The organism is Kribbella sp. NPDC049174 (genome assembly GCF_043197365.1).
GTDB lineage: Bacteria > Actinomycetota > Actinomycetes > Propionibacteriales > Kribbellaceae > Kribbella.
Window position 1 is genome coordinate 1 of the sequence record NZ_JBICSZ010000005.1, and the last position, 54,397, is coordinate 54,397.

Genomic DNA, 54,397 nt, shown 5'->3' on the forward strand with positions numbered 1-54,397 from the left:
TGATGCCGCCGGTGGAGTTCGAGCAAGCCCACTACGCTGCTCTCAACCGAGAGCAGCAACCCGTATAAGAGCGGCAGAGAACCTGGGGTGGTTCAGAAGTGTGTCGACCTTGATGCCGGTCGCGTTCAGGTCTGGCAATTGAAGCGCGCAAGATTGAGGCATGGCTGCGGCGACGTTGTTGAGTGTACGAAGAGTCGTCATCGCGAAGCATGCCGGCCCGTGTGACAAACATGCGAGGTATTGCCACGCGCGGGGCCGGTGGCGAGTGGGTCTTTCGGAGGCCAAAAGGGCAAGAAGGTGCGTTGGGTTCCCATTCCTGCTCCGTTGATCGAGCAGTTTCGCGCTCACCGCGTTACTCAAGCCACTGAGCGCCTGGCGGCCGGCGCCTCGTGGGAGGACTGGGACCTTGTATTCGCGGATCAGCGAGGCAGGCCGATCAACCCCCGGCGTGATTGGGCCGAGTTCAAAGTCATGCTTTCGCTCAGTGGCGTGCGCGACGCGAGGCCTCACGATGCCCGCCACACCGCCGCGACGTTGCTCCTGGAGCAGGGAGTCGACATCAGCGTGGTTCAGGAGATTCTCGGGCATGCCTCTCTTGCTGTGACAAAGCGCTACGCGCACGTACGGGACAAGCTGACTCGGGACGCGGCCGAGCCGCATGGGGAGGGCGTTGTGGTCGTGATGGCGGTTGCAACTAGCTGTGCAACTATAGCGGCGAAGATTAAGTCGCGACTTATGTCACAGTTCGTGATACCTGCAGGTCAGAGCAGAGTGTGCCCGGGACGGGATTCGAACCCGTATGCCTTTCGGCCGCGAGGTTTAAGTTCGACCAACCGGTGTCCGCTGGGGTCCATCAGTGTCCATCCCACACTGGCCGGCCATCAGCACGAACGGTCCGAACCACCTCGTACGGGGTTGAACTGCAACCGCAAGTGCAACCATCGACTGCTACATGGAGCCAGGCCGCTCCGGAGCCGTCCCTGAGGGTGACCTCACTGGACCCGTTGGCCAGTCTGGGAGAGTCACCAGTTCATCCATGCATGAATCCTGGTCCAAGTGTCGTCGTTCCGCTGGTATATGCGATATCGAAGTCGATCAATGGAGTTACAAACTCCACCATTCGTTCCTCATATAGATCAACTAGTACATGCAAGGTCCAGTGTGATTTTTGCGGAAGCAAAGCTGGACTCCAGGAGATCTCACTACTTTCGTCGCCACTTACTGCTTTTGGGCTGACGCCTGAACTCATCCAACGTGCTGCAACGACACGTCCCGGAACTCGCGCAGTTATAGGTTTTCCGTTGTCGAATTGGCTCGACGCGAGATCACGTGGCCCGATATTTCTGATAACTATCGTAAACAATGACGGATTGCGGAGGGCCTGGTCACCTACGCGGACCTCTATATCAGACTTGAAGGCGCCTGACATCAAGAGTAGCGAGGTCGTATTTAGTTCAATTTGTACGCGACCGCGGCGCGTGCCCCAACGCCGCGTGGCCCATATCGTGGGAACCCCACCAGCCACCGCCACAGCTAAGCCGATTGCGGCTGCCTGCAAGTCATCCATGAAGGAACCTTCCCAGGGTTCATCCTCCTGGCCTAGCCCATCTTGACGGTTACGTGTCAAGGAGACGGGCAGTCCTGTCGCATCGCCCCGATAGCTGCCGACCTTAGGTCCGGTTCGGTGCGGGTCCAGGGTCGAGCTTGCTCGATCGCGGAGCGACGCCGGAGGCGCCCTTGACGCGGGGCCGGGCCGGACCGTCCCTTCCATGATTGCTAGCGGGGCGATGCGGTAGCTCACGGTCAGACGGGAGTCTGCGCCAACCGCGGGCGACGGTAGCCGGCCGTTTCGGCGAGCACCATATCGGCAGGGTGTCGATCGTTGATGGCGAGTTCTGCTGTCTTCGACCCGGCACCCTGTTGGCACGTGCGCGCCAAGCCAAGGGCCGCGCCTGGAGCGCAGCGAAGCGAAGCGGAGGGCAGGCGGCCCGCCCCTCCGGTGGCGGCGCGCATTCGGCCCTGGAGGGGCCGTCTTGAAGACGTAGAGAAACTTGTCAGCGGACGCGACCCAGCCTATGGCGACGGCCTAGGCCGCCTTGCTGTTGTTGAGTGCGGTTATGAGTAAGTGCCAGGGCAAGGCCATTTCGGACCGCTCGTGCAGGGATGAACATCGTTGTAGAACACCCCGTCAGTTCCTTCGATCCACCCTTGCTTGAGCAAGTTGTTTCGTACGCCTTCCTCAAAGTCGTAGCAGCCCCAGTCCTCACCATCGGGGAGAAGGTCCCGGGCGCAGTACGCCACATTCGGATAGGTGGTGCGCACGATGCGAACGGCGTACTTCCCCTGTGGGCTGCTGTCTATGCTGTTTTGGGTTTCGACCGGTGTCGAGGTCTCGTCACAGCATGGGGTTGGCGAAGTGACAGTCGAAGGAGGAGGAGAAGGAGAAGTAGTGGGGCCCGGACCATTGTCGTAATTGCAGCTTGCTAACAGGATGCAGACAGCGGCGCTGGCAAAGAAGCGCGGGAGATGGTTTGACATGAGATTTCCTACTTGACGGAGAATCCGAGCAGTCGAGGACGCAAGTCACTCTGAGACCGCTCGACCGTGTGGCTGCGGCCATGTCAGGACTCTCGTCCTGAAGTGTCATCGTGCTAGGAGCTCCCTGCACCCTATGATGGCGTTTCGCGCAAGATAGTTCCCCTCTGCGCCAAGTTTCTTGTTAACAACCGGGCAGTCTTGTCAGCCAGTTGCTCTCGCACGACGGTTGTATGTTCTTTGCATTCTCAATGCCTCACCTGTCATCTTTCTGCCTATGTGCGTCGATTTGGCGACTGTCGCTTCAGGCATGCCGCTGCGTGGGGGAGGAGTGTGCTAGACCAGTGATCGTGGAGCTGCTACATCGGGGCAAGGTTCGGGATGTGTACAGCGATCGCCCGGGTGAGGTGATCCTGGTCGCGACTGATCGGGTTGTCGGCCTGTGACGTGCTGCCGACAGTCGATCACTGACAGGGAAAGTTACTGACGGGTCTGGCGGAGTGCATCGCCCGCGACTACTTGGCGGGTCTTGGACGGGATGGGCCCCAACCGTTGGGCTATTTTAGGATCAACGTAGATGCGACGCCCATTGCAAAGAAGACGCCTCCCAGGACGAGATCGCGAATTAGACCGCGGCGACTCTCGGACTTCAACTCGGCCCGCAGCTGCTCTGTCACCGCGACTACTTGGGGATCTTCGAGGCGCGCGAGCTGCTGAGTAACTGCGGCACGGTTTTCCAGCTCCGCAAGCATGGCGTTGCCTTCTTCTATCTCTCGCTTAATCATACTGATCGTAGCCATGGATTTGTTTAATGCAGAGGTGAGCTCTGCTATGCGACGTTGCCGACTATCGGGGTGCAACCTCAAATCGCGCTCTTCGAACCAGAAGACCAAAGTCGCAAAACCACCGCCGAACAGAACAATGCCAACGAAAATCAGGACGGTCCAGTACCACGGATCGTCCCTATTAGGCTCTGTATAGGCGGTGGCCACGAAGAGCGCGGCAATTCCGAGAATCATGGCTGACAGCGGGAACCGCCAGGAACGAATCATCCACCGCGAGGCCCGTTTTATCTTATTCATGGGAGTGCTACCGCTCTGGAATCGGCAGACGGTACGACAGCACGTACCGCTCGGAGGAAACGACGATGTCCGCTGTCTCAACAGGACGGTCGCGTTCGTAGTACGTGCGTTCGATGACGAGCACTGGCACCCCGGAGGGCACTACCAAGGTTTCGGCTTCGTAGGGGCGGGCCGCTCGACCCGTAACGTCCTCGCCGACGTGGGTGATGTGCACTCCGATGCTGTCCATCCTGGGGATTACGCCTGTGATCGAGCCACCCTCTGGGTTCTCGATGGGCGTGCCGCCAGTCAGCGCGAGAGGCTCGAAAGACGTGGAGAGCATCACAGGCTCGCCGTCAGCCGTGAAGCGATAGCTGGTGCGCATCACAGGATCGCCTTGCTCGATCTGAAGCCGATCAGCGATCGCCTTAGACGCAGTCGTGCGGCGACTCTGATAGTCCCATTCCGGAACCTGCCCGCCGGCCGATGCCGCAGCGGCGAAGGGTGACGATGTCGGGCGCTCAGAATAGAGGCTGCCCAACACTCGACGCTTCGGGGGTTGGAGTGCTCGGACGAACGAACCACGCCCTTGCTGCTTGACGATGAGGCCTTCGGATCGCAACACATCTAAGGCCTGTCGGACGACGATTCGAGAGACGCCGTAGTCAGCCATCAAACCTGGCTCGCTCGGCAGTTGGTCTCCAGCTTGGAGCGTTCCTTCGAGGATCTGGCTGCGGATGTCGTCTGCGATCTGCAAGTAGGCAGGACGACCTGTAAAGCCGCTCATAGCCGCAACTCCCCTCTCCTACTCGTTAGGACAAGTCTCCCATCACGCCGCTGTCCGCAGTGGTGTGGGGGTCTGCGTGTCGAGATGCGGGCACGTTGACAGCTTGTACTACTCATTATAAAGTGTTGCTCAGAGTAGAGGTGGGCACCACAGGAGGTGCTTGCCCTGGACGCCTAGGAGGGCGATTCCTCATGAAGCTGAACATCGACACCACGGGCAAGACGTTCACGGTCACCAAGGCGGTGGAGGAGAAGAAGGACCAGAACGGCCGGCAGAAGGCTGACCGGAACACCAACGAGCTGCTCTGGTCGGTTCAGGTGATGGCGCTCGACGAGACGGGCGGCGAGGTGATCAACGTGACTCTGGCGGGCAATGCCATGCCGAAGGTCAACGTTGGCGCTGTCGTCGTGCCGGTCGAGCTGGAGGCCATGCCGTGGGCCACCAATGGGCGGAACGGTGTCGCGTACCGGGCCAAGACCCTCGGTCCGGCTGGTAACGCGAAGGCCTGATCTCCACTCGTCCCGTGATTCGTGCACTGCTCAGCTAGGGGGTAGTCATGTCGCAACCGATGGATGATCGAACCGTCACCGCGAATCAGGCACGGGCCGAGTACGTGGCCAAGTGCAACGAAATCGTCGAGATCGAACTGGTGCTGGTCTACTTCGACCAGAGCATCGCCAGCAGCCTGAACCGGGCTGAACCTGTCGTTGCGATCAGCAACGATGCCACCGCCGTCTACGCCTCGGAGGCGTTCTGGCAACTGATCGACCTGTACCGCGAGGCGTCGAACCGCCGCCTCGATCTGTACGCCGCCCGCGACTACGCGTACGCGGTCTGGAAGTCGGCTTCGAGTGAAGCCACCGCGGCTGACACCTACGTGTCAACGCAGTCGAACATTCGCTAGAAACCAAGAACGGCCCTCGAAAGGGCCGCTCCCTGGAAACGAGACACGGAGCCGGGTCACTGGCCTGAGAAACCGTCCTGGCTTCGTGTCTTTCCTGACGCAAACCCCCTGAGAGGGAGGTCTTGTCATGCCCAAATCTACCCGCAATCGGTCGGCTGGTCGAGTACGCCGTGGACGCGGCGCCACCAGCACCGTCGAGACCATCATCCGGCCCAGCCAGTCCCTGCCAGTCATCATCGCCCTGTCCATCTGGCGCTGGCGCTGGGAACTCGCCTGCATCACCGCTCTGGTGATCGTCTTCCACCACCTCACCAGCCCGAGCGGGCTGGAATTCGAGCCGGTCCCGGCTCTGCTGCTCATGGTCGCACCCGTTCCCGTGGTACTCGCTATCCGGCCGGTACGCCGGTTCCTACGCAACCGCGTGTGGTGCGTGATCACCCGGCACCGGATCCGTGCCTGCCTGACCGAGATGCGGACCCTGAACTACTCGGGGAACCTGCCGTTCATCATCGGCTGCTTCTCCACCAAGACCGGAGAAGCCGTGTGGCTGTGGATGCGTCCCGGCCTGTCCGCCGAAGACCTGGAAAACAAGGCCGAAACCATCGCGTCCGCGTGCTGGGCACGCAAAGCACAGATCGGCCGCACCGACCGCAACGCCGCCCTAATCCGGGTCGACATCGACCGCCGCGACCCCCTGGCGAAAACCCACATCACCTCGCCACTGCTCGACGACACCAGCGGCATGCCCGAAGCAGCCGTCGACGACGACGCTCTCCTGGCCTTCATCACCCCGGAGAACGCCCCCAGCGACCCCACCACCCAACCGCCGGCCAAAACCGACGCCAGCGAAGGCCGCACCACCAAGACATCGAAAACCAAGACCACCGCCGCCGTGCACGACAACACGACCGTGATCTTGGGCGCCAACGGAGAAGACGTGTCCGACTATGTCTAGCTTCACACCGAAACAGGTGTTCCCCCGGCGCAAACCGGGGGACACCCCTGCCCCCCGCGGGGCACTGTCGATCTACGACCCGATCTACCTGGGTCTCGATACACGCGGCCAACCCGTCCACGTGACGCTTATGTACCGCAACATCCTGCTCGGAGGCGAACCCGGCTCCGGCAAATCCGTGGCCCTGGGCAACATCGTCTCCCACGCCGCACTGTCCACCGACGTGGATCTCGTGCTGATCGACGGCAAACTCGTCGAACTCCTCCCGTACGCCCCAGTGGCGAAAGAGTTCGTCGCCAACGACATGCACAAGGCACTCCGTGTACTGCGGAGCCTGCAAGCCGAGATGGACCGGCGCTACCTGCACCTGGCCCAAACCGGCCGGAAGAAGGTCACCAACAAAGACGGGTTCCGCGCCACGCTCCTGGCCATCGACGAACTCGCCTTCTTCACCGTCACCGTCGGCACCAAAGAACAGCAAGACGAATTCAAGACCCTCGTCCGCGACCTCGTCGCCCGCGGCCGCGCCGCAGGCATCATCGTCGTCGCCGCAACCCAGCGACCATCGGCAGACATCGTGCCGACCTCACTGCGCGACCTGTTCTCCTACCGGCTCGCATTCCGCTGCACGACAGAGTCCAGCTCCGACATCATCCTCGGCACCGGCTGGGCCAAAGAAGGCTACTCCGCCAAGGACATCTCACCCGACACCATCGGCATCGGGCTCCTCCTGGCCGAAGGCGGCATCCCCCGCCGCATCAAAACAGCCTTCCTCACCGACCTCCACGTCACCAAGCTCGTACGCCGAGCCGTCCACCTCCGGAGGGCCGCATGATCACCATCACCCTCGTGCCCGCCGACACCTTGACCAGTGTCCGCGGCACCGGATGGCTCCACGACTGCGGAGCCTTCGTCTACTCACCCACCCAACCAGACCGCTGCGGCGTGTGCTGGTCCGCACTGCGCAACGGCCAAGCCCGCAACGGTTCCTGGCAACTCGCCTGCGTCACAAAGGAGGCGTCATGACCTACTACGACGCGTCCGGCGGCGAACGCGAAGACCGCATCATCGTCGGCTACGAATTCACCGACCACTCAGTGGCCGGCATCAACCTCGCCTGCAACGGCGAAACCCCGCGAGTCGTGATCGACCTCGGCAACGCACCGATCGAAATCGAGCTCGTCACGGATTCCGTCACCGCGATCAGTCACCTGATCGACGCGCTCTACGAAGCCCGCGCACTGCTCGAAGACCACCAGGTCCAGCACGCCACAGAAACCGACACCTGGACCCAAGAGCAGGTCTACATCCCCAACGACTGGACGGAGGACCAGCCATGACCGAACGACGCAAGGATCCGTCCATCGTCTACGACGCCTGGAAATCGCTCCTTGATGAGTCGGGAGGGTTCATCGAAAACGACGGGCGACTGCCCAACGAGACGCTGGTCTGGACTCCCTACGGCGAAGAGGACTTGCGCAACGCTCCAGCCTCCTACTGCCAGTCCGGATGGGCCTGGTACCAGGGCCGAATCCTCGGCCAGTCAGACACCAACACCTGGCTGGTATTCCTGAACCACGAAGGCCTGCCATTCCTGTGCCAACGTCACGCCTCCGACCTACGCCAGGTCATCCCGGGCAATGGGAGCAACTCATGACCACCGACACCATGACTGCCCCGATCGCGGCCAAGCCTGCGACGACGACCAAGCTCACCGGCCTGACCAACCACAACACCACCGCACTGTCCGGCATCACCGGCTGGACCGTGTCCAAGACCACCGCCGTCTACAACGGCGCACCCACCGCCGCGCTCGACTCGGTCCAGAACCACATGGACCTCGTCCGCGCCACCCAAGGCGGCAGAGCCACCGGCTACCTCTCACTCATTGCCGTCCGCAACAAACTCAAGGAACTCACCACCGGCGGCAGTCATCCGGCTGTCACCGTCACCATCAAGCGGGCCAAGAAGACACCTGCTACCACGACGACCCGGACCGGGTCGCCCATGGCCCGGATGACACGTAAGCGTCAAACCGAGTACACCACCGCGGAACTCGTCCTGGCTCTCGAAACCTCCTGGGCAGCGATCCGCGCCAACCACACAGAAGTCCCCGCCGTAGTCATCATCGTCGGCTCCGGCACCGCCACGAAACACGCCAAGTACGGGCACTTCGCCGCTAGCCGGTGGCAACACGGCGAACAGCGCCTGGCCGAAGTCCTCATCTCCGGCGAAGGACTCAAACGACCCGTCGAAGAAGTCTTCACCACCCTGCTCCACGAAGCAGCACACGCCCTGGCCAACGTGCGTGAGATCAAGGACACCAGCCGTCAAGGCCGGTGGCACAACCAGAAGTTCGCCGAGCTCGCCTCCGAGCTCGGCCTCGACGCCACCAAAGATCCCCGCATCGGCTGGTCGCCCTGCACGCTTCGCAAGGAGACCGCGACCACCTACAAGAGCGCCATCACCGAGCTGAAGAAGGCGCTCATCGCCTACCGGCACCCCGAAATGACCGGGGGCGAGGCCAAGAAGACCAATAACAACGCGGTGGCCTGCGCATGCCAATGCCCGCGCCGTATCCGCGTCGCCAAAGCAGTCCTCGAACTCGGGGAGATCACCTGCGGCGTCTGCGACTCCACCTTCGAACCCGACGAATAGCAACCGGTTCGACGCTGGCTCCCGTCCCCGGCGAGAAATCACCGGGGTCGAGGGCGAACACCGAACACCCAACCACCGAAGGGACACCAGCCATGACCAACACCGACACCGCTGTCGACATCAACGCCTACGCCGACATCACCGCCCACCGCGAAGTTGCCGACAGCACGTTCCTGTGCGACTGGGTCGCCGCCGAACACCTCGACGGCCACGACTGGTGCCCCACCGTCCTCGAACCCGGCGACGAATACGCCCTCGTCGTCCAGATCAACCCCGCCACCAACCCCGACCCCTACCGCATCGTCGGCCGCTACTGCATCGGCTGCGGCTACCACCTCTTCGGCACCCCTGAACTCGAACCCGCCCCGATCACCCCCTTCTGACACGTAACCGTCAACTACAAAACGTCCCGTCAACGCCACCCGACCCGCTGAAAGCAGTTGGCCGGCCAGGAAGATCTCCCGCCCCACGCGCCACCCCCGCAGAGCCACGAGAGGAGAACCGCACATGACGATCACAGACACCCACACCGACGCCGTGAGCGGCCTCCAAGACCCGCTCATCGTGATCCAGACCCAACGCCCTACCCTCGACTCTGGCAAGCGCTACAACGCCGCCTCAGGGCTCGAAGAGGCCATCTCACGCGCTGCCTCCACCGCCGACTACAACGGCTGGCTCGACCACACCGCCTCCGCAGGCGGCTGCGTCCGCCCCATTCAACTCCGGGGCGAATCCCACATCGTGTCCGAGCGCACCGGGCGAATCATCTCCACCCGGCACACCGACGACATGCCAGACGGCGTCATCTACAAAGCCTGCGGGAACCGCCGCGCCGCCGTCTGCCCGTCCTGTGCGGAGGTCTACCGGGGCGACACCTACCAACTCGTCCTGGCCGGTCTCCAAGGCGGCAAAGGCATCCCCGCCACCGTCACTCAGCATCCGTGCGCCTTCGTCACCTTCACCGCCCCATCCTTCGGGCCGGTCCACTCCGCCCGCAAACACCGAGGCAAGGACGGGCAACTCCGCAACCAGACCTGCCGACCCCGCCGCAAACCCGATCTTTGCCCGCACGGCGTCGACCTGCGCTGCCACCAAACACACCACGACGGCGAGAAGATCCTCGGCACACCCCTGTGTCTGGACTGCTACGACCACGACCACCAAGTCGTCTGGAACGCCCTGTCCGGCGAACTGTGGCGACGCACCATGGAACGCGCCAAAGACACCCTCCGCGCCTGGGCCAAAGCACACGGCGTCTCGGTCAAACTGTCCTACGGCAAGGTCGCCGAAATGCAGGCCAGGGGAGTCGCGCACTTCCACGCCCTCATGCGCCTCGATGGCGTCGATCCCCTCGAGCCCCACCACGTCGCCGTCCCGCACCTCACCGCCGACTTCGCCCTGCTCGCCGCCGCGATCCGCCGCGCCGTCGCAACCACCCGATTCCGCTCCCTTCCCCACCCCGACCAGCCCAACGGCTGGCTCATCGAGTGGGGTCAGCAACTCGACCTACGCCCCGTCCGGCAAACCCTCGACGGCGTCATCACCGAAACCGCCGTCGCCGGATACCTCGCCAAGTACGCCACCAAGGCAGCAGAGGCCACCGGGCACTCATCCGCACGCCTCACCAACGCGACTGTCCGCCGCTACGCCACCCAGCACACGCATGCCGGCCGATTGGTCGACGCCTGCTGGCGACTCGGACGACCCGGCTCCGACCTCGACCCCGCCGAAGCGGCCAAGAACTCCGGACGCCTGTCCTACCGGCGATTGCAGCGCTGGGCACACATGCTCGGCTTCGGCGGCCACTTCTCCACCAAGAGCCGTCAATACTCCACCACCCTCAAAGCCCTCCGCGAAGCACGGGCGAACTGGCGACGCGAACGCCACCGCACCGCCGAACACACCGGCGACACCGAAACCACCCTCATCGTCGGCAACTTCACCTACGCCAACACCGGCTGGCGAACCATCGGCGACGCACTACTCGCCAACACCGCCGCCGCCAAAGCACGCGAACACCGACGCCTCATCAAGGAAATCCTTGCTGAGAGCAACAACGGATGACACGTAAGCGTCAACGAAAGGAGGTTCAGACATGACCGAGATTCAGATCTTCATGACCGTCGAGGAGGCCGCCGCTGCGCTTCGCATCGGTAGGACTCGAATGTTCGACCTGATCGCCAAGGGTGAGGTCAGCTCAGTGCTGATCGGGCGCTCGCGCCGCGTGTCAGTGGATGCGCTGCGCAAGTACGCCGAGAAGCTCGAATCAACCGCGGCATAGGGGAGAGGTGAATTCAAATGGCGCGCAACGCTAACGGCCGGTCCTCGATCTACGAGGACGGCAACGGAGTCTGGCATGGCTGGGTCACCGTCGGGGTCAGGGCGAACGGTAAGCCGGACCGGCGTCATCGGCGCGGTAAGACGAAGACAGAGGTGACCGACAAGGTCAAGGAGCTTGAGCGGCAGCGTGCTGAAGGGGTGGTGTCCGTTGCCGGGAAGGTTCCAACTGTCGCGGAGTGGATTCGAACATGGCTGTCGGACATCGCTCCTCGAACCGCCAGCGAGTCCACGATCGAGTCCGTCTACCGGCCACGATTGGAGAACTGGGTCATTCCACGAATCGGCCGGCATCGCCTTGACCGGCTGAAGCCGGACCACCTCGACGCGCTGTACATCGAGATTGCTGATGCGGGCTTGGCGAGCAAGTCTGTTCTCATGGTCCACCAGCAGATCAGCCGGTGCCTCAAGATGGCAGTTCGCCGGAAGATCATTGGCGTGAACGTCGCTACGTTGATCGATGCGCCGAAGCACCGTGATGTTGAGATCGAGGCTTTCGCGCAGGAAGAGGCGAAGGCGATCCTTCGGCAATCTGCCGGGATGCGGAACGGCGCACGCTGGTCGGTCGCGTTCGCATTGGGGTATCGGCAGTCTGAGGCACTCGGTATGCGCTGGAAGTACCTCGATCTGGAAAAGCGGCGTATTCAGGTGTGGCAACTGAAGCGCAAGCGTTTCTCGCACGGCTGCGCTGATCCACGAGAGTGCGTGAAGACGCGGCACACGAAGAGTTGCAAGGCTGGATGTGTCAAGCATGCTCGGTACTGCCCGGAGCGGCAGGGCGGTGAATGGCAGTTCCGGCCGCCGAAGGGCGGCAAGACCAGATGGAGCGCACTGCCGGAGCAGTTGATCCCACAGTTGCGGGCTCAGAAGGCGGCGCAGTCGGCGGAACGTCTCGCGGCCGGTGATCAGTGGGAAGACTGGGACTTGGTCTTTGCCGGACCGACCGGGCGGCCGATCAATCCCCGTCGTGACTGGGCCGAGTTCAAGACCATGCTCCAGGCGGCCGGCCTCCGGGATGCTCGCCCTCATGACGCACGCCATACGGCGGCGACGTTGCTGCTGGAGCAGGGGGTCGATATCCGAGTCGTGCAGGAGATCCTCGGGCACTCGACGTTGGCGGTAACCAAGCGCTACACGCACGTCACGAGCAAGCTCGCCGACGACGCGGCGGCCAAGATCGGAAAGGCCCTGTGGGCGTGATCACCAGGGCTATTGCAACCGCTAGTGCAACCATCACGCGCCTACCGAAGCTGTGGCTTACATACCTGTTGCAGCATCTACGCAGGTCAGAGCGGGATGTGCCCGGGACGGGATTCGAACCCGTATGCCTTTCGGCCGCGAGGTTTAAGCTCGCTGCGTCTGCCGTTCCGCCACCCGGGCTGTGCGGCAAGCACTGACCTTACAAGCTGGATGACCCCTATGGGGGTTCCGAGGGCAGGGCGGGCTTTTGACGTCCGCAGCACACGCCGACCACGCCGCAGTCGACTGAGCGAGCAGGGCGAGCGCACCGCGAGCGACGCGAGCAAATCCAGCGAGCGGCGCGAGCGCGGAAGGGCGGGTGGGGCTGCCGGCGTAGCACGTGACGGAGGAGCGCGCGGAGCAGGCTGCGAGGGCTGACTACTTGTAGACCTTGCGGGGATAGATGGCGTGGGCGCCGGCGACTCGGTCGAGGAAGAGTTTGCCGTTGCAGTGGTCGATCTCGTGCTGGAGGGCGCGGGCTTCGAAGGCGTCGGTGGTGATGGTGACCTGGTCCGTCGTACCGGGGAGGATGCCGGTGACCGTCAGGCGGGTGGCGCGTTTGACGTCGCCGGTGAAGTCCGGGACGGACATGCAGCCTTCGCGGCCCTTCTCCTGCCGGCTCGCCTCGACCACGACCGCGTTGCACAGAACGAAGATCCCGTGGCAGGTGCGCGTCTTCGGGTGCTCGGTCACGTCGAGCGAGAACATCTGCGCCGCCACTCCGACCTGGGGCGCCGCCAGCCCGACACAACCTGGTGATACCCGCATGGTGGCGACCAGGTCGGCAGCCAATTGGATCATCGTCGGGTCGAGCGGATCCACGGTCGCGCCCTCGGTCGCCAGGACGGGGTGCGGCGCGCGGAGTACCTCCAGTACCTCGCCTTGGACGCCCAAGTCAGCAGGGGACCAGCCGGTAATCACGGTCACAGCTCGTCGCTCTCCGCCGGGCGCAGGGTGACACCGACGCCGAGTTCCTCGGCGGTGATCTCCAGGGCGCGGTTGAGCATGTCGAGCTCGGCGGTCAGCGGCAGCTCGACCTCCGCGGTCAGCACGTACAGCTCCCCGCTGAGCCGGGTGGTCAGGTCGGTGATCGTCCCGCCCGCCGTGGCGATCATCCGGGTCACCGCGGCCACGATCCCCGGGCGGTCGGCGCCGTGCACGCTCAGGATGTACGACGGCCCGATCGGCGCGTGCTCGTGTTCGGGGCCGACCTTGCGGACCGTGATCACCAGCTCCCCGCGCAGCGGCTCGACCGCGGTCTTGACCTCCTCGAACGGTCCGGAGCAGACGATCATCATCGCGAAGTGGCCGCGCAGCAGCGTCATGGTGGAGTCCTCGAGGTTGACTCCGGTGCCGGCCAGGGCCTCGGTGACGTCCGCGATGATGCCCGGGCGGTCCGGACCGATGACGGTGACTGCGAGCTGACTCATGCCCGGAAACCTACCGTCCGACCTAAGTAGCCAAAGAAACGACTTCGGTATCCGGACAGTGCCAACTGACCCGGAGAACGCTTACACACCGCTACATTCGTGCCATGACCGAGTCCAGGAGACCGCGCCGCAGTACGCGCGACTGGATTGTGGACTCGCTCGTCTTCGTCGTCGCGGTGTTCACCGGTTTCATCCTGTACGACGAGGGCAGGTCGGACCCGGTCAGCCCGGACCTGCTCGCCTTCGACTTCTTCTTCGGGATGGCGCTCTGCCTGACGCTGTGGTTCCGGCGCTGGTGGCCGGTCCAGCTGGCGTTGCTCTCGGCCGCGATCGGCGCTTTCTCGGACATGGCCGGCGGGGCCGGCATCATCCTCATCCTGACCGTCGCCATCCACTGCCGGCTGCGCACCACCCTGTTCATCTTCGCGGTCAACGCGGTCAGTCTGGCGATCTACATTCAGGTCAGGCACGAGCCGGAGACCGAAGCCCTCGTCGTGGCCGCCGTGGCGATCTACATCGCCCTGATGGCGTGGGGTCTGTACATCCGCTCCCGCCGCCAGCTCCTCCAGACGCTCCGCGACCGTGCCGAGCGCGCCGAGATCGTGGCCAAACTCCAGGCGGAGCAGGCGCAGCTAAGGGCCCGTGAGGAGATCGCTCGCGAGATGCACGACGTACTCGGTCATCGCCTGTCGCTGCTCAGCGTCCACGCCGGCGCGCTCGCCTACCGCCCCGACGCGTCGACCGAGGAGGTCGCCGGGGCGGCCGAGGTCATCCGGGCCAGCGCCCATCAGGCCTTGCAGGATCTCCGCGAGGTGATCGGCGTACTGCGGGCGCCCGTCGGCGAACTCCCGCAGCCGACGTTCGCCGACCTGCCCGTGCTCGTCGACGGCTCAAGAGAAGCCGGTCTTCCGGTCGACCTGGTCCTGGACGCGCCGGGACCGTTGCCGGAGCATGTCGGGCGTACGGCGTACCGGATCGTGCAGGAGGGGTTGACCAACGCCCTCAAGCACGCCCCCGGCGAACCGGTCCGGATCAGCGTGACCGGTGCCCCCGGCAACGGGTTGTCGGTGGAGGTGCGCAACCCCGCACCGAATCGCCGGCGAGGAGACGGCAAAGGCCTGCTGGGACTGTCCGAACGCGCCGCGCTCGTCGACGGTCGGCTGGAACACGGCCGGACCCCCGAGGGCGAGTTCCGGCTCTTCGCTTGGCTACCGTGGCCGGCATGACCATTCGGGTTCTGATCGTCGATGACGATCCGCTGCTGCGGGCCGGGCTGAAGCTGATGCTCGGCGGCGCCCCGGATATCCGGGTGGTCGGCGAGGCGGGTGACGGCACCGGCGTACAAGGGTTGATCGACCGGCTCTCGCCGGACGTCGTCCTGATGGACATCCGGATGCCCGGCACCGACGGTCTCACCGCGACGGAGGCGGTCCGGCGTCGTCCGGGCGCGCCCGAGGTCGTCATCCTGACCACGTTCGACGCCGACGAGCACGTACTGCGGGCACTCCGCGCCGGCGCGGCCGGGTTCGTGCTCAAGGACACCCCGCCGGGCGAGATCGTCGAGTCGGTACGACGGGTGGCCGCCGGGCAGCCCGTCCTGTCGCCAACCGTGACGAAGCGCCTGATGACCCGGGTAGCGGCGTCCGGCAACGACCAGCGCAAGACCAAGGCGGTCGACCGGCTGGCCGACCTCAACGACCGGGAACGCGAGATCGCGGTCGCGGTCGGCGAGGGCAAGTCGAACGCCGAGATCAGCGCGACCCTCTACCTCAGCGTCCCGACCGTGAAGACACACGTGTCGCGCATCCTGACCAAGCTCGACCTGAACAACCGCGTCCAGATCGCCCTGCTCGTCCACGACGCCGGTCTGCTCGACGACGCCCGCTGACTCAGGACGGGTGCAGTCGCTGCCAGAGCTCCCCGACGTCACCGCTCTCCACCGACGCGCGGAAGCGTCGGACGAACTTCTCCTCGGCCTCGGCCAGCGCGAGCCGGTACTCGTACTCGATCAGATGGATCCACTCGACGTCTTTCCGAGCGCGCGACTTCTCCCGGAGCTCGGCGATCAGCTCCTTCAACGCCTGCAACCGCTCCCCGAGCAGCGTCACGACCTCTGCCGGCGGCAGTACGACGATCAACGCCATCGCGGCCTCGAACCGCAGGTACTCCTTCGCCGGTACGGCGACCAGCTCCCGCATCTCCCGCGTCAGCACCTCCTGACCCGACGCGGTCAGCGCGTAAACGGTCCGCTCCGGCAACTGCCCGGCACGACTGGTCTCCTGCGGCTCGACGTACCCGTCCCGGACGAGCTGTCTCTCCGGCCGGTTGCCTTGAGTCGCTACGAGCGGGTCGCGCGGCGGAACTCCTCGTTCGGCATCTGGAGACTGCCGAGTGAGGTGACCTCGCGGCGGAAGAACAGCGCGAGGGTCCAGTCGAGGATGACGCGGGCCTTGCGGTTGAAGGTGGGGACACGGGACACGTGGTAAGTCCGGTGCAGGAACCAAGCCGGCCAGCCCTTGACCTTCACGCCGTACAGCTGGGCGACGCCCTTGTGCAGGCCAAGGCTCGCGACCGAACCGACGTACTTGTGCTTGTAGTCCTCCGGCGCCTTGCCGTCGACCACGCGCAGGATGTTCTCGGCCAGCCGTCGCGCCTGACGGACCGCGTGCTGCGCGTTCGGGGCGCAGTACACCCCGGGCTCCTCGCTGGTCAGGTCCGGTACGGCGGCGTTGTCGCCGGCCGACCACGCGTCGGTGACACCCTCGATCCGCAGGTTCGGCAGGCACTTGACCCGGCCGCGCTCGTCCAGCGGGAAGTCGGTCGCCGCAAGTGCCGGGTTCGCCTTCACACCGGCGGTCCAGACGATCGTATCGGCGTCGAACTCCTCGCCGTCACTGAGGATCACGCGACCCTTCTCGCAGGACTCCAGCCGGGTCTCCAGCTTGATGTCCATGTTGCGCTTGCGCAGCTGGTCGACGGTGTACTTGCCGAGCTCCTCGCCGACCTCCGGCAGGATCCGGCCGGTCGCCTCCACCAGCACCCAGCGCATGTCGTCCGGGTTGATGTTGTCGTAGTACCGGGTGGCGTAGCGGGCCATGTCCTCCAGCTCCGCGAACGCCTCGACACCGGCGTACCCACCACCGACGAAGACGAAGGTCAGCGCGGACTTGCGCAGCGCCGGGTCGGGCTGCGACGACGCGACGTCCAGCCGGTCCAGCACCTTGTTGCGCAGCGCGATCGCTTCCTCGACGTTCTTGAATCCGGTCGCCTCCTCGGCCAGCCCCGGGATCGGCAGCGTCCGGGCGATCGAGCCGAGCGCGACCACGACCTGGTCGTAGGCCAGTTCGTACTCCGGGCCCTCCTCGGGCATCACCTTGGCGACCTTGTTCGCGTGGTCGATCCCGGTGACCCGGCCGGTCACCACCCGGCAGCCCTTGAGGGTCTTGCGCAGCGGCACCACCACGTGCCGCGGTTCCACCGAGCCGGCCGCCGCCTCGGGCAGGAACGGCTGGTACGTCATCACCGAGCGCGGGTCCACCACCGTGACCCGGATCTTGCCTTTCCTGGCCGCGCGACGCAGTCCGTACGCGGTGTACATCCCGACGTAACCGCCTCCGACGACGAGGATGTGCGGCACCTGGGCTGTCATGCGGTTCACTCTCCCTGAGTGGATCTCTGACTTCATGTCTACTTCAGGTTACTGCACTCGTGAAAACTTTCACAAACCCTCGCGCGGGTGATCTCACCCACCGAAACACTCCCCCTCGAGAGGGATTCCGCCATGCACACATGGTCCTCTCCCGGCCCCGATTCGCCGAGGCCTGAGACAGAACCGCAAGATCGTCGGGCTGCCAGGATGGGCCGATGGAAGTCTTCTACCGGCGGTACCTGAACCGCTGCAACGAACACCACTTCGAGCAAGATCGCGAAGCCGGTCGGCGTGCTCTCGTCACATGACTACGGCTCGAGGCGGTAGACCGAGACGTGGGAAGGGGAGTCGGCGGTGAAGGGGGCTTCGGACCAGTTGGCGTGGCGGGATTCGAGGGTGAAGCCGGCTAGTTGGGCCATCAGGTCGAGTTCGGCGGGCCAGATGTAGCGGTGAGGGGTGCGGGCCAGGTGGGCCTGGGTGCCCCCGTCCTCCTCGAAGTGGAAGTGGTGGGAGACGACGTGCTGGTTCAGGACGTCGTACGTGTCCAGGAGGATGTAGCCGGGGTCGGCGACGCCGACGGTGGCGGGGAGGCCGGGTGGGAGGCGGCGGAGTTCGGGGACCCAGAGTTCGATCACGAAGCGGCCGCCGGGCGAGAGGTGGCGGGCCGCGTTGCGGAAGCACTCGACCTGCTCGGCCTGCGTCAGCAGGTTGGAGATCGTGTTGAAGACCAAGTAGACAAGGCTGAACTCACCGGGGGCGTGCGTGGTGGCCATGTCTCCGACGACGACCGGGATGGTCTCCTCGTCGACCTTCGTGCGCAGTTGGTCGATCATCGCGGTGGAGAGTTCGATGCCGGTGACGGGGACCCGTTCAGACAGCGGTACGGCGACGCGCCCGGTGCCGATCGCGAACTCTAGCGCCCGGCCTTCACCCGCCAGCGCCGCCAGCCGGTCGACCGTCGGACCCAACACCTCAGGTGCGAACATCCCGGTACCTGGTGTGTCGTACCGCCGCGCGGTGTCCGCACCCCAGAGATTGTCGTTCACCACAGTCCCCTTCCGATCGAGCCAGCGAAGTTTGTCCTCGACCCCGAGATCGAGCGGTACTCCGGGGGAGTACGGCGGACGCGCAGCCGACCGCAGCAGGCCGTCGCCAGTGAGACGTCGGCGAGGAAGCCGACGTCTTCGGCGGTCGCCGGGCGGATGCGATAGGGCTCAGCCATGACTCGCCAAACTACGCACCCGGCCCGCGATCCACCACGGGTTTTCGGCAGGGCTGATAGACCTCTGTGAGAAACGTTGATCGGGGTGGGTCGGCGAGGGTGAATAGGGGTGTGGAGAGTTACCGCAATCCGGTGCTGGTGGCGTCGGTGCTTGCGCCCCCGGCCGTGTGTGCGCTGCTGACCCTGTTCCGGGACAGCTTCGACAACGCCAACGCCGCACTTCTGCTGGCAGTGGTGATCGTCGGGGTCGCGGCGTTCGGAGTCCGGCTCGCCGGGATCCTCGCCGCGGTGGGGAGTGCGGTGTGGTTCGACTTCTTCCTGACCGTGCCCTACAACACGTTCACCATCGACAGTCGCGACGATGTCGAGACCACGATCCTGCTGGTGCTGATCGGGGTCGCAGTCAGCGAGATCGCGATCTGGGGCCGTCGGCAACAAGCCCGGGCGTCGCGGCATCGGGGCTATCTGGACGGCGTGATCACCACTTCCCAGGCGGTCGCGACAGGCGGTTCCACCGACGATCTGATCGAGCACGTGCGGGCCGAGCTGACCGCCGTACTGGGGATCGACGGGGCGAAGTTCGTTGCCAACGGCAGGCAGACGTCCGCACCGCATCTGAACGCCGACGGAACCGTGACGCGGGGCGGCCGGGTGCTCAAGGTGGAGCGCGACGGCCTGCCGACGAACGCCGAGATCGAGCTCACCGTCCAGCACGCCGGTGAGATCCGCGGCCGCTTCCTGCTCACCGCCGCCGCCCGGATCGCCCGCCCCGACCTCGAGCAGCGCAAGGTCGCGGTAGCCCTGGCCGACCAGGTCGGCGCCGCCCTGTCCTCCCGGGACGCCCTGCATCCCCACCTCTGACCACATTCGATCCGCGAGCGATTGGGTTGTGCAACCGTTTGCCTGGTGGGTGGTTGCGGTTGGGGAACAGGGGAACGATTCTCAGATGTTGTTAAGGGTGGGAACGTAGTATCTCTCTACGGCCCCGGATGTGGGTCACCAGGAGGATGACAATGCAGAGCAGTAACCCGGTCCTGAACCGGTCGAGTGCGTTCGCGCCTGGCCAAGGCCAGGCCTATCCGGGGGCAGCTCCGTACGGTCAGCCGGGTCCCTACGGCCAGCCCGGCCAGTACGGCGGACCCGGAACGCCGCCCCAGCAGTACCAAGGCGCGCCGGCCGGAAGCCGCCCCATGACGATGGACGACGTCATCGTCCGCACCGCCGCCACGCTGGGCGTCGTCGTGCTCTTCGCCGCGATCGCCTGGTACATGGTTCCGGACACCTTGGTCACCCCCGCGTTCCTGGCCGGCGCACTGCTGGCGTTCGCGCTCGGCATGGTGCTGTCCTTCTCCCGTAAGGTCAACCCGGCGCTGGTGATGGTGTACGCCGCCGCCGAGGGTGTGTTCCTCGGGATCGGCAGCGAGTTCATCGCGAGGTGGGTCGGTGACTCCGGCATCATCGTGCAGGCCGTGCTGGCGACGATGGTCACGGCCGGTCTGACGCTCGCGACGTACAAGTACTTCGCGATCAAGGTGACGCCGCGGTTCACCAAGATGGTCATCATCGCCACGATGGGCTTCGCCGGCGTGATCCTGATCAACTTCGTCGCCAGCCTGTTCGGCTTCAACTCCGGGATCGGCGGCTTCGGCCCGATGGGCCTGCTGTTCGCCGCGCTCGGTGCCGGCCTGGCGGTGTTCAACCTGATCCTCGACTTCGACATGATCGAGCAGGGCGTCAAGCACGGTGCCCCGCAGGCCGAGGCCTGGCGGGCCGCGTTCGGCCTGACCGTCACCCTGGTCTGGCTGTACTGGAACCTGCTCCGCATCCTCGCCATCCTCCGCGGTGGCGACTGACAACCGCGACTGACAAGCGCGGCTGACACCGCTAAGACAACCGAAGGGCCGGCCCAGGTGGGCCGGCCCTTCGGCGTTCCCGGCGCAAGACGTCCGGGCACAACAAAACCGGGCACAACGAGAAGACCCGCCCTTCCACCTGAAAGGGCAGGTCTTCGTGTTCTCAGACTCCTGTTCGGCTCGTCAGCCCATTCGCCGGTGCGCTCTGACCAGGTCGTACTCGTGGACGATGGCGGTTGCGTGCCCGTGCGCGAGGGCGTACTCGCTGGAAAGCCATCTCACTCTGTCGTCGAAGCGCAGGAACGACGGTCCGTCGTTCATCAGCTGGAACCACTCGGTCATCTCGCGTCCGGTGCACCTGGGCACCTTCTCCACCAGACGCTGGTGCGTCTCCTCGGAGTGGTTCAAGCCCATCTTCGCCTCCCGTCATCGGGGTACCGCGTAGTTATCGACTGTGCACCACACAGCTGCCGCTAGGCAAGACTCCCTTCATCAAAATGCCAGCACATGGCCTGAAAGTCGCCGCTCAGCGGACGCGCTATTGACCGACGGGAACGGGTGCGGAGTCCCGGTCGACCCGGTCGACCTCGGCCTTCGGGTGCCGGCGCCGATGCCGCAGTGCCGCCCAGCGGCCCCGCGGACCGCGTTCGCGGCCGGCGACCTCGGTGGCCGCGACCTCGGTGCCGGCCGTCCGGGCAGCCTGGACGGCGGCCTCCGCGATCGGCAGGATCGCCTCGCCCCGAAACGACTCCGGATGCACGAACGACTCCGGCCCGACCCCGACGGCGGCCGCGACCGACGGCAGCAACGCGGCCGACGCGGCGGCGTACCCGGTGGCCGACGGGTGGAAGTTGTCCCGCCCCCACATCGTCGGGTTGGTCCGGAACACCTCGCCGAGCAGCGACCCGAGCGACACAGTTCGGCCGCCTGCCTCGACCACTGCGATGGTCTGAGCGGCGGCCAGCCGGTGGCTCCAGGACCGGGCGACCTGCCGCAACGGCGGCATGATCGGCCGGACCACGCCGAGGTCCGGACAGGTTCCCACCACCACCTCACAGTGCGCGGCCCGCAATCTGCGGACCGCGGCCGAGAGCAGCCGGACCGAAGTTGACGGCGGCATCTTCGCCTTCACGTCGTTGACGCCGATCAGGATGACGGCGACCTGCGGCCCGGCCTGCAGGGCGGCATCCACCTGCGCGGCCAGATCTGTCGACTTCGCCCCGGTCTTCGACACGTCGACCAGGCGCACCGGGCGCTTGGCCAGCTCGGCGAGACCGGACGCCAGCAGGACGCCAGGGGTCTCCTCCGGTGACTCGGTGCCGTAACCGGCGGCACTCGAGTCGCCCAGCATGGCGAACGTGATCGGAAGCCCCGGATACCGGCCGAACACGCCGTCACCCGGGGTCGGGTAATAGCGCATCGGCCCGATCACGCGCTTCGCATACTCGGCCTCAGCCGTCAGTACGCCGTACAACGTGGCACCGATGAGTCCAAGTCCTCCGCCCCCGAAGGCTGCCGCCTGAGCCAGCCGCTTCGCGGACCGGGCTCTGCTCGATACTTTTCCCACCCCACCGCCCCGGTCACTCATATGTCCAGGATTACACGCTGTGACAGCCGCGCAAGTGAAATAGGGGAATCGGCACGCCCAAACTTTCCCCGACAGAGACAGCACTACAGTAAAGATGTGCGTTACGCAGAATCTCTCCTGGACCTGGTCGGCAACACCCCGTTGGTGCGGCTGTCGAAGACGACCGACGGCGCCAAGCCGCTGGTGCTCGCGAAAGTCGAGTACTTCAACCCCGGCGGCTCGGTGAAGGACCGGATCGCGGTCCGGATGATCGAGGCGGCCGAGGCCTCCGGCGACCTCAAGCCGGGTGGCACGATCGTCGAGCCGACCTCCGGCAACACCGGTGTCGGGCTGGCGATGGTGGCCCAGCAGAAGGGCTACAAGTGCGTCTTCGTCTGCCCGGACAAGGTCAGCGAGGACAAGCGCAACGTGCTCAAGGCGTACGGCGCCGAGGTCGTGGTGTGCCCCACGGCGGTCGCACCGGAGCACCCGGACTCGTACTACAACGTCTCCGACCGCCTGGTCCGCGAGATCGAGGGCGCCTGGAAGCCGAACCAGTACGCCAACCAGAACAACCCGCGGTCGCACTACGAGACCACCGGCCCCGAGCTCTGGGAGCAGACCGAGGGCAAGATCACCCACTTCGTCGCGGGTGTCGGCACCGGCGGCACGATCACCGGCACCGGCAAGTACCTCAAGGAGGTCTCCGGCGGCCGGGTGCAGATCGTCGGCGCCGACCCGGAGGGCTCGGTGTACTCCGGCGGCACCGGCCGGCCGTACCTGGTCGAGGGCGTCGGCGAGGACTTCTGGCCGGAGACGTACGACCGGGACATCTGCGACCGCATCATCGAGGTGTCGGACGCGGACTCGTTCGCGCTGACCCGGCGGCTGGCCCGCGAGGAGGCCATGCTGGTCGGCGGCTCAGCCGGGATGGCGGCCGCGGCGGCGATCCGGCTCGCCCACGAACTCGATGACCCCGAAGCCGTCATCGTCGTCCTGCTCCCCGACGGCGGCCGCGGCTACCTGACCAAGGTCTTCAACGACGACTGGCTGGCGCAGTACGGCTTCCTCGCCGAGTCCCGGCAGGGGACGACCCTCGGCGACATCCTGGCCCGCAAGGACGGCAGCATGCCGCCGCTGGTCCACACCCACCCGCACGAGACGATCGCCGAGGCGGTCGCCATCCTGCGCGAGTACGGCGTCTCGCAGATGCCCGTGGTCCGGGCCGAGCCGCCGGTGATGGCGGCCGAGGTGGCCGGCGCGGTGTCGGAGCGGACGTTGATGGACGCCCTGTACTCCGGCAAGGCGCGGCTGGCCGACATGGTCGAGCTGCACATGGACCCGGCGCTGCCGTCGCTGGGCGCCGGTGAACCGGTGACCAAGGCGGTCCAGTTGCTCGAGGATCGGGACGCCCTGATGGTGCTGGACGACGGCAAGCCGGTGGGCGTTCTGACCCGGCAGGACCTGCTGGTCCACCTGTCCGTCGACTGACCCTCCCGCGGCCTGGGCCGCGGGGGAGCCTTAGCGGTCTACGACCGAGGGCACGATGGCGAGCAGGACCATGACCACGATGCCGATCACGATGGCCGCCGCTCCGGCGAGCTGAAGGATTTCCATACCTCAAGAATCCTTCAGCGGGCCCGTCCGGACATCGGCCCGAGGACCGGTCTTGCCTTCATCCCAAGGTCGTACACCGCGACACCCGTCCTCCTACTTCAGGAGTGCGGGGAAACCCCTAGTGGACCAGCACGAAGTCGGCCGGATCCAGGCGGCGGGTGCGGCGCCAGTACGACACCGTGAACTCGGGCCAGATGGTGGAGTTCCGCCCCTGGGCGTCGAGGTACCAGCTGGAGCAGCCGGACTGCCAGACGGTGTCGTCGAGCTCGCCCTGGATCCCGCCGACGAACTGTTCCTGGGCCTCCTCGCGGACCTCGACGTACGACGCTCCGCGCCGCCGCAGCAGGTGCAGGGCCTGCATCACGTAGCGGACCTGGGCCTCGATCATGAAGACCATCGAGGAGTGGCCGAGCACGGTGTTCGGGCCGACCAGCAGGAACAGGTTCGGATAGCCGGCGACGGTGATGCCGAGGTGCGCGCCGATGCCGTTGCGCTTCCAGTGGTCGGCCAGGTCGACGCCGTCCTTGCCCAGGATCGGCATCCGGGTCAGGTTGGCCGACACCTCGAACCCGGTGCCGAGCACGATCGTGTCGCAGGGCCGCTCGACTCCGTCCGAGGTGACCACGCCGGTCGGCGTGATCCGGGTGATCGCGGTGGTGACGACATCTACGTTCGGTCGGGACAGCGCGGGGTAGTAGTCGTTGGAGTAAAGGATCCGCTTGCAGCCGATCTGGTACGCCGGCGTGAGTCTGGCCCGCAGTCCGGGATCGGGGACCTGCTTGCGCAGATGCCGTTTCGCCTGTAGTTCAAGGCCTTTCATCAACTTCGGGTTGCCCGCGAAACCGACGCCGCGACCCTCGAGACCCCAGTAGATCGCGTTCCGGATGGTGCGCTGCCCGGCCGGGAACCGTTCGTGCAGCCGGCGTTCCCACGGGCCGATCGCGCGGTCCGGCTTGGACATGACCCACGGGGGTGTCCGCTGGTACACGTCCAGTTGACCGACTTCGGTGGCGATCTGCGGTACGAACTGGATCGCCGAGGCGCCCGTGCCGATGACAGCCACGTTCCGCCCGCGCAGGTCGTGGGAGTGATCCCACTGCGACGAGTGGAACGTCGTACCGCCGAAGGACTCGAGGCCAGGGATGTCCGGCAGTTTGGGGTGGTGCAGGCTGCCGACGCCGGCGACCAGGGCCTGGGTCTCGATGGTCTCGGAGCCGTTGACCGTGACGGTCCACTGGCCGGTCGCCTCGTCGAACACGGCTTCGGTGACCTCGGCGCCGTACCGGATCTTCTCCGCGACGCCGTACTTGTCGGCGCAGTGCTTGAGGTAGGCAAGGATCTCGTCCCAGGGCGCGAACATCCGGGTCCAGCGCGGGTTCTGCTCGAACGAGAACGAGTAGAGGTACGACGGGATGTCGCAGGCGCAGCCGGGATAGGTGTTGTCCCGCCAGGTGCCGCCGAGTTCGCCGGCCTTCTCCAGGATGACGAAGTTCTCGCACCCGGCCTGCCGCAACTTGATCCCCATACACAACCCGGCGAACCCGGACCCGACGATGACGACCTCGGCCTGTGTCATAGCAGCCGAGGTTACCGGCGAGTCACTCCCGGGGGCTAGTGCTTCAGCCGGTGCAGGATCTCGCCGGCGTTCGGGATGACGAGGGTGTCGACGTCGTTCTCGTACGCGGTCAGGTCGAAGTCGGCCGGATCCAGGTAGTCGAGGTTGGCCCGGTGTACGACGTCCTCCGGGATGCCGGTCGCGAGAGTGACCTTGACCCGGAGGTGCTCGCCCGTCGCCGGGTCCCAGGTGCCGGCGCCGCGGAGGTGGGTGGCGTGCGCGAGGACACCCCAGTGCAGGTCGCGGAACTGCTCCCACTGACCGAGGAAGTAGTCACGACAGTGATAGCCGATCTCCTCGATCTCCGGGTGCATCGCGGCGAGCTCGGTGACGTGCGGGGCGTAAAGGATGACCTCACCGCCGTCGGCGACGATCGGCTCGACCTTGTAGAAGCCCTTGGCCGCGGTCCAGATGTCGGAGTACTTCGTCGGCATCAGCGACACGACCCGCTTGACCGGATGATCGAGGTAGCGGACGTGGGTCTGCGCGGAGACCTCGGCGGCGGCGCGCCAGGACGAGATCGTGTCGCCGAAGGTCACCGCGTGCAGGGCGTCCGTCCCCGACTGGGCCACGACCGACAGGGCGAGCTTCTGGGCCGGGATCAGCGCGGCGGCCTCGTCGATCAAGGCCCGGACCGGGGTGATGCCCGGCGAACCGATGATGCTCGCGCTGGTGATCAGGGCGCCGAGCCAGTGGGAGAAGTCGATGACCTCCTGACCGGCCACGCCCGGGAAGAAGTACTTGTTGCCGCCGGAGAAACCGACCACCTCGTGCGGGAACACCGGACCGACGACCAGCGCCACGTCGTGCTCGACCACGGCCCGGTTGAGTTTCACCGGTACTTCGTCGCGCAGCATCTCGTCGGAGATCTGACCGACCCGGTCCGAGCTGATCGTGCCGAGATCGGCGAAGGTCTCGGGGTTCCACCACTCGTGGTTGAGGACCCCGTCGTACTCGCCGCCGAGATGCGTGCGCAGCTGGTCCGGCGTCATCTCCGCGTGGGTGCCCAGGGCAACCAAGATGGTGAGCTTGCTGACCCGGCCGTCGAGGGCCTGGTGCACCGCCTTCAACAGCAGCGGGAGCGGGCAGCTGCGGGTGGCGTCCGGGACGATCACACAGACGCTGCGGCCGTCCAGCCCGGCACCGCTCAGGGAGTCGCTGACGAAACTGGTCACCTCGTCCTCGGTCAGCACCTGGCCCGGTCCGCCGATCACCGCAGCATCCATGGATTCCACCCTAGTGCCTCGTCGAGAAACAGTGCCTCCGGTCCGGCTCCGAGCCGTGATCGGCCGGGAACCCTTGGTAGACAAAGAGACCACGTCATCGGCGGGTAAGGAGTCGAGCCGTTGACCGGCCCGCGGCGGTCGGCGCAGGATCGGCGTGTCAGCTGGGGAGCGCCGACAATCAAGGGGGAGTTGGACCATGTCCGACACGATCGAACGGCCCGCGGGTGCGAGACCGGAAGGTTTCGGCGGAGTGGTGCTGCAGGCGGGGGATGCGGCGTACGACGAGGCCCGGACGGTCTTCAACGCGATGATCGACAAGCGGCCGGCGATGATCGCGCAGTGCGAGTCGGCGGCCGACGTGGTGGCAGCGGTGAAGTACGGCGTCGCGCAGGAGCTGGAGATCGCCGTCCGGGCCGGCGGTCACGGCGTGGCCGGGACCGGGGTGACCGACGGCGGCCTGGTGGTGGACCTGCGCCGGATGAACAGCGTCCAGGTCGACCCCGCTGGGCGGATCGCCCGGGTCGGCGGCGGTGCGACCTGGGGTGACTTCGACCGGGCCTGCCAGCAGTACGGCCTGGCGACCACCGGCGGCCGGGTGTCGACGACCGGGGTCGCCGGACTGACGCTCGGCGGCGGATCGGGCTGGCTGGAGCGGAAGTTCGGGCTGGCCTGCGACAACCTGATCTCGGTCGAGCTCGTCACCGCGGACGGCCGGCTGCTGATCGCGGACGAGACGAAGAACACCGAGCTGTTCTGGGCGCTGCACGGAGGCGGCGGCAACTTCGGGGTCGCGACGTCGCTGACGTTCCGGCTCGAGGACGTGCCGACCAGCACGCTGGCGATGCTGATGTGGCCGGCCGAGGCCGGTCCTGCCGTGGTCCGCGCGTACCGGGACATGATCGAGAACGGCGCGTCCGAGAACCTCGGTGGTGGCGTGCTCTACCTGACCGGGCCGCCGGAGCCGTTCGTTCCGGAGCATCTGCAGGGTCAGCTGGTGGTGGCGGCCGGTGCGATCTACGCCGGTCCCGAGGCGGAGGCACGGGAGGCCTTCGCGGCGATGTTCGCGCTCGATCCGGTCGGTGAGTTCGTCGCGGAGATGCCGTACGCCGATCTGAACTCGGCGCTGGACGATCCGCCCGGATATCGCAACTACTGGTCGGCCGAACATCTCTCCTCGTTCCCCGACGCCGCCGTACGGGTGTTCAACGACCGGGCGCTGGAGATGCCGGCGCCGTCCCCGTCGCAGCAGATCGCCATCCCGTGGGGTGGAGCGGTACTGCGCGGCGCCGACAAGTGGCCGCTGCCGCACCGGCAGGCAGCGTGGGTGGTGCACCCGTTCGGGCTGTGGGCCGATCCCGCGGACGATGCGCGTGGGCGGCAGTGGTCGCGGGACCTGTGCGCCGACCTGCAGGAGTGGGCGACCGGGTACGTGTACCTGAACTTCATCGGCAACGAGGGCCAGGACCGGGTGGTCGCCGGGTTCGGGCAGGAGAACTACGACCGGCTGTCGCGGGTCAAGTGCGAGTACGACCCCGAGAACGTGTTCCACCTCAACCAGAACATCCTCCCCGGCTGGCCGGAGAAATCAGCCGAGTGAGGGAGGCGCCGTCTGGTGGTCCCGTCCGTGGTGGGGTAGGCGGGACCATTGGACGGCGGCCACGACGGCGTACGTGATCGCGGCCAGTGGTACCGACCAGAGCCGGAAGAAGGGCAGCTGCCCGGAGACCGCGGTCGCCGCGAAGATCACCCCGAACACAGACAGTCCGGCGACGGTGCCGCGTCGCCGGCTGTCGAGCGCCGTACTCGGGAGTGGGCCCATGTGCCGATCGAGTACGACGGACAGCGCCGACAACCCGACCATGGCCGTGACGGCGAACAGGATCCCGCCGGGGAGACCGCCGAGGACGATCGCGAACGCGTTGGCCGCGGTCAGGACCGCGACCACGACTGCCATGTCCAGCGCGCCGAAGGTCAGCTGGCTCATCCGCCGCTTCCCCAGGTCGACCTCGTCCGCGGTCCTTTGTGGGCCTGGTTCGCCGACCAGCCGCTGTACGGTCAGGATCAAGCCGACGATCAGTATTGCGAGAATCAGTACGCCGGCCACGGACAGCACCGCGGACCTCGTCGGCGAGATGAAGTCCTGGACGTTGCCGTTGCCGAAGTCGCAGGTCGCCTGGGGCGGGAACCAGCCGGTGTGCACCTCGATGTTCGCGCTGTCGGCCCCGCCGAACCGCAGTGCACACGCTTCGTCCGGATCGAACCAGCTCGGCATCGACGTGGTGACCGCGCCCGTCCACCCCAACCCCAACACGAGTCCGATTCCGAGCAGGGTCCCCGCGCGCCTCCTGATCCACCGCATGCTTCACCCTCTCATCCATGACGACGTACGAGGGTTCGTATCTCTGGGAGGTCCGCCAGCAGGTCGGCTCCCGCCTGCTGCTGATGCCGGGCGCGCAGGTCCTGGTGGTGGACGACGCCGAGCGGGTGTTGTTCCAACGGAGCCGGGACTCCCGGTTGTGGGAGCTACCCGCCGGAGCAGCCGAGCCAGGCGAGAGCTTCCGCAGTACGGCGGCCCGCGAACTCCTCGAGGAGACCGGCCTCGAGGTGGCCGAGGAGGACCTGATCCCGTTCGCCTCACTGTCCGAGGCGGACCTCCACACCCTCACCTACCCCAACGGCGACATCCTCCACTGCTTTGCCCTCTGCTTCGAGGCCCGACGCTGGACAGGAGACCTCGTCGCAGACCCGCACGAAGTCCTGGACCTTGCCTTCTACGCCGAACCACCAGCTGACCTGCATCCGCCAACGCGGGTGGTGCTGGAGCTGTACGCCGCCTATCGCGCATCCGGGGCGTTTCAGGCTCGGTAGGTGCCGTACAGCTGATCCCCGCGGGCTACGGGAGCTGGCGGGCCTGGTCGCGGAGGAAGTCGGTGGTTGATCGGGGGGTGATTCCCCTTTGGCGTAAGGGTTCGTCGTCCCAGGTGGCGGCGTTCAGGTCCTGGGCGAGACCGACGCCGAACACCGACGCCAGACCGTCGTTCCTGCGGTTGAGCAGGCGGATCGCTAGCCGGGCCACCGATCGCGGCATCCGCTGCACCTTCATCTTGCGATGGGTCAGGTCTTCCGCGATCGCGATCGCCTCGTTCCGGCTGAGCGCCTCGGGTCCGCCGAACTCGACCACGGCCGGCGGATCGGGCTCGACCGCCACCGCAGCCACCAGCGCCGCCACGTCATCGGTGCTCACCCACCGCACCTTCGTGTCACCGTTCCCGAACACCGACACCTTGCCCGAGCCCATGTCGAACCGCCCGAGCGGCGCCAGATGGACCTCATGGAACGCATCCGGCCGTACGACGACCCGCCGCAGACCCGACCGTGCGAGCCGCGACTCCGTTGCCCGCTTGGCGTTGTCGATCGGCGTCCCGAGCCCGGCGTCCACACCCGCGAACGAGAGATAGACGAAGCGCAGTACGCCGGCCGACTCCGCCGCATCCACCAGCGACGCCATCCCCACCTCATCGGCCTCGCGGATCGACGGACCTGGTACGCCGGCCAGCCGCCGCGCGATCGCCGTCGCGGTAGCGATCACCGTCTCAACGCCCTGACACGCGTCGACCAGACTCCCCGGATCAGTCAGATCCCCCCGAACGACCTTCGCCCCCAACTCCTCGAGCCGCTCACCATCCGACCCCGCCCGGACCAGACACCGCACCTCATGCCCCTGCCCGAGCAACAACCGAACAACCCGCCCACCAAGCTCCCCAGTCCCCCCAACCACCAGCAACATCTCGATCCCCACCTTCCCCCTCCCCCCGACCGTGCACCCCCACCCCGGCCCCCGGCAACCCTTCAGACCCGTAGTTGGGCGAAGGCAGTGGGTGGGCCCTGGTGGAGGCGGTCGCGGATGGTCGCCGCGCACTCGTCCGGCGTGTGGTGCTCCGTGTCGACCTCCACGTCGTACACGCCGTGCTGGTGGACGAGAGGGAACTGGACCTCGGCTCGGCCCATGGTGCGGTTGCCGCGGGCGCGTTCGCGGCGTTGGAGTTCGGGGAGTGAGCAACGGACGCCGACGAAGAGCACCTGGTGGTTCTCGAAGACGGAGAGGCAGTCCGCGAGGCGCCACCGTTCGCCGAGGACGTAGTCCATCACGACATCGTTGCCGGCCGCCACCATCCCTGCGACGGCCCGGTGGAACCCGAGCACGGTCCGCTGGAAGATCGGCAGGAACTCGTCCTCGGACCAGTCCCGCCGCGACCGGACCCGGTGAAACCCGTCGATCGCCAGGTGAAACCACGCTCCGTCCAGCATGTCGAGCAGTTCCGTGGCGATACTCGACTTCCCCGAGCTCGACGTGCCGTTCAGCAGGATCACGCGCCCGGCCCGCGCATCCGCCACCACCTCATGCGCCACGCCGATCGTCATAACGCCTCGAGCAGGTTGTCAGTCATCGGGAAATGCTAGGCGAAGACCGTGGTTGGGCTGGGATCATTTGGCGATGGTCAAGGTGGACGAGATCGCCGACGGGCTCAGGCGGCTGGGGTTAGACCGGTCGTCCAGTGTGGTTGTGCATTCGTCGTTGAAGTCTTTCGGGTACGTCGACGGGGGTGCCGAGGCGGTGTGTGATGCGTTGACCGGGACCTGCGGGACCGTGCTCGCGCCGGCCGGGACCTGGGAGCTCACTGGGATCAGCCCGCCGCCGGGGCTCGTCCGGCCGCACAACGCCTACGATCCCGCGCCGACTTGGGAAGCGTTCGACGACGAGCTCGCCCGAGCGACCGCGTTCACCCTCGACCTGCCGATCGATCGCGAACTCGGCCGCATCCCGGAGAGCCTCCGGCTGACGCGCGCACTCACCCGGACTGCACACCCGCTGCTGTCGTACATCGCCGTCGGTCCCGCGGCCGATCAACTCCTCGCCGCACATCGCTCCGACTGGCCACTCGGCCCGATCGAGGAGCTGGGCCGGCTGGACGGCGACGTACTCCTCCTAGGTGTCGATCACACGGTCAACTCCACGATCCACCTGGCCGAGCAACTCCTGGGCCGTTCCTGCTTCTACCGCTACGCGAAGACCGCGGAAGGCGTCTGGGCCGAGTTCCCCAACATCTCGGGCGACAGCCACAAGTTCGACGCGATCGAGCCCGCCCTGCGATCCGCAACCCGGGAGACCAATATCGGCAACTGCCGAGCCCGCCTGATCCCCATCACCGCAGTCCTGGCCGCCACCAGACAACTAATCCTCGCCGACCCAGCCGCCCTCCTCTGCTCCACTCCAACCTGCAGATGCCACGCCGCCCACCAGCAACGCCTGGCCGTGCTCTAGTCACCGGAGAGGATGTCGAGGTCGCGTTCGGCGTACAGGCGGTGTTGCCACTCTTCGTTGAGCACGATGAGAAGGCACTCGCGGACGGGGTAGCTGATGGAGTCGGGCCAGCCCGGTTCGGTGACCGGGATGGTGTCAGCGTCGAGCTGTTCGTCGGTGAGCCCGTCGACGTACCGCCGTACCATCGCCATCCGATCCTTGCGCAAGGCAAGGACTTCGTCGACGGATGGACGTACGGCGCGATCCCACGGAATGCCCGGTACGTCGCCCATCCCGTCGAACGGGAGGTCGAGCGCATCCCACGGCCGCGGCTCGCCGAGGATCACCCGACCGACCCACGCGTCGGTCGCGAAGACCAGGTGGCGCAGTGTCTCGATGAACGACCATTCGCCGTCGACACTCTCGTGCAGGAGCTCCGGCCGCATCGCCCGGGCCCGCGCGACCGTCCCGTCCCAGAGGCGTTCGAGGATGTCCCACGCCGCCCGGAATCCCGCCGGATCGGTCGGCCGCATCTTGGCCCGATCCGGGTAGCGGCGGTCCAGTTCGGCGTACACGAACGGCGCGACGTCCACTCCGTTGATGACCAGGTCCTCGATGTCGCCGTCGATCGTCACGTGGCCGAGTTCGACGCCGCGCATCCTCGTCCCGGTCAGTACCACCTGCTCGAACCGCGCGTCCCGCAGCTCCACCTGCCGGAGGAACGCACCACTCAGATCGATGCGCTCGAGCCGCTTGCCCGACAACCCGTCCGTGAATCCCATGGCCTCACGGTAGAACAGGTTCCGGACGATCCCCTTCCGGAACGCTGACCTCTGGTCGCCCGGTCTCGGCCGGGTTACATTGCCAGGGCGTGAGACCTGGGGGAACCGGTCCAACCGCTTGTGGGGGAACGAATGCGTGTGTTCCGTCGTGGCGCCCTTGGCGCCGTCAGTATCGCCGCGGCCGTCGCTCTGGTCGCCGTCCAACAGGTCCCGGCCGGCGCGGCTCCGATCGAGGAGACGTACGCCAAGCTGCTGGTCAAGAAAGTCACCGGACAGAACGCGAAGCAGCACATGGTCGCGTTGCAGGAGATCGCCAACCAGAACGGTGGCAACCGCGCCGCCGGCACCAAGGGCTACGACCTGTCGGCCGAGTACGTCGCACAGCGGCTGGGCATGGCCGGCTACAAGGTCACGCTCGACCCGATCAACTTCGTCGAGAACTGGGTGGAGAACAGCCCACCGGTCCTCGAGCAGGTGTCGCCGACACCGAAGACCTATGCACCCAACTCCGACTTCTTCACCTTCGCGCCCTCGCCGGCCGGCGACGTCACCGCGACGGTCCAGGCCGTCGACCTGACGCTGCCGCCGACGCCGACCCCGACGTCCACGAGCGGTTGCGAGATGTCCGACTTCGCCGGGTTCGTCCCCGGCAACATCGCGCTGATCCAGCGCGGCACGTGCCCGTTCGCCACCAAGGTGCGCAATGCCGGGTTCGCCGCGGCCGGCGGGATCATCATCTTCAACGAGGGCCAGCCCGGCCGGACCGACGCGTTCCCGCTCGACATCGGCGAGTGGCGGGCCGGGATCCCGATGGTCTTCGCCAGCTTCGCCGTCGGCAACGAACTGGCCGCGAACCCGGGCACTGTCGTCCACCTGAAGGTCGACTCCACGCTGACGCTCGGAACCGACTACAACGTCATCGGCGAGACCCGCAAGGGCGACCCGAACAACGTCGTCATGGTCGGCGCCCACCTCGACAGCGTCCCGGCCGGTCCGGGCATCAACGACAACGGCTCCGGTACGGCGGCCATCCTCGAGACCGCGATCCAGATCGGGAACTTCCCGGTGAAGAACAAGGTCCGGTTCGCCTTCTGGGCTGCCGAGGAGATCGGTCTGCTCGGGTCCGACCAGTACGTCGAGGGCCTGACCGCCGCCCAGCGCGACCAGATCAGGCTGTACCTCAACTTCGACATGGTCGCCTCACCGAACTACGCCTACAAGCTGTACGACGGCGACGACTCCGATGCGACCGGCTCACCGGCCGGACCGCCCGGCTCGGCGCAGATCGAGAGCCAGCTGGCGAGCTTCTTCACCAGCCGAGGCCTGGCCACCGTCGGCACCGACTTCGACGGCCGCTCCGACTACGGCCCGTTCATCGCGGCCGGCATCCCCGCCGGCGGCATCTTCACCGGTGCCGAAGGCATCAAGACACCGGCTGAAGCGGCCCTGTTCGGCGGTACGGCGGGAGTCGCCTACGACATCTGCTACCACCAGGCCTGCGACACCATCGCCAACCCCAACCTCACCGCGCTGGATGTCAACGCCGACGCCATCGCCGATTCCACCGCCCGCTACGCCTTCAACCTCACCTCCATCCCGTAGATCACGGGAGGTACTGACAGCCCGGGCCCGCTTCGGCCCGGGCTGTCAGGCGCGGAGGGACTTGGTGAACATCAGGTTCGCGCTGTCGTCGTTGCGAACGGTTTCGCCGGGTGGGACCGGCTGGTTGTCGTACATGAGGCCGCGGCCGTCGGGGATGTAGCCGCGGCGGACGTACATGCGTTGGGCTGTGCCGTAGTCGGCGTACAGGCCGACGCCGATGCCGACGACCGCGGACCGTTCGGCGGCCCGCGCCTCGGCGGCGTCCATCAGGCCGCTGCCGATCCCGCGCCGACGGTACGGCGGGAGGACGTTGAAATCCTGGATCTCCGGGATCGCGCCGAAGTACGCCGACTCCCATCGCACCGTCACGTAGCCGACGAACTGGTCGTCGACCGTCGCCACGAGGACATCGCGCCCGCCGGCCCGTTGCTCGGCCAGGTACTTCTCGTACTGGCTCACCGGCTTGTCCCAACCGATTGCCGTGAACGCAGCCGACATCACCTCCGGATCCCCGTCTCGCAACGCCCGGATCGCATACCCAGCAGCCACCGGCAACCCCTTCCGCTCCCGCCGAAGGGTAGTCGGCCCGCCGCCATCGGTCGCCGGGTTTTCCACCGGGCGCTGCGGTCAGCGGGTTGCCCGGGCTGCTTGTTCGATCACCTTGGTGACTGCGCTCGGGTTGGTGATCAGGACGAGGTGGCCGGCCTTGACCCGGGTGATGCGAGCGTTGGCGCGTTCGGCCATGAACTCCTGCGCGGTCGGCGTGATGATCTGATCGCGGGTGCCGAGCACGTACCACGACGGGATCGTGGCGTAGGCCGGCGGACCTGACACGTCGGTTCCGGCGGCCAACGTGAGCGGCCGCTGCGACGGGTACAAGAGCTCGGCCTCGCGACGGGGCACCCCGGACGCGAACGACGTCAGGAAAGTCTCGCGCTTCAGATACAAGTCCACGTCACCGGCAGGCCCACCAGGGTAAGGAACGAAGTCGAAGACGGTGGTCGGATCGACGGCCAGTGCGGAGTCCTCGCCGGCCAGCGGGAAGACCGCTTCTCCCTGGGCGGGGGCGAACCCGTCGACGTACACCAACGCCTTGACGTTCGGATTGCCGGTTGCGGCGTTCGTGATGACGGCCCCGCCGTAGGAGTGGCCGACCAGCACGATGGGCCCGGACAGCGTGGAGAGGAAGAGCCGGATGGTTGCGGCGTCGCTCTCGAGGCGGCGCAGTGGGTTCGGTGGTACCCGAACCGTGTAGCCGTCCGACTGGAGACGGCTGGTGACCTTGGCCCAACTGGATCCGTCGGCCCAGGCGCCGTGGACGAGGACGATGGTGGGTTTGGGTTTACCCGAGTATGACGCCGCCGCGGGTGTCACCGCGGTCAGTACGACGGCCAAGACGGCCAGCAGTGCGGTCAACAGACGAGGCAAACGGGTCCTGCTCATCGACAGTTCCTTTCGTCAGGCGATCATCGCCGGGGGAGGGCGTGTGTGCATGACGAAGTACGTGTGGTGGTGCGGGCCGACCGCTAGGACTGGAGGAACTCCAGCAGGTCGGCGTTGATCAAGTCGGCGTGGGTGGTGGGCATGCCGTGCGGGAGGTCCTTGTAGGTCTTGAGGACGCCGTTCTTCAGCAACTCCGCCGAGCGTGGGCCCGAGGCGACGTACGGAACGATCTGGTCGTCCTCGCTGTGCATCACCAGCACCGGGATGCTGATCTTCTTCAGATCCTCGGTGAAGTCGGTCTGGGAGAACGCGACGATGCCGTCGTAGTGGGCCTTCGCGCCGCCCATCATGCCCTGGCGCCACCAGTTGGCGATGACCGCCTCGGACGACTCCGCACCCGGCCGGTTGAACCCGTAGAACGGTCCGGACGGCAGCGCCCGGTAGAACTCGGAACGGTTGGCCGCGAGCTGTGCCTGCAGGTCGTCGAAGACCTCCTTGGGCAGGCCGTCCGGGTTGGCGGCGGTCTTCACCATCAGCGGCGGCACCGCGCAGAGCAGCGCGGCCTTGGCGGCGCGGCCCTCGCCGTGCCGAGCCAGGTAGTGCGTGACTTCGCCTCCGCCGGTCGAATGGCCGACGTGGATCGCATCGTGCAGGTCGAGGTGTTCGACGACCGCGGCCAGGTCATCGGCGTAGTGGTCCATGTCGTGACCGTCTCCGGTCTGCGTGGACCGGCCGTGACCGCGGCGGTCGTGGGCGATGACGCGGTAGCCGTGGTGCAGGAAGAACAGCAACTGTGCGTCCCAGTCGTCGGCCGACAGCGGCCAACCATGACTGAACACGATCGGCTGACCCTCGCCCCAATCCTTGTAGAAGATCTCGGTGCCGTCGCTGGTGGTGATCGTCCCCACTGTGGTGCCCCCTTCAACGCGCGAAAACCCTTTGTCAGCAGCAGGTTCCAGGGCGGCCCCACGCCACCCTAACCCGCGACAGCCGATCTGAGGAGCCCGTCAGCCGGCCGGGAATAGTTGACTCACCAGCCGGACGCGCGGCCAACGGTTTTCGTGGCGGCAATGGCTCCCGCGTGGTCGGCCGGTGAGGAGAGCATGCAGAGTTGGCGCCTGCACAGATCAGCGGGCGGTGATCGACGTCGAAATCACTCGGCGCGGATGATGCTGGCTGGTGTGGTGGCCGGGAAAGGTGGTGCGGAGTTCACTGCCAACCGGAGGGGGGCGGATCCGCATGGGGATCACGCTTCCGGCCTTCACGCCGCTCGAGGACAGTTTGTGGTTGACGCTGTGCTGCCGCGCACTCGACAACCGCACTCCGAATCCGGTTCTCGGCGACGCCATGGCCGACCAGATCGTCCGCACTGTCGACTACGACTACGAGAAGCTCAACATCGGCACCAACCTGCGCCTCAACGCCACGATCCGGGCGAAGAAGATGGACGAGGTGGTGTCGGCGTTCATCGCCCGTCACCCGGACGCTGTCGGGCTCGACCTGGGCGCCGGGCTCGACACGCGCAGCCATCGACTCGACACCCCGGACACCGTCGACTGGTACGACGTTGATTTTCCGGTCGTCGCCACAGCGCGCAGCGAGGTGATCCCGGAGCGCCCGCACTCCCACGTGATCGCCGCCGATGTGACCGAGAAGGGCTGGCTGGACGGCGTACCCAACGACCGGCCGGCGGTGATCGTGGCCGACGGTCTGATGGGGTTCCTCAGCCAGGACGAGTTGATGGGGCTGTGGGACCAACTGCTGGCCCACTTCCCGAGCGGTCAGATGGTGTTCAACAGCTACACCAAATTCGCCGTCTTCGCGGCCAGGCATGCCCCCGGCACGACGTCGGTCGCCGCGCTGATCAAGTTCCCCGGCGTCGACGATCCTCGCGACTTCGAACGCTGGAACCCGAAGCTCCAACTGGTCAAGGAGATCCTGATCAGCCGCGAACCCGAGGTGGCCCACTTCCCGACCGCCCTCCGCCTCTACTACCGGGCCCAAGCACGCAGTACGGCCTGGTCGCGAAAGGGGACCATCGTCCTCCACTACCGCTTCTGAGCACGCTGCTGCGCCGTCAAGCCGGGCGGATGTTCTTGTTGTGGTGGAACGCGTTGTCGGGGTCGTACTTCGCCTTGACCTCGGCGAGGCGCCGCCAGGTGTGATCGCCGTACGCCTCTCGAGTGCGGCCGGCGTCGTCGTCTGCATCAAGGAAGTTGACGTAGACGCCTGCGCGGTCCGGCTCGAGGGCTTGGAGGAACTGTCGCGCCCACGCGGTCTCGGCAGCGGCGTACTCGCCGGACTCGTCAGGCAGCCACACCGCGTCGATGATCAAGTTGTGGGCCACGTCGCGACCGGCGAAGGCGGTGGCGTCGCGCGGGACTCGGGCGACGGCGCCGCCCAGGTGGAACATCGCCGCGTACGACCGGGGCGAGTTGGCGGCGTACGCGTGATCGGCGATGGCGGCAATGGCGTGGTCGGAGAGGCCGGCGAGGCTCGTGGCCTTCCAGTAGTAGTGCCACCCGTGGAGGACGGTGTCGTCGGTCGCGGTCTGGTGGGCGACGTACGGCGTGGGCGCGAGCAGGTCCACGAGCGGCGTCCCGAGTCGGCGGAGGGCCCGCACCGCACGTTCGCCGTCTTCCACGGCGCCGGCGTAGCAGCAGATGACCGCGATGGCCGGTCGCCAGTGCAGGTTCTGGGGGATGCCTGGCAGTGGCGGTACGGTGCCGAACCTGACCACGCTGCCGAGCTCGTCGGGCGCGTCGGCGGCGAAGTCGCGATAGAAGCGCAGTACGTCGATGGTGTCATCGGCCGCCCAGAAGATGGGTCCGGCCAGCACGGTCGGACCGACGTCATGCAGCGCGAACCGGAACGACGTGACGACGCCGAAGTTGCCGCCGCCGCCTCGTAGCGCCCAGAACAGCTCGGGGTGTTCGTCGGTCGACGCCCGGACGATGCTGCCGTCGGCGGTGACCACCTCGGCCGCCAGCAGGTTGTCGACGCTGAGCCCGTGCTTGCGCATGAGGAACCCGATGCCACCGCCGAGGGTGAGCCCGGCGACGCCGGTGTGACCCACGATGCCTCCGGTAGTCGCCAGGCCGTGGGCCTGGGTCTCGTGGTCGACGTCGCCCCACAGGGCACCACCCTGCACCTGGGCCGTGCGTCCGACGGGGTCGACCCACACGGACCGCATCGTCGAGAGGTCGATGACGATCCCGTCGTCGCACACCGCCGTACCGGCCACGTTGTGGCCCCCACCCCGTACTGCGATCTCCAGGTCGTGATCGTGGCCGAAGCGCACGGCCGCGGCCACGTCGGCGGTCCCGCTGCACCGGGCGATCAGGCGGGGCCGCCGGTCGACGGTGCCGTTCCACACGGCTCGGGCGGTGTCGTAGTCGGTGTGGTCAGCGGTGATCAGCTGCCCCCGGAACCCGTCGATCTCCATGGCGGTTACCTCCTCGCTCACGTGGCCGACGTACTCGGTGGTCGACGGCTCCATCGCATCGCCGTTGACCCCGGCCGTGAAGTCAAGAATCTGGACTTCACCGCCGAAGGCAGCGGCGCGACACTGGCGTGGTGAGGACCTACGGCCAGTACTGCCCGATCTCGCGTGGCGCCGAGATCTTCGCCGAGCGCTGGACGCCGTTGATCATCCGCAACCTGTATCTGGGGTGCGGCAGCTTCGGCGAGATCCTGGAGGGCGCGCCCGGCCTGTCCCGCACCCTGCTCTCGCAGCGGCTCAAGCAGCTCGAACGGTTCGGCATCGTCGAGTCGGCACCCAAGTCCGACGGGCGCGGACGCCACTACGAGCTCGCACCCGCGGGTCACGACCTCTTCAAGGTCTGCGTGTCACTCGGCGAGTGGGGCGCCGCCTGGCTCGAGATCGCCCCCGAGCACCTGGATCCCTTTGTGGCGCTGTGGTCGATGTGCAACATGCTCCGCCGCGACCGGCTCCCGGCTCGGCGCGTCGTCGTACGCTTCGACTTCACCGGCCGCCGACGCCCCGAGCGGTACTGGCTGCTGATCGAGCACGGCGACACCGAGATCTGCAAGACGTACCCCGGCCTCGATGAGGATTTGTACATCACGGCGGAAGCCGAGGCCTTCGTCAAGTGGCACGCCGGCCAGCTCAGCTGGGCCGAGGCCACCCGCGACCGTCGCATCCAACTCCACGGCCCCTCGTCGCTCGTCCGAGCCTTCCCCACCTGGAACGCCCGCAGCGCCTTCGCCCACATCAAGCCGATCTCCCGGACGGCGGCGAGCTCAGTGGCCTGACATCTCGTGGTGGGACCGCGCGATGACTAGTCCGGTTTGGTTAGGGTAGCCTTGCCTGTGTGATCGTCTGCCACTGTGAGGTCGTCAGCGACCGGGAGGTCCTCGAGAGCATCGAGGACGGCGCCCGCACGCTCTCGCAGGTGTGCGGGGCGACCGGGGCCGGACGGAATTGTGGTGGCTGCGTCTTCTCGTTGAAGCGGTTGTTGTGCCAGCATGGGAGGTCGGTCTCGGCAGCCTCGTTCACGGAGGTGGCAGGTGCAACCGGTTAGCCCACGCGTCGTCGTACTGCTCAACGAGGCGCTCACGCTCGAGCTGACGGTGATCAACGGGTACTTCCTGGAAGCCAGGATGCTCGACAACTGGGGGTTCGGCCGGCTGGGCAAGGTCTTCTACGACCTGTCCATCGACGAGATGAAGGACGCCGACGCGCTGATCAACCGCATCCTGTTGTTCGACGGTCACCCGAACCTGCAGAAGCTCGGGGCTGTGACGGTCGGCGAGGACGCCCAGGAGATGCTCCGGCTGGGGCTCGAGAGTGAGCACTCCGCGGTCGCGAAGTTCAACGCGTCCGCGAAGGAGTGCCACGACCTCGGCGACCACGGCACCGCCGCGGTGTTCGAGGAGATGGTCCGCGACGAGGAGAAGCACGCCGACTGGTTCGAGAGCCAGCTCGACGCGATCCAGCGGGTCGGCGCCCAGCAGTACCTCGCCCAGCAGATCGACTCCGGCAACTCACCCGGCTGAACCTCCACACCCGCATCGACCAGGCAGCCAAAACCGCCCAGTCGCGATCCACCCCATGAAAGACAAGGGCACCACCGCGTAGGTGGTGCCCTCAGGTACTACGTCAGCATGAGCTCATTCGATCGGGTTCGGGTCGTACATGAACTTGCGGACGTGTTGCGGGCAGCGGCAAGCGGCCGCGATCTTCGCGGCCCACTCCAGCGCGTCCTCCCGGGTGGGTACGTTCACGATGGTGGCGCCGCCGAGGAGCTCCTTGCTCTCCGGGTACGGGCCGTCCGTGACAAGCCCATCGGTGCCCACCACGGCGTGCTCGACGTCGTCGTTCTCGTAGTCCAGGCCGCCGCCGAACACCAACACGCCGGCGTCCTTGGCCTCCTGAATCACCGCGTGGGCGGCCTTGCCCACCTCGGGAAAGTCCTCCGCGGGGATGTGGTCCATCGCACCGTTCCCGAACGAGATCAGGTACCGCGTCATCTCATCACTCCTAGTCCCGGCAGCCACCCTCCGGCCGCCTCTCACCCCTGCAACGAACAGCACGCCCCGAATCCGACAGGCTCCCGGCAGAAAACTCTAAACGAGCCAGACGCACGACGAGGGCGCCGTCGGTCGGACGGCCCCCTCGTGCTGACAATCTCAGCCGGCAACGGAACCCCGGTGTTGCTGTGGCAGCGGTAGCCGTTGGGGTTCTTGTGGAGGTCCTGCGGCTGGGAGCAATGGCGCGCAGGCGATAGAAGCTGCAGCCGGGTGGAGCGCTCCCTAGAATCACGGCATGTCTGCTGACGATCGAGTGGCACGGTCCACATTTTCCGGACGTATCCAGCCGATGTCGCGGCATCGGCAATTGGCTGTCCTGCCGCGCAGGACGTGGTCGGACGATGAGTGGCGGCGGATTCAGCTCGGCTATCTCGCGCGGGACATGGATGAGAAGTGGGACGTGTTCGCCGAGGGGAGCGTCGTCTTCCTGCACCGGAGTTGGACGGGCGTGGGGTTCTTCGAAGTCACCTTCGCGCCGGCCGACGATAGTGACTGGCGGATCTCTCAGGCGGTGGTGAGGCGCGAGAGGTTCGATGTGATCAGACGGCTGATATCGAGGGGCTCTCGCAGTGAGGACGAGTTCTATTGCGGGGTGCTGGAGTCGGTGCTCAGCGCGGTCGCCTCGGCGAACCGGCCCGAGAACTCCGAATGAAACTTGTGGACCCACCCAACCGAGTCCACTCACTAGGCCATACCTCCCGTCCGCGAGGGGCGCTGGGTGCGACCCTCGCGTCAGCACAGCTGCTCAGCTCTCGCCCGCGATAGAACACGACACAGGCGCTACCTCTGGTGGATGATCACAAGATGCGCGCAGAGCCAAGCGAATTCCCGTGGTGGGTTGCAGCTGTGATGGGCGGCGTTCTGTTCGGTCTGGTGATGGGGGCTTTCACCAAGCTCGACGGGTCGAGTTGGACTGCGGCCGGCGTGGGCGCGCTTGTCACCGGCATTCCGTTCGGGCTGGCGATGGGTTGGTGGAGCGCCAGGTGGCAACGCGGGATGAAGGACGCTGAGGGCGATCTGCCGCCCGACAAGGTCCGCATGGCTCATCGCGCCGCAATGGGCGGCGCTGTACCCGAAGACGTCCGATCGGCGGCGCTGCGTGTTGCTTCCAGATACCTGGCGGACTACACCGGACGGACTCGCAGACTGTCCGTCATCTTGATGGTGTTCTTGTTGATCGGCAGCGTCGCTGGGGCCGTCAGCGAGTCCCCTTGGGCATTGCTGGGTTCCCTGGTCCCCGGCGTCTTCCTGTACACCCAGTGGGACTGGCCGCGGCGGCTCCGCCGTCGCATCAGATCGCTCACCCCAGCACCAACCGAGACCACTCAGTAGGTCAGGTACTTCGTCGCGAGGGCCGCTAGGTGCGACCCTCGCGTCAGCGCAGGCGATCAGCTATCGGCCGGGAACGGAATCCAGGTGTTGCTGTGGCAGCGGTAGCCGTGGGGTTCTTGTGGAGGTACTTCTGGTGGTAAGCGATACCGGCTGGGCGATAGAAGGTGCGCGTGGCAAGGCGCGTGCTGCGTAGCCCGGCTATTCGCCGTTCAGCCAGGCGTTGGTGCGGGAGGCGTGGACTGCGCCGGTGAAGGCGACCGGGATCCTGCCGTACGACGTGATCGCGGTCGCCGTGCCCTTGGCCCTGCCGAAGGCGTACTGGTAGCCGGAGTCGGTGTTGTGGTCGATGCCCACGACGACGGACCCGTAGTTGTTGCCGCAGTGCTCGACCAGGAGCGACTCGAAGGAGGACCAGCCGGACTTGCGGATCAGCTTGACGACCGGCTTCGCCGTCGCGGTGGTCGGGATGTGGATTGTGTAGAGCGCCCCGGCGGTGGTCGTCATCAGGAGCGTGTCGTACGTCGGCTGCTGGCTGATCATCGCCATCGTCTTGAAGCTCTTGAACCCACCGAACGAGCCGTACGCCTTGTAGCCGGTACCGTTCGCCGCGAACCGGTAGAGGTTCCCGTTGGTGTTCAGGCCGTACAGGAACGAGTGCTTGCGACCCAGCGGGTCGGCGTAGTTCGACGTGGCGATCGCCTTGAAGTTCGTCCACCCACCGCCGAGCTTGGTCACGGTCACCCGTGCCCGGCTACCCGAGGTGATGGTCGAGTGCCGGTACAGGTTCCCGCCCTGCAGCAGCAGCCCATAGGAGTACTGCTCACCCTGACGCGTCGTCGACATGTACCAGGTGGACATCGCCCGGACCGGCACGAACTGCGCAACCTGATAGCGATCCCAGACTCGCGGCGGCTTTGCAGCGAGGATGTCAGCCTCCTGCACGGCGTTCGCACTGTCGGTCCAAACAATCCGATTGATGCACGGCACGGAATCGGCAACAGCAGCCTGCGCCGGCCCTGGCAACCCGCTGGCCACCAACATTCCAACCCCACCCAGAACCAACCCGAGTCGCCGCACGCCCATCCGCCCCATCCCTCCACAATCCTCAACCGCGGACCGCAGACGATAGCGCCCCCTCCGGACCAAACCACCATCCTTTGCCACTTCCTGCAAACGAAAGCGGCCCCCACCAACCGGTGGGGGCCGCCTTCGAGAGCTTCAGGCAGGGAACGGTACGCCGGTGTTGCTGTGGCAGCGGTAGCCGTTGGGGTTCTTGTGGAGGTACTGCTGGTGGTAGGGCTCGGCGTAGTAGAACGTGGTTGCCGGGGCAATCTCGGTGGTGATGGCGTCGTAGCCGCGGGTGGCGATGACGGGGGCGTAGAGGTCCCGGGTGCGCTCGGCCTCGGCGCGCTGGGCGTCGGTGGTGTAGTAGACGGCGGAGCGGTACTGGGAGCCCAGGTCGTTGCCCTGGCGCATGCCCTGGGTCGGGTCGTGGGTTTCCCAGAAGACCTTCAGCAGGTCGGTGAAGGTGGTCTTGGCCGGGTCGTAGACGATCCGGACCGCCTCGGTGTGGCCGGTGCGGCCGGTGCAGACCTCCTCGTACGACGGGTTGGGCGTGTACCCACCCGCGTAGCCGACCGCTGTCGTGTAGACCCCGGGCAGCTGCCAGAAGATCTCCTCGGTGCCCCAGAAACACCCGGTGCCGAACCAGACCTCCTCGTACCCCTCAGGGGCAGCGGCAGTCTGCGGCGTACCGAGAACGATGTTCTCGGCCGGAACAGGGTAACCGCGCTCCGGTCGGCCGGGCAGAGCGGCCTCGGGCTCGACCAGGGCTGTGTTGCGCTTGAAGAACGACATCTCACGCCTCTCGCAGAGTGACTCTCATAGTCTCCCAACGCCCCCACGGAGGTGAACCTTCCCCCACCCGATTACGGCACGATGACGTGCTCACCCCTCCTCCCTGGATGGGAGTGAGAGGATTCAGGCGATCATCGCGGCAGTACGTCGTACTGGGGAGCCAGCCGTCAGGCCGTCGTACGACGCTGCCAACCGATGCACCCCGTCGCGTAGTGCGTCGGGGTCGAGGGTGAATGGCAAGCGGATGAAGGACTCCAGGCCGCCGTCGGGGGAGAAGCGGGAGCCGGCCACGAGCAGTACGCCGTTCCGCTGTGCCACGCCGACCAGCGACGAACCCACCGGCTCCGGCAGCTCGCACCACAGCGACAACCCGCCGCCCGGCAACTGGAACCGCCACGATGGCAGCAGCTCCGACACGGCCGCCGCCAACGCGTCGCGCCGGCGGGCGATCTCGAGTCGGCGCTCGGGCAGGATCGTCGACCGCTGCCGGAGCAGGCTCGCGACCACGAGCTGTTCGAGCACCGGCGCACCCAGATCCATCGACGCGCGCGCGTCCAGCACCCGGGCGACCAGCGTCTCCGGCACTCGCATCCAGCCGATCCGCAGCCCGCCCCAGAACGACTTGCTCACCGAGCCGACCGTGATCACCCCGGCCGGGTCGTACGACGCGAACGGCGGCGGCAGCTCCTGCCCGTCCAGCGACAGCTCGAACAGCGTCTCGTCCACGATCGCCGTCGTCCGGCTGCGCGCGAACGCGATCGCCAGCCGCTGCCGATCGGCTGCCGACATCAACCAGCCGGTCGGGTTCTGGAAGTCCGCCACCAGCCAGGCCGCCCGCGGCGACGACTGCCTGATCGTTGCCTCCAGCAAGGGAAGGTCCCAGCCGCCGGGACTCATCGGTACGGCGACCAGACGGCAGCCGCTGCGCCGGATCGAGTCCACCGAGTTCGGGTGGGTCGGGCTCTCGGTCAGCACCCGGTCGCCGATCTGGGTGATCGCCCGGACCGCGATCGACGTCGCGGCCAGCGCGCCCGCGGTGACGATGATCTGGTCTGGCGACGTCGGCAGACCGCGTTCCTCGTAGGCGGCCGCGATCTCCGCCCGCAGTACCGGCAGGCCCTGGGGGTGATACCCGGGTGTCGCCAGGTGCACCGGTAGGTCCGCCGTGGCCTCCGCGACCGCAGCCGTGATCCCCGGTACGGCGCTCGGCGCCGCGCAGGTGAAGTCGTACAGGCCATCGGTGTCGATCCCCGGAGCGTGGTGCCGGCCGAGTTCGGGCTCGATCTTCGACGGGAGAGCGGTCACGCTTCCCGAGCCGCGGCGCGACAGCAGGTAGCCGCTGTCACGCAACTCGCGGTACGCCGAGGCGACCGTCGTACGGCTGACACCGAGCGCGTCGGTCAACTCACGCTCACTCGGCAGCCGCGACCCGGGCATGATCCGCCCGTCCGCGATCAGTAGCCGGAGTCGCTCGGACAGCAGCCGGTACGCCGGTCCGGTCCCGTCGGACCACGCGTCGAGCAGCCCGGAGAGTGTGCTGGCCGGAAGATATTGCCCCTTCATGCAGTCCACTATGGCGCAATTGGCTATCGAACACCAGGCCACTTGCTCGCACACTGAAGTACGTGACCGCCACTTCCGATGCCCCACCCCGCCAACTCGCCGCGCTGAACCCGATCCAGCAGCTGAAAGCAGGCCACCTTCCCCGCCGCCTGGTCCAGCTGTACGTCGGCCTGACCCTGTACGGCGCCTCGATGGGCCTGATGATCCAGGGCAACCTCGGCCTGGACCCGTGGGACGTGCTGCACTCCGGCATCACCCAGCACCTGCCGCTGAGCTTCGGCACGGTGGTGATCGCGATGAGCTTCGTCGTCCTGCTGGCCTGGATCCCGCTGCGGCAGTGGCCCGGACTCGGCACGATCAGCAACGCGATCGTGATCGGCCTGGTGACCGACCTGACGCTGGCCACGGTCGACCGGCCGGATGAGCTCTGGCTGCGGATCGTCTTCATGGTCGCCGGCGTCGTGGTCAACGCACTCGCGGGTGCGCTCTACATCGGCGCGCAGTTCGGTCCCGGTCCGCGTGACGGGCTGATGACCGGCCTGGTACGACGTACCGGCCTCAGCGTCCGTCTGGTTCGGACCACGATCGAGGTGACCGTTCTCGCGGTCGGATTCCTCCTCGGCGGCGTGATCGGCATCGGCACCGTGTTCTACGCCCTCGCCATCGGACCGCTCGTCCACTTCCTGTTGCCGATCTTCACCGTCCGTCTGAAGACCGAGTAGACCAGCGGGGTCCCGGACCAGGTGGCCCGGGACCCCGTTGTTCGCCTGACCGGGGCGGTGGGGTGGGTCCGAATCGACACAGACCCCTCTGCCTGCGGTCTGGGATGGTCAGCCGACGGGTTCCAGTGACCGTTCTTCCGGAGCCGCCGTACGGCGCTTGAGCTTGCGCGGCCACCAAGCCCGCTCACCCAGCAGGGCGGTGACGCTCGGGACCAGGTAGATCGACATCAGGAAGGCGGAGATGACGATGCCGGCCGCGACCGAGAAGCCCATCTCGGTGAGCAGCGCCATCCCGGCCAGCATCAGCGACGAGAACGTGCCGGCCAGGATCAGCCCGGCCGCCGCCACCGACGGACCGCCGTGCTCGATCGCCAGGTCGGCGGCCTCCCGCGGCTCGGTGCCCTGCTCGGCCTCCTCCCGCAACCGGGCGATCATCAGGATGTTGTAGTCGGTGCCGATGGCAACGACGAACAGGTACAGCATGATCGGCAGCGAGAACGTCACCCCCGCGTGCCCGGCGAGGCCCTGGAACACGAACACCGTCGCGCCGATCGAGCTGAAGAAGCTCAGCACCACCGCGAGCATCAATACGATCGGGGCCAGTAGCGACCGCAGCAGCAGCGCCAGGATGATCGCGATCAGCCCACCGGCGACCGGGAAGATGACCGAGAGGTCCCGGCTGTTCGCGTCCCGGATGTCGGTGTAGCTCGCGGTCACTCCGCCAAGCAGAGCGGTCGTCCCGGCCGGTGCATCGGCGTGCGCGACGTCGCGCAACTCCCCGTCGACCAGGTCCAGTGACGAGGTCGCGTACGGCGCCCCGTCGAGTACGACGTTGATCTGGGCAACCGTCTTGTCCGGGTTGAGCAACGCCAGGCTGCCGTCGGCACCGGCCGGGAGGACGGCGCCGACACCTTCCACCTTGGCGAGCTTCCCGGCGTACGTCGTGAGCTCGGCCGGATCGAGCGCCGTACCGTCGGTGCTGCGGACGTAGACCGTGGTGGGGTTGAGCGCGCCGGCCGGGAAGCCGGCCTGGAGATCCTTGATCGCGCGGGACGACTCGGTGCCGTCGGGGAGTTGGCTGAACGCGTCGTAGTCGACCTTCATCCCCAGCGTGCCGAGCGCGAGCGCGACCATGATGCCGCCGGAGACCAGCGCGACCACGGCCGGGCGCTTCGCGGTGAACCGGCCGAACCGCTTGAACATCGCCCCCTTCGGCGTCTTCTGCCACGACTTCGACGGCCAGAACACCTTCGGGCCGAGCAGCGACACCACCGCCGGGATCAGAGTGATCGCGGCGAACGCCATCACTGCCACTGCGATCGCGAGGCCCGGGCCGAGGCTCTTGAACCCGCCGAAGACGGCCAGCAGCAGGGCGCTGAAGGCGACGATGATCGCACCCGCGGCTGACACGATCACCTCGGCGACCCGGGCGGTCGCGTTGACCAGGGCCTCCTTCGACGGCTCGCCGGCGCGGAGGCGTTCGCGGTAGCGGAACAACAGGAACAGGATGTAGTCGGTCCCGACGCCGTACAGCACGACGGTCAGGATGGTCTGCAGATCCTGTGTCACCTGCAGGTCGAAGGCCTTCGCCGCCAGTGCGATCAGACCGGGTGCGATCGCGGCCACCAGGCCGACCGTGAGGATCGGGAGCAGTGCGGCGACCGGGCTGCGGTAGATGACCAGCAGCAGACCGATGATCAGTACGACGGTCGCGATCCCGACCACCACGAACGCGTTCTCGAAGGCGTCCTGGTTGTCGAGGTACAGCGCGGCGTCGCCGGTCACGCCGTACTCGAGATCGTTGCCGCTCAGCGCCGGGCCGGTCAGGTCGCGGATCTTCTGGACCGCGTCCAGCACGGCCTGGTCGTCGGGCAGGCCCTTGAGGCCGACGCTGACGATCTGGACCTGTTTGTTCGGCGAGACCGCCTGTGGGCCGGTGATCGCGCCGGTGACCCGGTCGATCTCCGCGGCGGTGATCTTGGTCGCGAGCTCGGTCACCTTGGCCTGGTCGGCCGCGGTCAACTCGCCGCCTGCGCTGCGTTTGACCACGATGCTCGCGGTCGCGTCGTTGGTCTGCCCGAAGGCATCCGCGGCCAGCTTCTGCGCCTGCACCGACTCGTACTTGTCGGGCAGGAAGGCTGCCTGGTCCTTGTTCGTCACGTCGGCGAGCGTCGGCGCGAAGGCGACCACGGCGATTGCCGCGATCACCCAGGCGGCGATCACCTTCCACGGGTTGTGGACGACGAATCGTCCGAGTTTGGTGAACACCCCGAACCCCTCCTGAGGGTCTGTCTACCTGCCGGTCGGTTGGTAGACTACCTGCCGACCGGTAGATACGGGAAGCGGCCCCGGTGCGCGATCAATGAGAGGGTGGTCACGTGCAGCACGCGACGAATCCCCGTGAGCGGGTGAGGGACACCAAGACCGAGATCCATCGGGCGGCGGTGGAGCTGTTCTCGAGCCAGGGGTACGAGAAGACCAGCCTGCGCGAGATCGCCGAGCAGGTCGGCATCACCAAGGCGTCGCTGTACTACCACTACTCGTCCAAGCAGGAGCTGCTCCGCGCGATCGTCGGTACCTTCCTGGACGACATCTCCCGGGTCCTGGGGCAGGTCGATCAGCTTCCGTGGTCCCCGGAGACCGAGCGTGAACTGCTCGGCGCGTACGTCGACGTGGTGATCGCCCACCGGTCGACCGGACCCACGTTGCTCCGCGACATCGCCGCCGTACTGGCCGCCTTCGGGGACGACCTGGACCGGCTGATCGCGCAGAGCCGGCGCTTCCAGCTCTGGCTGGCCGGCCCGGACCCCTCACCCGCCGACCGCCTCCGCGCCGCCGCCGCGGTCGAAACCGTCGGCGCCGCCATCTCGGTCGAGCTCGACCTCGGGGTTTCCGACGCCGAGATCCGCGCCGTCCTGCTGGATGCCGCCACCGCCATCCTCGCCCGCCGCGGCACCCCGATCACCGAGTCTGCCGCCGATCCGACCTGAGGCAGACTGTCGTCCTGACGCGGGCTGTTGTCCTGACGCGGACTGTCGGCGGCCGGCGCTACGGTCGCCTCGTGAGCACGTTCCGGTTCTCGGCGCCCCTGTGGCAGCATCCGGGCGAGGGCAGTTGGCACTTCATCTCGCTCCCCGCCGACATCAGCGACGACATCGCGCACCTCACCGCCCCCACCCGCCACGGCTTCGGCTCAGTCCGAGTCGCCGTCACCATCGGCGACACCACCTGGCAGACGTCGCTCTTCCCGGACAGCAAGTCCGGCACCTACGTCCTCCCGGTGAAGAAGCCCGTCCGCACCGCCGAGGGCCTGCTCGAAGGCGCAACCGTACAAACAAACCTCAAACTCCTCGACCTGTAGCCGACGCCACGGACCGACGCCCGGCCGACGGGTCAGGTGTCTGCGCGCGGGAGCATTCTCTCGTCAGGTGGGGCCTGAGCTGTGGCGGTGGGGGGCTGTTGAGAGTTCACTTGGCGTTCAGTGGGGTGGGCGTTGGGGTGGTTGGCGTTTGGCGCGCATGCGGGCTGAGTGGAGGGGTGGTTATGCGGAGGACGGGCAGGTTGCTGGTTGCACTAGGGATGGTGCTTGGCGCTGGACTGGCTGGGGCTGTGCCGGCGGAGGCTGGTGGGCATGGGTCCGTGCGGTTCGCGACGTACAACGCGAGCTTGAACCGGGGTGCGGCCGGGCAGTTGGTCGCGGATCTGAGTACTGGCGCCAACGCACAGGCCAGGGCCGTGGCTGAGGTGATTCAGCGGACCCGGCCTGATGTGCTGTTGATCAACGAGTTCGACTTCGTGCCGAACCAGCAGGCGGCGAACCTGTTCCGGGCCAACTATCTGGCGGTCGGACAGGGTGGGGCGCAGCCGATCAACTATCCGTACGTGTACGTCGCGCCGTCGAACACCGGGATCCCGAGCGGCTTCGACCTGAACAACGACGGCCAGATCGCGGGCGGTGACGACGCCTTCGGGTTCGGGGTGTTCGAGGGGCAGTTCGGCATGGTTGTGTACTCGCGCTACCCGATCGACACCCGCCACGTGCGGACGTTCCAGCTCTTCAAGTGGAAGGACATGCCGGGCGCGCTGCTGCCGGACGACGCGACGACACCGGCACCTGCCGACTGGTACTCGCCGGCCGAGCTCGACGTCTTCCGGCTGTCCAGCAAGTCGCACTGGGATCTGCCGATCCGGATCGGCAACCGCACCGTGCACTTCCTGGCCTCGCACCCGACACCGCCGACCTTCGACGGCGCCGAGGACCGCAACGGGCGACGGAACCACGACGAGATCCGGTTCTGGGCCGACTACGTGCAGCCGGGCACGCGGTCGTCGTACATCTACGACGACAAGGGCCGGTACGGCGGTCTGCGGCCGGGCAGCGCGTTCGTCATCGCGGGCGACCAGAACAGCGACCCGGTCGACGGCGACTCGGTGCCGGGCTCGATCCAGCAATTGATCGAGCACCCGCGGATCATCGACCCGTTGCCGACGTCGGCCGGTGCGACGGAGGCCGCCGTGTTGCAGGGTGGGGCGAACGCGTCGCACCAGGGTGATCCGAAGTACGACACGGCGGACTTCCAGGACAACCCGGCGCCGGGGAACCTGCGGGCCGACTATGTGTTGCCGTCGCGTCAGTTGAAGCCCGTGGGTGCGGGCGTGTTCTGGCCGGTGCAGGCGGATCCGCTGTCGCGGCTGACCGGAGTCTTCCCGTTCCCGACCAGCGACCACCGGCTGGTATGGGTAGACCTCCGCGTCCCCGCCCGGCATTGAGTCCGAGCCGGCAGCGAGCCCGGGTTGCCGTTGAGTCCGGGCTGGTGCTGAGGTCGGGCCGGCAGTGAGCGGGCGGGCCTAGCCGGTTTGGTGACGGCTAGGCGCCCGGTCAGCCCTCGAGGTGATCTTTCAAGGCGTCGAGGCGGCTGTCCCAGTCGCGGGCCATCGCGGCCAGGAACTGCTGGGCCACCTGCATCGGCGCCGAGTGCAGACGGAACCGCACGCGGCGGCGCTCGCCGTGTTCCGCTGTGACGAGCCCGGCGTCGGCGAGCAGCGTCAGGTGCTTGGCGATCGCCTGCCGGGTGATCGGCAGGCGATTCGCCAGGTCCGTGGCCGTCGCGGGACCGCCCGAGGCCAGCGTGGCCAGGATGCTGCGCCGGCTCGGATCGGCCAGCGCGACGAACACCTGCTCCGCGACCGCCTCCATCTCGGCGCGGGTCGCCGTACCCGCGCTGCTGTCGGCTGCTCGGGTGGGCTCGGACCGCTGAGTGTCAGGCTGCATCGAGGTATTCGACCAGTTCGTCGATCTCGGACGTCCAGCCGTGCGTGTTGGCCTCGAACGCCTTGCGGTACTCGTCCTCCGGCAGTTGGGCGAAGCCGGTCTCGACGACCGTCAGCCGGGTGCCGGCGTCGACGGGTTCGAGGGTGAACTCGACATAGGTACGGCGCGGGTCGTCCGCCGGCAGACCGTAGATGTGCCAGGTGAACCCGAAGGTGGTCGGCTCCTCCACCCGTTCGATCCGCATCTCGGCCTGGTCGCCGCTGGTCCACGACATCTGCGCCGATCCACCCGGCCGCAGGTCGATCGTCGCCTGATGCCCGAACCACGTCCCCAGCCCCTCAGCCGTGGTCAACGCAGCCCACACCTTCGCCGGCGGATGCCCGATCTCCACAGTCCGCTCGATCCGATCCGGAAACCCCATCACAACCTCCACAAGTAGCAACCATCCAGTTGCCACAAAGTTATTGCAACTCCACGGTTGCGTCAAGCTCCGCCGCTGGGTGGGGCAGGAGGTGGTGCAGCGAAGGCGGTTGGAGTGCGAAGTGGTCGGGGAGGTGGGGCGGAGGGCTGGCTGCCCGGCGAGCGGTGCCGGGGTTGGCGGGCGCGGCTGGGGGACGGCATGGCAGACCGGGCGAACGCCGCTGAGCTTGCCAGCCGCGTTCGCGGTTGGTGTCGGCCCGCGGGTGATCCGGGAGTTGCTGGGGTGTGGCTGGCGCGGGCTTGGGGTTTGTGGGTCAGCGTTCGTGGGGGTTCTTGGTGCGGTCGGCGCCTGGGGTCGTCGCTCGGTGGGGTTCGCTGCCGGGTGGGCGCTCGCCTGCCGGGCGTGACTGGTTGCCGGTTTGGATTCTGGGTTGAGCGGTGCCGGTGAAGGCGACGTGGTGCAGTTTGCTCATCTCGCCCTTCATGTCGGCCTGGTTCTGCTCCGACATGTCGGGTCCGGCCTGCGGGTTGGGCGTCCACTGCTGGTTGGCTGCAGCCGCTTCCCGCTGACCAGCAGGCAGCTGCGCAGCCGGCGCCTGCTGCGCGGCGGGCACCTGCTGTTGCGGCACAGGCTGTTGCGCGGCCGGTGCTTGTTGCTGCGGCGCGGGCTGCTGCGCTGCGGGCATCTGCTGCTGCGGGGTCGGCTGTTGTGCGGCGGGGGCCTGTTGTGGCGAGGGTTGTTGTGCCGCGGGCACCTGCTGTTGCGGGGTGGGCTGTTGTGCGGCAGGCAGCTGTTGCGGCGCAGGCTGTTGCGCCGCGGGTGCCTGCACCTGTGGGGTGGGCTGTTGTTGGGCGGGTCGGCGGGTGCCGTTTCCGGTGCCTGAGGCTACCCAGTCGGGGGTGGGGTCGGTTTGTGGCTCGGCTAGGGCGGGGTCTTGGGGTTGGGGCTGGGCGGGCTGGGGTTGTGCCGGGGTCTGTGGGTCCGGCTGGACTACGGCGTGTTGGCCGACGTTTTGTGAGTCCGGTTGGACTACGGCGTGCTGGCCTACGTTTTGTGAGTCCGGCTGGACTACGGCGTGCTGGCCTACGTTTTGTGAGTCCGGCTGGATTGCCGGTTGCTGGACGACGGTCTGTGGCTGGGTGGTTTGCTGTTGGACCTGTTGGAGGGCTTCGGCGAGCTGTTGCTGGATTTCCTGCAGGCGCTGGTTCTGCAGCATGGTGGTCTGCAATTGGAGCTCTGCCATCCGCAGGAGCTGCTCGGCGAGCGCATCCAGCTGCGCCGACTGCGGCTGCTGCGACTGGGGTTGGGGCTGGGGTTGCTGCGCCCCTGGGGTGGCGCCTGTGCGGCCCTCCGGGCGGAAGACCTGAGCCATATGCCCCTCCGACAGGGCCTGCAGATCCGAGCGGGTGATCCTGTGTTTGCCGATGGATTCGCGGACCGCCGGATCCATCTTCTTCACGTCCTTCGCCGCCTGGGCGTACGCCGCCTTGAGCGCCTTCGTCCCGCGCCGGGTGGCTCGCCAGCGGGAGAACCGGTTGGTGCGCCCGTTCGCCGGGACGCGATCGGCGGCCGCCTGGTTCAGCCTTTGGGCCAGGTCGCGGTGCCGCTGCCCGCCGAACTCACCGGCGATCTGGGCCTCGGCCAATTGCTGCAGGTCGGCTTTGGTCAGGTTCGCGCGGCCGATCCGCTCGCGGACGACCGGATCCGTCCGCCTCACGTCCTTCTCCGCCTCGGCGTAGGCGGCCTTGAGCGTCTTGGTGCCGCGCCGGGTGTTCCGCCAGCGGGAGACGCCGGTGGACATGCGGCGGATCCGGCCCGGCTCCTGGGAGGGCTCGCTCATCCGGGGGCTCCTAGTCGATGTAGACCGCGTAGTTGACCCCGACAGACGTCGTC

The 54,397-nt window shown here is 66.9% G+C and carries 62 protein-coding genes and 1 tRNA gene (1 of these 63 cut by a window edge); 32 read left to right on the forward strand and 31 right to left on the reverse strand.

The window, feature by feature from the left end:
- Positions 1-297: 297 nt before the first annotated feature.
- Complete coding sequence (locus tag ACGFIF_RS24915; RefSeq protein ID WP_393157669.1) at positions 298-984, forward strand: tyrosine-type recombinase/integrase; 687 nt, start codon at positions 298-300, stop codon at positions 982-984.
- Positions 985-1,030: 46 nt separating this feature from the next.
- On the opposite strand, the gene ACGFIF_RS24920 is transcribed toward ACGFIF_RS24915, so the two are convergent.
- From ACGFIF_RS24920 to ACGFIF_RS24930, 3 genes are all read right to left on the reverse strand, one after another.
- Positions 1,031-1,567, reverse strand: coding sequence for a hypothetical protein (locus ACGFIF_RS24920; RefSeq protein WP_393157670.1), 537 nt, complete (start codon positions 1,565-1,567; stop codon positions 1,031-1,033).
- A 1,525-nt stretch (positions 1,568-3,092) separates the two neighbouring features.
- On the reverse strand, positions 3,093-3,554 hold the full coding sequence (locus ACGFIF_RS24925) for a hypothetical protein (RefSeq protein ID WP_393157671.1): 462 nt from the start codon (positions 3,552-3,554) through the stop codon (positions 3,093-3,095).
- 70 nt (positions 3,555-3,624) lie between these two features.
- A complete protein-coding gene (locus ACGFIF_RS24930; RefSeq protein WP_393157672.1) occupies positions 3,625-4,383 on the reverse strand; it encodes a GntR family transcriptional regulator in 759 nt (252 codons plus the stop codon).
- 191 nt (positions 4,384-4,574) lie between these two features.
- On the opposite strand from ACGFIF_RS24930, the gene ACGFIF_RS24935 reads away from it, so the two are divergent.
- The 12 genes from ACGFIF_RS24935 (at position 4,575) to ACGFIF_RS24990 (ending at position 12,437) form a co-directional block, all read left to right on the forward strand.
- A complete protein-coding gene (locus ACGFIF_RS24935) occupies positions 4,575-4,892 on the forward strand; it encodes a hypothetical protein (protein ID WP_393157673.1) in 318 nt (105 codons plus the stop codon).
- A 59-nt stretch (positions 4,893-4,951) separates the two neighbouring features.
- Entirely contained in the window at positions 4,952-5,287 is a 336-nt protein-coding gene (locus ACGFIF_RS24940; protein WP_393157675.1) for a hypothetical protein, read from the forward strand.
- Positions 5,288-5,576: 289 nt separating this feature from the next.
- Positions 5,577-6,242 carry a hypothetical protein gene (locus tag ACGFIF_RS24945; protein ID WP_393157676.1) on the forward strand — a complete coding sequence of 222 codons (666 nt, stop codon included), beginning with the start codon at positions 5,577-5,579 and terminating at the stop codon, positions 6,240-6,242.
- On the forward strand, positions 6,235-7,077 hold the full coding sequence (locus ACGFIF_RS24950) for an FtsK/SpoIIIE domain-containing protein (protein WP_393157678.1): 843 nt from the start codon (positions 6,235-6,237) through the stop codon (positions 7,075-7,077). The genes ACGFIF_RS24945 and ACGFIF_RS24950 overlap by 8 nt, the downstream gene beginning before the upstream one ends.
- Positions 7,074-7,268, forward strand: coding sequence for a hypothetical protein (locus tag ACGFIF_RS24955; RefSeq protein ID WP_393157680.1), 195 nt, complete (start codon positions 7,074-7,076; stop codon positions 7,266-7,268). Before ACGFIF_RS24950 ends, ACGFIF_RS24955 begins: the two co-directional genes overlap by 4 nt.
- Complete coding sequence (locus tag ACGFIF_RS24960) at positions 7,265-7,582, forward strand: hypothetical protein (RefSeq protein WP_393157681.1); 318 nt, start codon at positions 7,265-7,267, stop codon at positions 7,580-7,582. Before ACGFIF_RS24955 ends, ACGFIF_RS24960 begins: the two co-directional genes overlap by 4 nt.
- Complete coding sequence (locus ACGFIF_RS24965) at positions 7,579-7,899, forward strand: hypothetical protein (RefSeq protein WP_393157682.1); 321 nt, start codon at positions 7,579-7,581, stop codon at positions 7,897-7,899. The genes ACGFIF_RS24960 and ACGFIF_RS24965 overlap by 4 nt, the downstream gene beginning before the upstream one ends.
- Positions 7,896-8,900 carry a hypothetical protein gene (locus ACGFIF_RS24970; RefSeq protein WP_393157683.1) on the forward strand — a complete coding sequence of 335 codons (1,005 nt, stop codon included), beginning with the start codon at positions 7,896-7,898 and terminating at the stop codon, positions 8,898-8,900. The genes ACGFIF_RS24965 and ACGFIF_RS24970 overlap by 4 nt, the downstream gene beginning before the upstream one ends.
- A 92-nt stretch (positions 8,901-8,992) precedes the next feature.
- Positions 8,993-9,283, forward strand: a complete 291-nt coding sequence (locus ACGFIF_RS24975; RefSeq protein WP_393157684.1) for a hypothetical protein — start codon at positions 8,993-8,995, stop codon at positions 9,281-9,283.
- A gap of 124 nt (positions 9,284-9,407) precedes the next feature.
- On the forward strand, positions 9,408-10,964 hold the full coding sequence (locus tag ACGFIF_RS24980) for a replication initiator (RefSeq protein ID WP_393157685.1): 1,557 nt from the start codon (positions 9,408-9,410) through the stop codon (positions 10,962-10,964).
- Between the two features lie 31 nt (positions 10,965-10,995).
- Positions 10,996-11,181 (forward strand): helix-turn-helix domain-containing protein, encoded by a 186-nt coding sequence (locus tag ACGFIF_RS24985; RefSeq protein ID WP_393157686.1) that lies wholly within the window; start codon positions 10,996-10,998, stop codon positions 11,179-11,181.
- 17 nt (positions 11,182-11,198) lie between these two features.
- Positions 11,199-12,437: a tyrosine-type recombinase/integrase gene (locus ACGFIF_RS24990; protein WP_393157688.1), complete on the forward strand. Its 1,239-nt coding sequence runs from the start codon at positions 11,199-11,201 to the stop codon at positions 12,435-12,437.
- Positions 12,438-12,536: 99 nt separating this feature from the next.
- Here ACGFIF_RS24990 and ACGFIF_RS24995 read toward each other — a convergent pair.
- The 3 genes from ACGFIF_RS24995 to ACGFIF_RS25005 all read right to left on the reverse strand — a co-directional run bounded on the left by ACGFIF_RS24995 (position 12,537) and on the right by ACGFIF_RS25005 (position 13,906).
- Positions 12,537-12,617, reverse strand: a tRNA-Leu gene (locus tag ACGFIF_RS24995).
- A 237-nt stretch (positions 12,618-12,854) separates the two neighbouring features.
- Positions 12,855-13,403 (reverse strand): peptide deformylase, encoded by a 549-nt coding sequence (locus ACGFIF_RS25000; protein ID WP_393157689.1) that lies wholly within the window; start codon positions 13,401-13,403, stop codon positions 12,855-12,857.
- Complete coding sequence (locus ACGFIF_RS25005) at positions 13,400-13,906, reverse strand: glycine cleavage system protein R (RefSeq protein ID WP_393157691.1); 507 nt, start codon at positions 13,904-13,906, stop codon at positions 13,400-13,402. Before ACGFIF_RS25005 ends, ACGFIF_RS25000 begins: the two co-directional genes overlap by 4 nt.
- 104 nt (positions 13,907-14,010) lie before the next feature.
- Here ACGFIF_RS25005 and ACGFIF_RS25010 point away from each other — a divergent pair, with 104 nt between their 5' ends.
- Together ACGFIF_RS25010 and ACGFIF_RS25015 are read left to right on the forward strand one after the other, a co-directional pair.
- Complete coding sequence (locus ACGFIF_RS25010) at positions 14,011-15,132, forward strand: sensor histidine kinase (protein WP_393157692.1); 1,122 nt, start codon at positions 14,011-14,013, stop codon at positions 15,130-15,132.
- Positions 15,129-15,794: a response regulator gene (locus tag ACGFIF_RS25015; protein WP_393157694.1), complete on the forward strand. Its 666-nt coding sequence runs from the start codon at positions 15,129-15,131 to the stop codon at positions 15,792-15,794. The genes ACGFIF_RS25010 and ACGFIF_RS25015 overlap by 4 nt, the downstream gene beginning before the upstream one ends.
- Before the next feature lies 1 nt (position 15,795).
- Here ACGFIF_RS25015 and ACGFIF_RS25020 read toward each other — a convergent pair whose 3' ends face one another.
- The 4 genes from ACGFIF_RS25020 to ACGFIF_RS25035 form a co-directional block, all read right to left on the reverse strand.
- Positions 15,796-16,164 carry a hypothetical protein gene (locus tag ACGFIF_RS25020; RefSeq protein WP_393157695.1) on the reverse strand — a complete coding sequence of 123 codons (369 nt, stop codon included), beginning with the start codon at positions 16,162-16,164 and terminating at the stop codon, positions 15,796-15,798.
- A gap of 80 nt (positions 16,165-16,244) precedes the next feature.
- Positions 16,245-17,555, reverse strand: a complete 1,311-nt coding sequence (locus ACGFIF_RS25025) for an NAD(P)/FAD-dependent oxidoreductase (protein ID WP_393157697.1) — start codon at positions 17,553-17,555, stop codon at positions 16,245-16,247.
- Between the two features lie 308 nt (positions 17,556-17,863).
- Entirely contained in the window at positions 17,864-18,601 is a 738-nt protein-coding gene (locus ACGFIF_RS25030; protein WP_393157698.1) for a methyltransferase domain-containing protein, read from the reverse strand.
- Positions 18,598-18,777 carry a hypothetical protein gene (locus ACGFIF_RS25035; protein ID WP_393157700.1) on the reverse strand — a complete coding sequence of 60 codons (180 nt, stop codon included), beginning with the start codon at positions 18,775-18,777 and terminating at the stop codon, positions 18,598-18,600. The genes ACGFIF_RS25030 and ACGFIF_RS25035 overlap by 4 nt, the downstream gene beginning before the upstream one ends.
- Positions 18,778-18,888: 111 nt before the next feature.
- On the opposite strand from ACGFIF_RS25035, the gene ACGFIF_RS25040 reads away from it, so the two are divergent.
- Together ACGFIF_RS25040 and ACGFIF_RS25045 are read left to right on the forward strand one after the other, a co-directional pair.
- A complete protein-coding gene (locus ACGFIF_RS25040; RefSeq protein ID WP_393157702.1) occupies positions 18,889-19,638 on the forward strand; it encodes a DUF4118 domain-containing protein in 750 nt (249 codons plus the stop codon).
- Positions 19,639-19,790: 152 nt separating this feature from the next.
- Positions 19,791-20,630 carry a Bax inhibitor-1/YccA family protein gene (locus ACGFIF_RS25045; RefSeq protein WP_393157704.1) on the forward strand — a complete coding sequence of 280 codons (840 nt, stop codon included), beginning with the start codon at positions 19,791-19,793 and terminating at the stop codon, positions 20,628-20,630.
- A gap of 183 nt (positions 20,631-20,813) precedes the next feature.
- Here the strand turns inward: ACGFIF_RS25045 and ACGFIF_RS25050 are convergent, their stop codons facing one another.
- Together ACGFIF_RS25050 and ACGFIF_RS25055 are read right to left on the reverse strand one after the other, a co-directional pair.
- Positions 20,814-21,044, reverse strand: coding sequence for a DUF4287 domain-containing protein (locus ACGFIF_RS25050; RefSeq protein WP_132148165.1), 231 nt, complete (start codon positions 21,042-21,044; stop codon positions 20,814-20,816).
- 124 nt (positions 21,045-21,168) lie between these two features.
- Positions 21,169-22,218 (reverse strand): SGNH/GDSL hydrolase family protein, encoded by a 1,050-nt coding sequence (locus ACGFIF_RS25055; RefSeq protein ID WP_393157705.1) that lies wholly within the window; start codon positions 22,216-22,218, stop codon positions 21,169-21,171.
- Positions 22,219-22,314: 96 nt separating this feature from the next.
- On the opposite strand from ACGFIF_RS25055, the gene ACGFIF_RS25060 reads away from it, so the two are divergent.
- Positions 22,315-23,688 (forward strand): cystathionine beta-synthase, encoded by a 1,374-nt coding sequence (locus ACGFIF_RS25060; RefSeq protein WP_393157707.1) that lies wholly within the window; start codon positions 22,315-22,317, stop codon positions 23,686-23,688.
- 244 nt (positions 23,689-23,932) lie between these two features.
- Here ACGFIF_RS25060 and ACGFIF_RS25065 read toward each other — a convergent pair whose 3' ends face one another.
- Together ACGFIF_RS25065 and ACGFIF_RS25070 are read right to left on the reverse strand one after the other, a co-directional pair.
- Positions 23,933-25,390, reverse strand: coding sequence for a flavin-containing monooxygenase (locus tag ACGFIF_RS25065; protein ID WP_393157708.1), 1,458 nt, complete (start codon positions 25,388-25,390; stop codon positions 23,933-23,935).
- A gap of 35 nt (positions 25,391-25,425) precedes the next feature.
- On the reverse strand, positions 25,426-26,655 hold the full coding sequence (locus tag ACGFIF_RS25070; protein ID WP_393157710.1) for a lactate racemase domain-containing protein: 1,230 nt from the start codon (positions 26,653-26,655) through the stop codon (positions 25,426-25,428).
- Between the two features lie 196 nt (positions 26,656-26,851).
- Between ACGFIF_RS25070 and ACGFIF_RS25075 the strand changes: the two genes are divergently transcribed.
- Complete coding sequence (locus ACGFIF_RS25075; protein WP_393157712.1) at positions 26,852-28,252, forward strand: FAD-binding oxidoreductase; 1,401 nt, start codon at positions 26,852-26,854, stop codon at positions 28,250-28,252.
- On the opposite strand, the gene ACGFIF_RS25080 is transcribed toward ACGFIF_RS25075, so the two are convergent.
- Positions 28,241-29,014, reverse strand: coding sequence for a hypothetical protein (locus tag ACGFIF_RS25080; protein WP_393157714.1), 774 nt, complete (start codon positions 29,012-29,014; stop codon positions 28,241-28,243). The two genes, ACGFIF_RS25075 and ACGFIF_RS25080, sit on opposite strands and share 12 nt — an antisense overlap.
- A 17-nt stretch (positions 29,015-29,031) precedes the next feature.
- Here ACGFIF_RS25080 and ACGFIF_RS25085 point away from each other — a divergent pair, with 17 nt between their 5' ends.
- Positions 29,032-29,523 carry an NUDIX domain-containing protein gene (locus ACGFIF_RS25085; RefSeq protein WP_393157716.1) on the forward strand — a complete coding sequence of 164 codons (492 nt, stop codon included), beginning with the start codon at positions 29,032-29,034 and terminating at the stop codon, positions 29,521-29,523.
- 25 nt (positions 29,524-29,548) lie between these two features.
- Here the strand turns inward: ACGFIF_RS25085 and ACGFIF_RS25090 are convergent, their stop codons facing one another.
- On the reverse strand, positions 29,549-30,454 hold the full coding sequence (locus ACGFIF_RS25090) for an SDR family oxidoreductase (protein WP_393157717.1): 906 nt from the start codon (positions 30,452-30,454) through the stop codon (positions 29,549-29,551).
- Between the two features lie 50 nt (positions 30,455-30,504).
- Positions 30,505-31,077 carry a chloramphenicol phosphotransferase CPT family protein gene (locus tag ACGFIF_RS25095; RefSeq protein WP_393157719.1) on the reverse strand — a complete coding sequence of 191 codons (573 nt, stop codon included), beginning with the start codon at positions 31,075-31,077 and terminating at the stop codon, positions 30,505-30,507.
- Positions 31,078-31,150: 73 nt separating this feature from the next.
- On the opposite strand from ACGFIF_RS25095, the gene ACGFIF_RS25100 reads away from it, so the two are divergent.
- Positions 31,151-31,978 carry an AAC(3) family N-acetyltransferase gene (locus ACGFIF_RS25100; RefSeq protein WP_393157720.1) on the forward strand — a complete coding sequence of 276 codons (828 nt, stop codon included), beginning with the start codon at positions 31,151-31,153 and terminating at the stop codon, positions 31,976-31,978.
- Here the strand turns inward: ACGFIF_RS25100 and ACGFIF_RS25105 are convergent.
- Complete coding sequence (locus tag ACGFIF_RS25105; RefSeq protein WP_393157722.1) at positions 31,975-32,739, reverse strand: DinB family protein; 765 nt, start codon at positions 32,737-32,739, stop codon at positions 31,975-31,977. The genes ACGFIF_RS25100 and ACGFIF_RS25105 overlap by 4 nt on opposite strands.
- Before the next feature lie 132 nt (positions 32,740-32,871).
- Here ACGFIF_RS25105 and ACGFIF_RS25110 point away from each other — a divergent pair, with 132 nt between their 5' ends.
- The gene (locus tag ACGFIF_RS25110) at positions 32,872-34,341 is read left to right on the forward strand and encodes a M28 family metallopeptidase (protein ID WP_393157723.1); all 1,470 of its coding nucleotides are present in this window, start codon (positions 32,872-32,874) and stop codon (positions 34,339-34,341) included.
- A 45-nt stretch (positions 34,342-34,386) separates the two neighbouring features.
- Here ACGFIF_RS25110 and ACGFIF_RS25115 read toward each other — a convergent pair whose 3' ends face one another.
- The 3 genes from ACGFIF_RS25115 to ACGFIF_RS25125 all read right to left on the reverse strand — a co-directional run bounded on the left by ACGFIF_RS25115 (position 34,387) and on the right by ACGFIF_RS25125 (position 36,692).
- Complete coding sequence (locus ACGFIF_RS25115; protein WP_393157725.1) at positions 34,387-34,890, reverse strand: GNAT family N-acetyltransferase; 504 nt, start codon at positions 34,888-34,890, stop codon at positions 34,387-34,389.
- Between the two features lie 78 nt (positions 34,891-34,968).
- The gene (locus ACGFIF_RS25120; protein WP_393157726.1) at positions 34,969-35,784 is read right to left on the reverse strand and encodes an alpha/beta fold hydrolase; all 816 of its coding nucleotides are present in this window, start codon (positions 35,782-35,784) and stop codon (positions 34,969-34,971) included.
- A gap of 83 nt (positions 35,785-35,867) precedes the next feature.
- Positions 35,868-36,692: an alpha/beta fold hydrolase gene (locus tag ACGFIF_RS25125; RefSeq protein WP_393157727.1), complete on the reverse strand. Its 825-nt coding sequence runs from the start codon at positions 36,690-36,692 to the stop codon at positions 35,868-35,870.
- A gap of 331 nt (positions 36,693-37,023) precedes the next feature.
- Here ACGFIF_RS25125 and ACGFIF_RS25130 point away from each other — a divergent pair, with 331 nt between their 5' ends.
- A complete protein-coding gene (locus ACGFIF_RS25130) occupies positions 37,024-37,845 on the forward strand; it encodes a class I SAM-dependent methyltransferase (protein WP_393157728.1) in 822 nt (273 codons plus the stop codon).
- A gap of 16 nt (positions 37,846-37,861) precedes the next feature.
- Here ACGFIF_RS25130 and ACGFIF_RS25135 read toward each other — a convergent pair whose 3' ends face one another.
- A complete protein-coding gene (locus ACGFIF_RS25135; protein WP_393157730.1) occupies positions 37,862-39,283 on the reverse strand; it encodes an FAD-binding oxidoreductase in 1,422 nt (473 codons plus the stop codon).
- A gap of 77 nt (positions 39,284-39,360) precedes the next feature.
- On the opposite strand from ACGFIF_RS25135, the gene ACGFIF_RS25140 reads away from it, so the two are divergent.
- Genes ACGFIF_RS25140 through bfr form a run of 3 tightly spaced genes read left to right on the forward strand, consistent with a single transcriptional unit; the run spans position 39,361 to position 40,803 of the window.
- Positions 39,361-40,059 carry a winged helix-turn-helix transcriptional regulator gene (locus ACGFIF_RS25140; RefSeq protein ID WP_393157731.1) on the forward strand — a complete coding sequence of 233 codons (699 nt, stop codon included), beginning with the start codon at positions 39,361-39,363 and terminating at the stop codon, positions 40,057-40,059.
- A 59-nt stretch (positions 40,060-40,118) separates the two neighbouring features.
- Complete coding sequence (locus tag ACGFIF_RS25145; protein WP_337012650.1) at positions 40,119-40,328, forward strand: (2Fe-2S)-binding protein; 210 nt, start codon at positions 40,119-40,121, stop codon at positions 40,326-40,328.
- Positions 40,315-40,803, forward strand: a complete 489-nt coding sequence (bfr, locus tag ACGFIF_RS25150) for a bacterioferritin (protein WP_393157733.1) — start codon at positions 40,315-40,317, stop codon at positions 40,801-40,803. Before ACGFIF_RS25145 ends, bfr begins: the two co-directional genes overlap by 14 nt.
- 114 nt (positions 40,804-40,917) lie before the next feature.
- On the opposite strand, the gene ACGFIF_RS25155 is transcribed toward bfr, so the two are convergent.
- Complete coding sequence (locus tag ACGFIF_RS25155) at positions 40,918-41,277, reverse strand: YciI family protein (RefSeq protein ID WP_393157735.1); 360 nt, start codon at positions 41,275-41,277, stop codon at positions 40,918-40,920.
- A 295-nt stretch (positions 41,278-41,572) separates the two neighbouring features.
- Here ACGFIF_RS25155 and ACGFIF_RS25160 point away from each other — a divergent pair, with 295 nt between their 5' ends.
- Together ACGFIF_RS25160 and ACGFIF_RS25165 are read left to right on the forward strand one after the other, a co-directional pair.
- Entirely contained in the window at positions 41,573-41,989 is a 417-nt protein-coding gene (locus ACGFIF_RS25160; RefSeq protein WP_393157736.1) for a hypothetical protein, read from the forward strand.
- A gap of 152 nt (positions 41,990-42,141) precedes the next feature.
- Positions 42,142-42,669 carry a hypothetical protein gene (locus ACGFIF_RS25165; protein WP_393157737.1) on the forward strand — a complete coding sequence of 176 codons (528 nt, stop codon included), beginning with the start codon at positions 42,142-42,144 and terminating at the stop codon, positions 42,667-42,669.
- Positions 42,670-42,867: 198 nt separating this feature from the next.
- Here the strand turns inward: ACGFIF_RS25165 and ACGFIF_RS25170 are convergent, their stop codons facing one another.
- The 3 genes from ACGFIF_RS25170 to ACGFIF_RS25180 form a co-directional block, all read right to left on the reverse strand.
- On the reverse strand, positions 42,868-43,611 hold the full coding sequence (locus ACGFIF_RS25170) for a hypothetical protein (RefSeq protein ID WP_393157739.1): 744 nt from the start codon (positions 43,609-43,611) through the stop codon (positions 42,868-42,870).
- A gap of 276 nt (positions 43,612-43,887) precedes the next feature.
- A complete protein-coding gene (msrA, locus tag ACGFIF_RS25175) occupies positions 43,888-44,526 on the reverse strand; it encodes a peptide-methionine (S)-S-oxide reductase MsrA (protein WP_393157740.1) in 639 nt (212 codons plus the stop codon).
- A gap of 123 nt (positions 44,527-44,649) precedes the next feature.
- Positions 44,650-46,089: a PLP-dependent aminotransferase family protein gene (locus ACGFIF_RS25180; protein ID WP_393157741.1), complete on the reverse strand. Its 1,440-nt coding sequence runs from the start codon at positions 46,087-46,089 to the stop codon at positions 44,650-44,652.
- Positions 46,090-46,151: 62 nt separating this feature from the next.
- Between ACGFIF_RS25180 and ACGFIF_RS25185 the strand changes: the two genes are divergently transcribed.
- On the forward strand, positions 46,152-46,811 hold the full coding sequence (locus ACGFIF_RS25185; protein WP_393157742.1) for a YitT family protein: 660 nt from the start codon (positions 46,152-46,154) through the stop codon (positions 46,809-46,811).
- Positions 46,812-46,919: 108 nt separating this feature from the next.
- On the opposite strand, the gene ACGFIF_RS25190 is transcribed toward ACGFIF_RS25185, so the two are convergent.
- Positions 46,920-49,079 (reverse strand): MMPL family transporter, encoded by a 2,160-nt coding sequence (locus ACGFIF_RS25190; RefSeq protein WP_393157743.1) that lies wholly within the window; start codon positions 49,077-49,079, stop codon positions 46,920-46,922.
- A 110-nt stretch (positions 49,080-49,189) separates the two neighbouring features.
- Between ACGFIF_RS25190 and ACGFIF_RS25195 the strand changes: the two genes are divergently transcribed.
- The 3 genes from ACGFIF_RS25195 (at position 49,190) to ACGFIF_RS25205 (ending at position 51,581) form a co-directional block, all read left to right on the forward strand.
- A complete protein-coding gene (locus ACGFIF_RS25195) occupies positions 49,190-49,801 on the forward strand; it encodes a TetR/AcrR family transcriptional regulator (RefSeq protein ID WP_393157744.1) in 612 nt (203 codons plus the stop codon).
- Positions 49,802-49,872: 71 nt separating this feature from the next.
- A complete protein-coding gene (locus ACGFIF_RS25200) occupies positions 49,873-50,172 on the forward strand; it encodes a DUF1905 domain-containing protein (protein ID WP_393157746.1) in 300 nt (99 codons plus the stop codon).
- 278 nt (positions 50,173-50,450) lie between these two features.
- The gene (locus ACGFIF_RS25205) at positions 50,451-51,581 is read left to right on the forward strand and encodes an endonuclease/exonuclease/phosphatase family protein (RefSeq protein ID WP_393157747.1); all 1,131 of its coding nucleotides are present in this window, start codon (positions 50,451-50,453) and stop codon (positions 51,579-51,581) included.
- A 109-nt stretch (positions 51,582-51,690) separates the two neighbouring features.
- Here the strand turns inward: ACGFIF_RS25205 and ACGFIF_RS25210 are convergent, their stop codons facing one another.
- From ACGFIF_RS25210 to ACGFIF_RS25225, 4 genes are all read right to left on the reverse strand, one after another.
- Positions 51,691-52,083, reverse strand: coding sequence for an ArsR/SmtB family transcription factor (locus ACGFIF_RS25210; RefSeq protein ID WP_393157749.1), 393 nt, complete (start codon positions 52,081-52,083; stop codon positions 51,691-51,693).
- Positions 52,073-52,504, reverse strand: coding sequence for an SRPBCC domain-containing protein (locus ACGFIF_RS25215; protein ID WP_393157751.1), 432 nt, complete (start codon positions 52,502-52,504; stop codon positions 52,073-52,075). Before ACGFIF_RS25215 ends, ACGFIF_RS25210 begins: the two co-directional genes overlap by 11 nt.
- Positions 52,505-52,817: 313 nt before the next feature.
- A complete protein-coding gene (locus tag ACGFIF_RS25220) occupies positions 52,818-54,344 on the reverse strand; it encodes a hypothetical protein (protein ID WP_393157752.1) in 1,527 nt (508 codons plus the stop codon).
- 10 nt (positions 54,345-54,354) lie between these two features.
- Positions 54,355-54,397 carry the 3' end of a hypothetical protein gene (locus ACGFIF_RS25225; RefSeq protein ID WP_393157754.1) on the reverse strand. It continues 539 nt past the right edge of the window, so only the last 43 of its 582 coding nucleotides appear in the window; the start codon falls outside the window, past its right edge; the stop codon is at positions 54,355-54,357.

Bases quoted from the DNA above. Each gene is read 5' to 3' on its own strand.
- ACGFIF_RS24920 (WP_393157670.1), bottom strand. From the start codon at position 1,567: ATGGATGACTTGCAGGCAGCCGCAATCGGCTTAGCTGTGGCGGTGGCT.
- ACGFIF_RS24925 (WP_393157671.1), bottom strand. From the start codon at position 3,554: ATGATTCTCGGAATTGCCGCGCTCTTCGTGGCCACCGCCTATACAGAG.
- ACGFIF_RS24930 (WP_393157672.1), bottom strand. From the start codon at position 4,383: ATGAGCGGCTTTACAGGTCGTCCTGCCTACTTGCAGATCGCAGACGAC.
- ACGFIF_RS24935 (WP_393157673.1), top strand. From the start codon at position 4,575: ATGAAGCTGAACATCGACACCACGGGCAAGACGTTCACGGTCACCAAG.
- ACGFIF_RS24940 (WP_393157675.1), top strand. From the start codon at position 4,952: ATGGATGATCGAACCGTCACCGCGAATCAGGCACGGGCCGAGTACGTG.
- ACGFIF_RS24950 (WP_393157678.1), top strand. From the start codon at position 6,235: ATGTCTAGCTTCACACCGAAACAGGTGTTCCCCCGGCGCAAACCGGGG.
- ACGFIF_RS24955 (WP_393157680.1), top strand. From the start codon at position 7,074: ATGATCACCATCACCCTCGTGCCCGCCGACACCTTGACCAGTGTCCGC.
- ACGFIF_RS24960 (WP_393157681.1), top strand. From the start codon at position 7,265: ATGACCTACTACGACGCGTCCGGCGGCGAACGCGAAGACCGCATCATC.
- ACGFIF_RS24965 (WP_393157682.1), top strand. From the start codon at position 7,579: ATGACCGAACGACGCAAGGATCCGTCCATCGTCTACGACGCCTGGAAA.
- ACGFIF_RS24970 (WP_393157683.1), top strand. From the start codon at position 7,896: ATGACCACCGACACCATGACTGCCCCGATCGCGGCCAAGCCTGCGACG.
- ACGFIF_RS24975 (WP_393157684.1), top strand. From the start codon at position 8,993: ATGACCAACACCGACACCGCTGTCGACATCAACGCCTACGCCGACATC.
- ACGFIF_RS24980 (WP_393157685.1), top strand. From the start codon at position 9,408: ATGACGATCACAGACACCCACACCGACGCCGTGAGCGGCCTCCAAGAC.
- ACGFIF_RS24985 (WP_393157686.1), top strand. From the start codon at position 10,996: ATGACCGAGATTCAGATCTTCATGACCGTCGAGGAGGCCGCCGCTGCG.
- ACGFIF_RS24990 (WP_393157688.1), top strand. From the start codon at position 11,199: ATGGCGCGCAACGCTAACGGCCGGTCCTCGATCTACGAGGACGGCAAC.
- ACGFIF_RS25005 (WP_393157691.1), bottom strand. From the start codon at position 13,906: ATGAGTCAGCTCGCAGTCACCGTCATCGGTCCGGACCGCCCGGGCATC.
- ACGFIF_RS25010 (WP_393157692.1), top strand. From the start codon at position 14,011: ATGACCGAGTCCAGGAGACCGCGCCGCAGTACGCGCGACTGGATTGTG.
- ACGFIF_RS25015 (WP_393157694.1), top strand. From the start codon at position 15,129: ATGACCATTCGGGTTCTGATCGTCGATGACGATCCGCTGCTGCGGGCC.
- ACGFIF_RS25025 (WP_393157697.1), bottom strand. From the start codon at position 17,555: ATGACAGCCCAGGTGCCGCACATCCTCGTCGTCGGAGGCGGTTACGTC.
- ACGFIF_RS25035 (WP_393157700.1), bottom strand. From the start codon at position 18,777: ATGGCTGAGCCCTATCGCATCCGCCCGGCGACCGCCGAAGACGTCGGC.
- ACGFIF_RS25045 (WP_393157704.1), top strand. From the start codon at position 19,791: ATGCAGAGCAGTAACCCGGTCCTGAACCGGTCGAGTGCGTTCGCGCCT.
- ACGFIF_RS25050 (WP_132148165.1), bottom strand. From the start codon at position 21,044: ATGGGCTTGAACCACTCCGAGGAGACGCACCAGCGTCTGGTGGAGAAG.
- ACGFIF_RS25055 (WP_393157705.1), bottom strand. From the start codon at position 22,218: ATGAGTGACCGGGGCGGTGGGGTGGGAAAAGTATCGAGCAGAGCCCGG.
- ACGFIF_RS25065 (WP_393157708.1), bottom strand. From the start codon at position 25,390: ATGACACAGGCCGAGGTCGTCATCGTCGGGTCCGGGTTCGCCGGGTTG.
- ACGFIF_RS25070 (WP_393157710.1), bottom strand. From the start codon at position 26,655: ATGGATGCTGCGGTGATCGGCGGACCGGGCCAGGTGCTGACCGAGGAC.
- ACGFIF_RS25075 (WP_393157712.1), top strand. From the start codon at position 26,852: ATGTCCGACACGATCGAACGGCCCGCGGGTGCGAGACCGGAAGGTTTC.
- ACGFIF_RS25080 (WP_393157714.1), bottom strand. From the start codon at position 29,014: ATGCGGTGGATCAGGAGGCGCGCGGGGACCCTGCTCGGAATCGGACTC.
- ACGFIF_RS25085 (WP_393157716.1), top strand. From the start codon at position 29,032: ATGACGACGTACGAGGGTTCGTATCTCTGGGAGGTCCGCCAGCAGGTC.
- ACGFIF_RS25095 (WP_393157719.1), bottom strand. From the start codon at position 31,077: ATGACGATCGGCGTGGCGCATGAGGTGGTGGCGGATGCGCGGGCCGGG.
- ACGFIF_RS25100 (WP_393157720.1), top strand. From the start codon at position 31,151: ATGGTCAAGGTGGACGAGATCGCCGACGGGCTCAGGCGGCTGGGGTTA.
- ACGFIF_RS25105 (WP_393157722.1), bottom strand. From the start codon at position 32,739: ATGGGATTCACGGACGGGTTGTCGGGCAAGCGGCTCGAGCGCATCGAT.
- ACGFIF_RS25110 (WP_393157723.1), top strand. From the start codon at position 32,872: ATGCGTGTGTTCCGTCGTGGCGCCCTTGGCGCCGTCAGTATCGCCGCG.
- ACGFIF_RS25120 (WP_393157726.1), bottom strand. From the start codon at position 35,784: ATGAGCAGGACCCGTTTGCCTCGTCTGTTGACCGCACTGCTGGCCGTC.
- ACGFIF_RS25130 (WP_393157728.1), top strand. From the start codon at position 37,024: ATGGGGATCACGCTTCCGGCCTTCACGCCGCTCGAGGACAGTTTGTGG.
- ACGFIF_RS25135 (WP_393157730.1), bottom strand. From the start codon at position 39,283: ATGGAGCCGTCGACCACCGAGTACGTCGGCCACGTGAGCGAGGAGGTA.
- ACGFIF_RS25155 (WP_393157735.1), bottom strand. From the start codon at position 41,277: ATGACGCGGTACCTGATCTCGTTCGGGAACGGTGCGATGGACCACATC.
- ACGFIF_RS25160 (WP_393157736.1), top strand. From the start codon at position 41,573: ATGTCTGCTGACGATCGAGTGGCACGGTCCACATTTTCCGGACGTATC.
- ACGFIF_RS25165 (WP_393157737.1), top strand. From the start codon at position 42,142: ATGCGCGCAGAGCCAAGCGAATTCCCGTGGTGGGTTGCAGCTGTGATG.
- msrA (WP_393157740.1), bottom strand. From the start codon at position 44,526: ATGTCGTTCTTCAAGCGCAACACAGCCCTGGTCGAGCCCGAGGCCGCT.
- ACGFIF_RS25180 (WP_393157741.1), bottom strand. From the start codon at position 46,089: ATGAAGGGGCAATATCTTCCGGCCAGCACACTCTCCGGGCTGCTCGAC.
- ACGFIF_RS25210 (WP_393157749.1), bottom strand. From the start codon at position 52,083: ATGCAGCCTGACACTCAGCGGTCCGAGCCCACCCGAGCAGCCGACAGC.
- ACGFIF_RS25215 (WP_393157751.1), bottom strand. From the start codon at position 52,504: ATGGGGTTTCCGGATCGGATCGAGCGGACTGTGGAGATCGGGCATCCG.
- ACGFIF_RS25220 (WP_393157752.1), bottom strand. From the start codon at position 54,344: ATGAGCGAGCCCTCCCAGGAGCCGGGCCGGATCCGCCGCATGTCCACC.